The following is a 55,281-nucleotide window of genomic DNA, read 5'->3' as shown; positions in this document are numbered from 1 at the left end:
GTCACCGCTCTCCTCACCGCCGCGTACGCGACCCGCCTGTGGCTGCTCGCCTTCCGCGGCCGGGGCGTGGAGGCCCCCGACCACGGCAGGCAACCGCTCGCGATGAACGCCGTGCTGTGGGTCCTCGCGGTGCCGTCACTCGCCCTCGGCATCACCTACGGCCTGCTGCCCGACTGGTTCGACGGCAACGACCTGACCCCGACCCTCACCACGTCCGTCCTCGGCACGGGCCTCGCCCTGGTCGGCGGACTCGTGACCTACGGCGCCTGGCAGCACACCACCGCGCTCGCGGCCCGCGTACCGCTGGGAGCGGTCGCGGCCCACCCCGAGGGCGACGCCGCCCTCGTCGAGGCCGAGGCCATTGCCAGCCACGCCCCCGCCTACGGCGACGTGGCCTCGGCGCCCGACCCGGCGGACCCGGGCCGTCTCCTGCTCGGCCCGCTGCACCGCCACGCGGCCGTCGGCTTCCACCTCGACGCCGTGTACGCGGCCCTCTTCGTCCGCCCGGTCCAGGCCGGAGCGAGTCTCGTCCGGTTCCTCGACCGCGAGGTCGTCGACACCTACGTACGCGGTGCGGGCGCCCTACCCCGCTTGCTGGGCGACGTCGTACGGCGTGCCCAGACCGGCAATGTGCAGACCTATGTGAGCGCGCTGCTCGCCGGCACCGTCGTCCTGGTGGTCGCCGTCCTCGTCGTCGCCACGGGAGCGTGAGCAGGCGTGATCGATATCAACGAGTCCGTGATGCAGTTCCTTCTCGCGTTCCTCGTCGTCGGCCCGCTCCTCGGCGCCGCCGCCGCTCTCCTGCCTGCCCCGCCCGGACTGAAGGGGAAGTCGCCCGAGCAGGCCGTGCTGCGCCACGGCGTGACCGTGACCGGCGCGGTACTCATCGCCGCGATCGTCCTCGCGCTCGGCTTCGACCACGACCAGCCGTCGACGATGCAGGCCAGCACGGACATCAGCTGGATCCCCGCACTCGACGTGCGCATCCACCTCGGCGTCGACGGCATTTCCCTCCCCCTTCTGGTCCTGACCGCGCTGCTGACCTTCCTCTGCGCGCTGTACTCCTACTCCAAGATGCCCGCGGGCCCGACCCCGAAGGCCTTCGTCTCACTGCTGCTCGTCCTCGAGTCCGGCACCCTCGCCACTTTCGCCGTCCTCGACCTTCTGCTGTTCTTCCTCGCGTTCGAGATGGTCCTCATCCCGATGTACTTCCTCATCGCCCGCTGGGGCGGTGAGCAACGGACCCGGGCCGCCTGGAAGTTCATCCTCTACACGCTGCTCGGCTCCGTCGTCATGCTGCTGGGCCTGCTGCTCATCGGCCTCAAGTCCGGCACATTCGACATGATGGCACTCGCCACTGACAACGGCCGGTCGCTGACCACATCCGTGCAGGTCACCGCCGTTTTGGCAGTTGGAATCGGGCTCGCGGTCAAGACGCCGATGTGGCCGCTGCACAGCTGGCTGCCGGACGCCCACACCGCCGCACCGACCGTCGGCTCGGTCCTGCTGGCCGGCGTCCTGCTGAAGATGGGCACGTACGGGTTCGTGCGGATCCTGCTGCCGATCACGCCCGACGGTTTCCGCACCTTCGCCCCGTACCTCGCGGCCTTCGCCGTCGTCGGGATCATCTACGGTTCGCTGGCCTGCCTCGCCCTCGCCAAGCAGGGTGCGAAGGGCGACCTCAAGCGCCTCATCGCCTACTCCTCCGTCGGCCACATGGGCTTCGTGCTGCTCGGCATCGCGACGATGACCCCGACCGGCGTGAACGGCGCGCTGTTCGCCAACATCGCCCACGGCCTCATCACCGGCCTCCTCTTCTTCCTGGTCGGCGCGCTGAAGGACCGCACCGGCACGACCGACCTGGACACCCTCGCGCAGGAGACCGGTGCCGCCCTCTACGGCAAGGCCCCGCGCCTCGGCGGCCTGCTCGCCTTCGCCGCCGTCGCCTCGCTCGGGCTGCCGGGCCTCGCCGGGTTCTGGGGGGAGATGCTGGCGCTGTTCGGCGCGTTCGACCCCGCCGACGACCTCAGCCGCCCGGCCTTCCTCACCTTTATGGCGATCGCCGCGTTCGGCACGCTGCTCACCGCCGCGTACATGCTGATCGTGGTCCGCCGGGTCTGCATGGGCGTGGTCCCGCAGGAAGGGCCGAAGCTGGCCGACGTCCAGTCGTACGAGTTCGCCGCCTGGACCCCGCTCGTCGTCCTCACCGTCCTCGCCGGCCTCTGGCCCGCGGCCCTCCTCGGCCTGACCGACCCGGCCGTGCAGCAGCTCTTCGCAGGAGGCATCCGATGAGCTCCCTGGCCCAGTCCGTGGTCCAGTCCGTCGACTGGCTCGTGATCGCGCCGCCCACCATCGCGGCGGTCGTCGGACTCGCCGTGCTCGTCGCCGACCTCTTCGTGGGCGACACCAGGAAGGCGCTGCTCGGCTGGGTGTCGGTGGCGGGCCTCACCGCCGCCACGCTCGCGCTGCTGCCCCTCCTGGACGGCGACGGCTCCACGTTCTGCCTGACAGGCGACGCGGGGGTCTGCAGCTACACGGCGGACCGGTTCACGCTCGTCATCCAGTTCCTGGTCCTCGGTGGCGCCCTCCTCGCCGCCCTGCTGTCGATGACGGCCCTGAAGGACGCGGCCAGGGAACTCCCCGAAGGGGAGTTCTGGTTCCTGCTGCTCTCCTCCGCCGCGGGCGCCGCCCTCCTGCCCGCCTCCCGCGATCTCGCGACCCTCGTCGTCGCCCTGGAGGTCGCCTCCCTGCCCGCCTTCGCCCTCGTCGGCATCAAGCACGGCGACAGGCGCTCCTCCGAAGCGGCCCTGAAGTTCTTCCTGTCGTCGGTGACGGCCACCGCCGTGAGCCTGATGGGCATCAGCTTCGTGTACGCCTCCACGGGCACCCTGTACCTCACCGAGATCGCCGACCGGATCCAGAACGTCGACGGCCAGCTCCACACGCTCGCCCAGGCCGGCGTCGTCCTCACCCTCATCGGCTTCGCCTTCAAGACGGCCGCTGTGCCCTTCCACTTCTGGGTGCCCGACACCTACGTAGGAGCGCCCCTGCCGGTGGCCGCCTACCTGTCGGTCGTCGGTAAGGCGGTCGGCTTCTCCGGGCTGATCCTCGTCACCGTCGTCGCCTTCCCGTCGTACGCCGACGTCTGGGGCCCGGCTCTCGCCGTGCTGGCCGCTCTCACCATGACCGTCGGCAACGTCGGTGCCCTCCGCCAGCAGGCCACGCGCGCGTACAGCGCGGTACGGCTGCTCGCCTGGTCCTCTGTCGGCCAGGCCGGCTACCTGCTGGTGCCGATCGCCGCAGCCGCGTACTCCGACGACGCCGGGAAGGCCATCGGCTCCACCGTCGCCTACGCCCTGATGTACGCGGTCGTGAACCTCGGCGCCTTCGCCGTGGCCGCCCTTGTCGGCCGTACGAAGGCCCTGAACCGCGTCAGCGACTACCGCGGCCTGTACGCGGCGAGCCCCCTGACCGCGCTGCTCCTGGCCTTCTTCCTGCTCTGCCTCGCCGGGCTGCCGCCGGGCATCATCGGCCTCTTCGCCAAGGTCACTGTCTTCTCTGCGGCCGTCGACGCGGGCCTCGGCTGGCTCGCCGTGGTGATGGCCGTCAATGTCGTGATCGCGCTCTTCTACTACCTTCAGTGGACGGCCCTGCTGTTCCGTGCCCCCGAGGGCGCAGCCGAGCGGCACCTCGTCCCGGCACCCCTGACCGCCACCATGGCCCTGACCGGCGTCGTCGCCATCGCCCTCTCCGGGGCACCCCAGCTGGTCCTGCGTTTCGCGGACACCGGCCTCTTCTGAGCCTCGTACGGCATACCGCACGCGCGTGTGGGCCAACCGGATCCCACGCGCGTGTGCCCTGGGGCCCCACAGGTGTCACCCGGACGGCTCACGGGCGCCGTCACGCGTGCACAAGGGAACTAGTGCCTCCCGCCTGGCGTTGACCAGTTCGGGAGGGTCCACTGAGAAGTGGAGTCAACAGCATCGCAAGCAAAGGGTTCCCCTGCCGCACCACTTGGAGGGCGTACCGTGCACCGCCGGCACAACGGGCTCAGGACCGCCGTACTCCTCGGGGGGCTGTCCGCACTCATCATCGTCATCGGCAGCCTCTTCGGGCGTATGGGCCTCGTCGTCGCTGTGTTCATCGCGATCGGCACCAACGCGTACGCGTACTGGAACAGCGACAAGCTGGCTCTACGCGCGATGCGCGCCCGTCCGGTGAGCGAGTTCGAGGCCCCGACTCTGTACCGCATGGTCCGGGAGCTCTCCACCCAGGCCCGCCAGCCCATGCCGCGCCTGTACATCTCCCCGACGGAGGCGCCCAACGCCTTCGCGACGGGCCGCAATCCGCGCAACGCGGCGGTGTGCTGCACCGACGGGATCCTCCGGATCCTCGACGAGCGCGAACTGCGCGGCGTCATCGGCCACGAGCTCAGCCACGTCTACAACCGCGACATCCTGATCTCGTCGGTCGCCGGAGCCCTCGCCTCCGTGATCATGTTCATGGTGAACTTCGCCTGGCTGATCCCGATCGGCCGATCCGATGACGACGACGGTCCCGGCCTGCTCGGCATGCTGCTGATCATGATCCTGGGCCCGCTGGCCGCGACGCTCATCCAACTCGCGATCAGCCGCTCCAGGGAGTACCAGGCGGACGCCTCCGGCGCCCGGCTGACCGGCGATCCCCTCGCCCTCGCCAGCGCCCTGCGCAAGCTCGAGGCGGGCACCAAGCAGCTCCCGCTGCCCCCGGAGCCCCGCATCGAGACCGCGAGTCACATGATGATCGCGAACCCCTTCCGTCCGGGCCAGGGACTCTCCAAGATGTTCTCCACACATCCCCCCATGGCGGAGCGCATCGCCCGTCTCGAGAACATGGCAGGTAGCCACCAGTGAAGACAATCCTGAACGTCATCTGGCTCGTCCTGAGCGGATTCTGGCTGTTTCTCGGCTACCTGCTCGCGGGTGTGCTGCTCTGCATCACGATCATCGGTATCCCATTCGGCCTAGCGGCGTTCCGGATCGGCGTCTACGCCCTGTGGCCCTTCGGGTACACGACGGTCGAGCGCCGGGACGCGGGCGCGCCCTCCTGTCTCGGCAATGTCCTGTGGCTGATCCTGGCGGGCTGGTGGCTCGCGCTGGCCCACATCGCCACGGGCATCGCGCTGTGCGTCACGATCATCGGCATCCCGTTCGGTATCGCCAACTTCAAGCTCATCCCGGTCTCACTGCTCCCCCTGGGACGCGAAATCGTGCCCACGGACCAGCCGTTCACGCAGCGCTGGTAGCACGGCGAGGGGGAGGGGCACACACGCGTGGAGCGGCCGAAGTACGTCCTACTGTCGTACGACGCGGAAGCCGAGTACGACGGGGAGGACGGCAACGAGGAGACATGGGCCCTGTGCGCGGACGCCCAGGACCTCTTCGCCGATCCACGCCCGCCCGCGCGCGGCACGTACGAACTCCTGGGCTGCGCCCCCGAGGGCGAGTTGAAAACGGCCCTCTCGCGCGCGCGTACCGAGGGCTCGGCACCGCTCGGCCCTCTCGTCCTGGGCATCCTCGACAAGAAGGGGGAGCAGGTCGGGGAGTGGTGCCTGGAGGAGGTACGCGTCCTCGGCGACCGCCCGTGCGCACGTGATCTCTCCCTGCTGGACATCACGGTCGAAGGAGCCGCGCCCGACGACAACGCGTACGACTATCCGCAGTGCCCACCCCTGTCGCCCGGCTACCGACTGCTCGGGGCGGCAGACGAACGGCTGGGCACCTGCAGGGACTTGGCGTACGTCCGTGAGGAACACCCCGAACCGGTCGAGCCCCCGCTGCGACTGCTCGGCTGTACCCCGCGAGGAGCCCTGCGGTCCGCGCTGGACGCGGGGGAGGAGGACCTCGGGCACGCCAAGCTGCTGCGGATCGACGCCCGCGGCAGGGTGGTCCAGTCGGCGGTCGAGGGCGAGCTGACCGCGTGGATTCCGTCGGCGCGCGGCCGCGGTCTGGTCGACCTCACTCTTGAACCCTGGTCGGAGCGACCGCCCACCGCGGCCGAGGAGGTCTGGGAGTTGTGGGGGAGCGGACGCCCGCCCGAGCCCAACCGCTGGGCCGCGTGCGGTCCGGACGGCCGTGACTTCTGGCTCGGCACAGCCCTGGCCAACCACGAGTACGGACAACCGGACGCGCCCGCCGGAGCCACGTACCACCTCGACGGCCGCCACATCACCGACGAACCTGGCTTCTTCTGCGCGATCGGTGAAGCGGTGAACGGGCCCGGCGGATACTTCGGCAGGAACTACCCGGCCCTCGACGACTGCCTCTCCGGCCGATGGGGTGCGGCGTGGCCCTTCACCCTCGTCTGGCACGACGCGGAGGTCGCACGCATGTGCCTCGGCGTCACCCCTCATGCCGGCTACCGTCCCCTGACGTTCGAGGAACTCCTCGCCTTCCTCGACGGGAATCGCATCGACGTCCACCTCGCCTGAGCGCCCGCTCACTTATCCACAGCCCGCCCGATTGTCAGTGGTGGCCTGCATCATGAATCCATGACCGAGATCGAGCAGTTGCTGGACAGGGTGGAGGCAGAGGCCCGCACCACCCGCCCGTGGGGCTGGCCTTCACTTCCCGCGCCCGTGGCCGCGGACACGCTCGCCCGCGCCGAGTCTGCCCTGGGCTTCGCCCTGCCGCGGCTGCTCGCCGCGCTCTATCTGCGTATAGGTGATGGTGGATTCGGCCCGGAGTACGGTCTGTTGCCCCTGCTCGACAGCCCGCCCGCCGACGAGCCCGCCGCCGTCCCGCAGTACCTCGCCAACCGCGAGAGCGGCCGCAAGGACCCCGACTGGCCCTGGCCCGAGGGCGTCCTGCCGATATCCCACTGGGGCTGCGCGATGTACGCGTGCGTGGACTGCCACAGCCCCGAGGGCACGGTCCTGCTGTTCGAGCCGAACGCCGACGACGCCGACCACGCCTGGTACGTGGACGCGCCCAGCCTCGCCGAGTGGCTGCGTGCCTGGATCGACGGTACGGGTTGGTACGCCGAGCCCAACGACGGGACGGACCTGGCGCCTTGGGCCGAGTTCCGCATACGTACGGCGGTCGTGCCGACCTCCTGAGCCCGCTCGCTCAGGCTCCGTCCGCTCGCTCAGGCTCCGCTCGCCCGCCCCCGCGAACCCCACCAGTGCCGTACGCCGTACGCGACCGCCCCCACGCTCAGGACGGCCGCGCCCACGGCCACCGACACCCCCGGCAGCGCGAAGGCCAGGGTCACGCACCCGACGAGCCCGACCACGGGCACGACCCGGGAAGCGGGAGCCGAACTCAGCGTCCAGGCCGAGGCGTTGGCGATGGCGTAGTACGCGAGTACACCGAAGGAGGAGAAACCGATCGCGCCCCGCACATCGGCGGTGGCGGCCAGGACGGCGACCACGGTGCCCACAGCCAGTTCTGCCCGGTGCGGTACCTGGAACCGAGGGTGCACAGCGGCCAGGGCACCGGGCAGATGCCGGTCCCGGGCCATGGCGAGGGTCGTCCGCGAGACGCCCAGGATGAGCGCCAGCAGCGACCCGAGCGCGGCCACGGCGGCGCCCACCCGCACCACGGGAACGAGCCCCGGCACACCGGCCGCACGCACCGCGTCGGCCAGCGGAGCCGAGGCGTCCCCGAGCCCACCCGACCCCAGCACGGAAAGGACAGCGACGGCCACAGCCGCGTACACGACCAGCGCGATGCCCAGCGCGAGCGGGATCGCGCGCGGGATGGTGCGCGCCGGATCCCGTACCTCCTCGCCGAGGGTCGCGATCCGCGCGTACCCGGCGAACGCGAAGAACAGCAGACCGGCCGCCTGCAGCACGCCGCCCGCGCCGTCGGAGAGCCCGATGTCCAGCCGCCCGGGGTCGGACTCGCCGGACCCCAGAGACACGACCACCACGGAAGCGAGGACCGCCAGCACCACAGCCACGATCGCCCGCGTCAGCCAGGACGACTTCTGGACGCCGCCGTAGTTCACCGCGGTCAGCGCCACCACCGCGGCGACGGCCACGGCGTGCGCCTGGTCCGGCCAGACATACGCGCCCACGGTGAGTGCCATCGCCGCGCACGAGGCCGTCTTGCCCACGACGAACGACCAGCCGGCCAGATACCCCCAGAAGTCCCCGAGCCGCTCGCGCCCGTACACGTACGTGCCGCCCGACGCGGGGTGGACGGCGGCCAGCCGTGCCGAGGACATGGCGTTGCAGTACGCGACCACGGCGGCGACCCCGAGGCCGAGCAGCAGCCCGGTCCCGGCCGCCCGTGCCGCGGGCCCCAGGGCGGCGAAGATGCCCGCGCCGACCATCGACCCGAGACCGATGACGACCGCGTCCCCGACGCCGAGCGTGCGCCGCAGTTGCTGGGTGTTCCCGCCGGACGGTGCCATGCGCCGAACCTTACTGATCAGTGCAACCGGCAGAGACTGCGGAGACGTCCTTCACGACAACACGACACCAACAAACCGTCCCACCAGGGACAAGCGAGACGAGCGGCACGCACCTGTACGGCACGGATGAGCACAGCCTGGCCGGAGCGGGAGCACAGCACAGCCACAGCACGGAAAGGCACGTTCACGGTATGGGCATCATCAGCTGGATCATTCTGGGGCTGTTGGCCGGAGCCATCGCCAAGTTCCTGCTGCCGGGCCGCGACCCTGGCGGCTTCATCGGCACGACCCTCATCGGCGTCGCCGGCGCCTTCATCGGCGGCTGGATATCGGCCCGCTGGCTCGACCACCCCATCAGCAAGGAGTTCTACGACGGCGCCACCTGGGCGGCGGCCATCGGCGGCTCCCTCGTGCTGCTGATCGCCTACCGGCTCCTCTTCGGCCACTCCCGACGCTGACGTCGTACTTCCGAGCTTCTTCCGAACTTCCGACCCTGCAGCCAGCAGGCGGGAAGGGCGGGCACCTCGGTCTGCCGGCACCGTTGGTGCCATCGGGTGCCCGCCCTTCCTCGTGGGCCTCACGGAGTTGATGACGTCCGGGGTGCTCGTCAGCCCCTGATCACCGGTAGTTGACGAACTGCACCGCGAAGTCGAAGTCCTTGCCCTTCAGGAGGGCGATGACGGCCTGGAGGTCGTCGCGGCTCTTGGAGCTGACGCGCAGCTCGTCACCCTGCACCTGGGCCTTCACGCCCTTCGGGCCCTCGTCTCGGATGATCTTCGTCACCTTCTTGGCATTCTCCTGGGAGATGCCCTCCTGGATCGACGCGAAGATCTTGTACTCCTTGCCGGACAGCTGGGGCTCGCCCGTGTCCAGCGCCTTCAGGGAGATCCCGCGCTTGATCAGCTTGGACTGGAAGACGTCGAGGATGGCCTTCACCCGGTCCTCGGAGTTCGCCTCCATGAGGATCTTCTCGCCGGACCACGAGATCGACGCACCCACGCCCTTGAAGTCGTAGCGCTGCGAGATCTCCTTGGCGGCCTGGTTGAGGGCGTTGTCGACCTCCTGCCGCTCGACCTTCGAGACGATGTCGAAACTGGAGTCGGCCATGTCCTGTGGCTCCTTGTATCGGGGTGCATCGAGGTGCATCGGGTTCTGTCGGGTGCGAATCGAAGACGGTCACCGAAGCCCGGCATGGGACCCGGGCCGCATCCGCATAAGCCTAGCCACCCCCGCCCCTCCCGGCGCTGATCAATCGGGTGGCGAAGCACCCCCGAGCATCAGGTATCGTTTACGTCGTTGCCACGGAGCACCGCCGAAAATCGGTTCGAAGGGCAGCAACCCCAGGCGGTGTGCCCGAGTGGCCAATGGGAGCGGACTGTAAATCCGTCGGCTTAGCCTACCCAGGTTCGAATCCTGGCGCCGCCACGTTGAGGAGCCCCCTCCGGGACTGCGAGAGCAGATCCGGAGGGGGCTCCTTCGTATACGAACGGAACCGAAGAGGCGGTGCTGCGAAGAGGCGGTGCGAAGGGGCGCGCTACGAACGGCCGCATCGTCCCGCCCCCGGTGCATCACCTCACGCACCGGGCACACTGACCCCATGTCATCGCGTCGCAGAAGCTGTCCCGAGTGCCGTCGCGAGATCGCTGTGGTCGCCGGGCGGTTCGCGCGGCACGATCCGCCGGGGGCGAGTGGTGGACTGGTGTCGTGCCCGGGTTCGCGCCGACTGGCGGAGATCGGGGCGGCCCAACCGGCGCTGGACGGGTACGCCGTTTCCGAGTTCCCCGGGCAACTCCCGCTGTTCTGACGGCCGTACCGGCGATACGCCGGTCGTGGACCGTCAGTTCCCCGCGACCGCCTTCACGGCCACCGACACCGGCGCCGAACCGCTGATCAGCTCCAGGGTCAGACCGGCCGTGGCCGGGGTGTCCAGCAGTTCCGCGAGGACGGCGGCCACGTCGTCGCGAGGGACCGGGCCCCGGCCGGTGGAGGCCTCCAGGCGTACGAGACCGGTGCCGGCGTCGTTCGTCAGCATCCCGGGGCGCAGGATCGTCCAGTCCAGGGACGGACGGCTCCGTACATACGCGTCGGCCGCGCCCTTGGCCCGCAGATACGCGTCGAAGACCTCGTCGCCGGAGTGCTCCGGGTCCGCGCCCATCGACGACACCACCACATACCGGCGCACCCCGGCCCGCTCCGCCGCGTCCGCGAAGAGAACCGCCGCGCCACGGTCCACCGTGTCCTTGCGGGCCACCCCGCTGCCCGGGCCCGCACCCGCCGCGAAGACGGCCGCGTCCGCGCCCCGCAGATGAGCGTCGACCTCCTCCACCGAGGCCGACTCCAGGTCGCACACCACCGGTTCGGCACCGGCCGCCCGCAGATCGTCGCCCTGCTCGGCGCTGCGGATGATCCCCGCGACCTCGTCCCCGCGCGCGGCGAGCAACCGCTCCAGCCGCAGCGCGATCTGACCATGACCTCCAGCAATGACAATGCGCATGTTTCAGACCGTACGCCCGGCCGGACGAGTCCGCCCCACGGACAACGCGCCAACCCGCGCCACACATGCCCCACTGCCCCACGCGCGTGTGGGGCACGAAAACGCACCCACGCGCGCGTGGGGCATGTGTGGGGCACGCCTCCAGGAACGCCCAACGAACAACCCGCCCAGCGAACAACCGCCCGACGAATACCGTCCGTCCTACGACGGCTCCCCCCGCCCCTGCCGAGGCAGATCCAGCCCCGTGGCCGCCGCCGAGTTGCAGTACTCCCGTACCGCGCTCGTCCGCGCCACCACGCGCCCCCGGTGCACCACGATCCGGCTGTACGCCAGCGAGAGCGCCCCCGCGAGGCGGTCGCCGCGTACGGCGAGAAGCTCGGCCGGGAAGCCCGCCTCGACGCGCACCTCGGGAAGCCCGAGCGCGGCCCGCGCGGCCGAGCTCACGGTGCCGTACGCGTCCTCGGCGCGCAGCCCGCCGCGCGAGGCCAGCAGGTACGCCGCCTCCAGCGGGTCGCCCCGGCCCACGGGGTTCGCCACGTCCCGCAGTGCCCCGCTGCCCGCCGCGATCCGCACCCCGGCGGCCCGCAGCAGCCGTACGGGAGCCGTGCCGGGCCGGTCGACGCCCCCGCAGCCGCCCTGCGGCAGGCAGACGACTGTCACCCCGGCCGCCGCGAGCTGGTCCGCCGCGCGGGAGGCGACCTCGGCCGGCAGCCGCCCCAGGCCGCCGCACGGGCCGAGGGCCACGCCGGGGCGCAGCCCGCCCGCCATCGCCGCGAGCCGGGCCAGCCGGGTGGGGTCGGAGCCGTCCGTGTGCAGGTCGACCGGGCAGCCGTGCTCGGAGGCGATGTCGAGGACCGCCTCGACGTACCCCGTGGGATCGGGGTCCACGTCCGGACGGCCGCCCACCACGGAGGCGCCCATCTTCACCGCGTCCCGCAGCATCGCGAGGCCGTCCGCCCCGGCGAGCCCGGTCAGCACGCGCGGCATCGCCACCGTCGTCAACTCGGCCAGCCCGCGCAGCGACCGCCGCGCCTGGAGCACCGCCGACAGCGCGCCCAGGCCCTGTACGTCGCCGACGTGGACGTGCGAGCGCAGCGCCGTCGCCCCGTGCCCGAGCTGCAGCAGAGCCGCCTCGGTGGCCCGCCGCTGGACGTCCTGGGGGTCGTACGAGGCCGGCCCGTCGTCGGCGGCGGAGAGTGCCGTGTCGACGTGGGCGTGCGGCTCGACGGGGGCCGGCAGGAGCAGATAGCCGCTCAGGTCCACGCGCGCGGTGCGCGCGCCCGGGCCGGCGGCCGCGCCCGACGCCAGGCTGCCGGCCGTGCCGACCGCCTCGATGCGGCCTTCGCCGAGCCGTACGTCCACGGTCCGGCCGTCGGTGAGCCGCGCCCCGCACAGCAGCAGGGAGGCGCCCTCGGTCTGCTCCGGCGAGGACCCCGACGACCCCGATGACCCCGACGAGGAGTGGGGCGGCTGCGGCTGGCTGTCGGGCATCGCGCTCCTGTGAACTGGACGGCTTGGGAGGCAAGATCACGCAGAGTGAGTCGAGCCTAGGGTGGCGACCGGTCGGCTTCGGGGAGGAGCGCAATAGTCGTACTGATGGGGTCCACCGCCGCAGCCCTGCGGTCTCCGCCGTGTTCAGCGGTGTTCAGTGGTGTTTCGCCATCGTCTGCCTGCGGCCGCCGGGCCGGTGCTGTTGGGAAACATGGGGCGCGAGGGGCGGATGAAGTCCGCGTGTACAGAGCCGGGCGGGTGCCGCGAAACGGATTTGGGCGATCGGCGGTGGGACGTGTAATGTCTTCATCGCTCGCCCCAATAGCTCAGTCGGCAGAGCGTCTCCATGGTAAGGAGAAGGTCTACGGTTCGATTCCGTATTGGGGCTCTGGTGTGAGAGGTTCCCGCCGCGAGGCGGGGCCCGATCGCATCACAGCGGTGTAGCTCAGTCGGTAGAGCAAGCGGCTCATAATCGCTGTGTCACCGGTTCAAGTCCGGTCACCGCTACTGACAGTAGCCGATTGCGGGGTCGGTCCTTCGATCGGCTACTCTTTCCTGCGTTAAACGTCCCATCCGTTCGTCAAGGAGCACTCACGTGGCTGCCACCGACGTCCGCCCGAAGATCACGCTGGCCTGCGTGGAGTGCAAGGAGCGGAACTACATCACCAAGAAGAACCGGCGTAACAACCCGGACCGTCTTGAGATGAAGAAGCACTGCCCGCGTTGCAACGCGCACACCGCGCACCGCGAGACGCGATAAAACAGGCTCGTACGACGAGGCCGTCCCCTACTGCGGGGGGCGGCCTCGCGTCGTTTCGGCCACTCGGTGAACGCTCGCGAGCCGTCGTTCATCGCTCAACCACAGCAGACACCAGGAGGTACCGAGCCCATGGCGCTCGACCAGTCCTTCGTGGGGCGGTCCTACCCGCCCACCGACCCGTACGAGGTCGGCCGGGAGAAGATCCGTGAGTTCGCGGAGGCCGTGGGGGACCCCAACCCGGCGTACACGGACCCGGAGGCCGCCAAGGCGCTCGGGCATGCCGAGGTGATCGCCCCGCCGACCTTCGTCTTCGCGATCACCTTCAAGGCCGCGGGACAGGTCGTCCAGGACCCCCAGCTGGGCCTCGACTACAGCCGCGTGGTGCACGGCGACCAGAAGTTCGCCTATACGCGCCCGGTGCGCGCCGGCGACCGGCTCACGGTCACCTCGACCATCGAGAAGATCAAGTCCATGTCCGGCAACGACATCATCGACATCCGCGGTGAGGTGCACGACGAGGCGGGCGAGCACGTCGTCACCGCCTGGACCAAGCTCGTGGCCCGCGCGGCGGACTCCGAGGACGAGGAGGCGTGAGGCGGATGACCGCGAAGATCTCGTACGACGACGTCGAGGTCGGCACCGAACTGCCGGCCCAGACCTTCGGCGTGACCCGCGCCACCCTCGTCCAGTACGCGGGCGCCTCAGGGGACTTCAACCCGATCCACTGGAACGAGAAGTTCGCCAAGGAGGTCGGGCTGCCGGACGTGATCGCCCACGGCATGTTCACCATGGCCGAGGCGATCCGCGTGGTCACCGACTGGGCGGGCGACCCCGGCGCGGTCGTCGAGTACGGCGTCCGCTTCACCAGGCCCGTCGTCGTCCCCAACGACGACCAGGGCGCGACCATCGAGGTCAGCGGCAAGATCGCCGCCAAGCTCGACGACAACACCGTCCGCGTCGACCTCACCGCCATGAGCGCCGGGCAGAAGGTGCTGGGGATGTCCCGGGCGGTTGTGCGGCTGGCCTGATGGCGGTTGTCAGGTGTCGGTAAGGGGCGTTCGCCATTGCGGGCGCCCCTTACGGCCGCCGTCCCAGGCCACTGCAACTCGGCGCCGTACGACCGTGAGCGGCCCCGCCCGGACCGGCGGCGCCGTTCTCGTACCCTTGTGCACGTGCTGGAACTCCACGACGCCCCGATCGCCCCGCTGACCACCTTCCGGCTCGGCGGCCCGGCGGCCCGGCTGATCACCGCGACCACCGACGACGAGGTGATCGCCGCCGTCCGCGAAGCCGACGACAGCGGCACGCCCCTGCTGCTCATCGGCGGCGGATCGAACCTGGTCATCGGCGACAAGGGCTTCGCGGGGACCGTGCTCGTCATCGCCACGAAGGGCTTCGCGCTCGACGGTACGCGACTGGAGCTGGCCGCCGGCGAGGTGTGGACCGACGCGGTCGCCCGCATCGTCGAGGCCGGGCTCGCGGGCATCGAGTGCCTCGCCGGAATCCCCGGTTCCGCAGGCGCGACACCGATCCAGAACGTGGGCGCCTACGGCCAGGAGGTCTCCTCCACCATCACCGAGGTGGTCGCCTACGACCGGCGGACCCGCGAGACGGTCACCGTCCCGAACACCGAGTGCGCCTTCTCGTACCGCCACAGCCGCTTCAAGGCCGACCCCGAGCGCTTCGTCGTGCTGCGCGTCCGATTCGAGCTGGAGGACGCGCAGGGGCTGTCGGGGCCCGTCAAGTACGCCGAGACCGCCCGCGCGCTCGGCGTCGAACCGGGCGACCGGGTACCCCTCGCCGACGCCCGCGAGACCGTGCTGAAGCTGCGCGCCGGGAAGGGCATGGTGCTCGACCCCGAGGACCACGACACCTGGTCGGCCGGGTCGTTCTTCACCAACCCGATCCTCACGGACGAGGAGTTCGCCACGTTCCACGCGCGCGTGCGGGAGCGTCTGGGTGACGGTGCGGTGCCGCCCGCGTATTCGGCGGGGGAGGGGTACACCAAGACCTCCGCCGCCTGGCTGATCGACAAGGCGGGCTACCCCAAGGGGTACGGCACCGGGCCCGCCCGCATCTCCACCAAGCACACCCTGGCCCTCACCAACCGGGGCTCGGCCACCACCGAGGACCTCCTCGCGCTCGCCCGCGAGGTCGTCGCCGGGGTACGGGACGCCTTCGGGATCACGCTGGTCAACGAGCCGGTGACGGTGGGCGTGAGCCTCTGACGGGCAACCTCCGGAGCCTCTGACGGGCCACCTCCGGTGGATCGCCGGCAGGGAATTTCCGTTGCCGAGAGCCCCGGCCGACCGTCACCCTGACCGCATGACGCATCCCGCGACCCGATCACCCACCGGGCTCCCCCAGTGCGCCTGAGGCTCCGCGAGTTCAGGCCCCGCACCGGCCCCCACGAGCACCGTGTCGTTCAGCCCCGCACCCCGCTGCGCCACACCTCACTGCGTGACCCGGACCCGTACGGCGTCCTCACGGGCGACCACGACGGGCTGAACAGGCTCGCCGGGCTGTTCTCCTTCGCCGCCTACTCGCGGCACACCATCGTGCACGTGCCGCTCCGGGACGGCCTCCCGCCCGCCGAGGGCCGCGGCGAGCTCGTGGACCTCGTCCTGGTCCACCACTCGTACGGCCTGCGCCCCACCAAGTGGCCCGACCTCCGCCGCCGGCTCGGGCCGGGCACCCCCCTCACGGTCCGCACCGACGAGGCCCGCACCGCGCGGGACGCCGCCGCCTGGCGGAAACGGCGCGACGACACCGACTTGCGCGACTGGCTGCGGCACACCACGCACGCGCGTACGTTCTTCCTGACCGGCAGCCGGGACGTCTTCGCCGAGACGGCCATGGCCCTCGCGTACGCGGCCGGCTTCGGACCGCGCCAGAAACGCGTCGCCAAGGGCCGGTCGGCCCTGATGACCTGCGTCTCCGGGCTGGAGCCGGGGTACGACATGTGGCGCAGCCCCGAGGTCCTGATCTGCTTCCGGGCCTACCCGCCCTACGCCCACTTCAGGCGACCGGGGCGGCCAGCCAGTCGTCCACCCCGGACAGCAGCTTCTTCCTGACGTCCTCCGGCGCCGCCGACGCCCGCACCGACTGCCGTGCCAGCTCCGCAAGCTCCACGTCCGTGAAGCCGTGGTGCCGGCGCGCGATCTCGTACTGGGCGCCCAGCCGTGAGCCGAACAGGAGCGGGTCGTCCGCGCCGAGCGCCATCGGGACCCCGGCCTCGTACAACGTCCTCAGAGGCACGTCCTCGGGCTTCTCGTAGACCCCCAGAGCGACGTTGGACGCCGGGCACACCTCGCAGGTGATCCCCCGGTCCGCGAGCTGCCTCAGCAGCCGCGGGTCCTCCGCCGCCCGCACCCCGTGGCCGATCCGCGAGGCGTGCAGGTCGTCCAGGCAGTCCCGCACCGACGACGGACCGGTCAGCTCACCCCCGTGCGGCGCCGACAGCAGACCGCCCTCCCGCGCGATGTGGAAGGCCCGGTCGAAGTCCCGCGCCATGCCCCGCCGCTCGTCGTTGGAGAGCCCGAAACCGACCACGCCCCGGTCCGCGTACCGCACCGCCAGCCGGGCCAGCGTGCGGGCGTCCAGCGGGTGTTTCATGCGGTTCGCGGCGACCAGGACCCGCATCCCGAGCCCGGTCTCGCGCGAGGTCGTCTCCACCGCGTCCAGGATGATCTCCAGGGCCGGGATCAGCCCGCCCAGGCGAGGCGCGTACGACGTCGGGTCGACCTGGATCTCCAGCCAGCCGGAACCGTCCTTCAGATCCTCCTCGGCCGCCTCGCGCACCAGCCGCTGGATGTCCTCCGGCTCTCTGACGCACGACCGCGCCGAGTCGTACAGCCGCTGGAACCGGAACCACCCCCGCTCGTCCGTCGCCCGCAGCTTCGGCGGCTCACCGCTGGTCAGCGACTCGGTCAGCACGTCGGGCAGCCGTACGCCGTGCTTGTCGGCGAGTTCGAGGACGGTGCCGGGCCGCATCGACCCGGTGAAGTGCAGGTGCAGATGGGCCTTGGGCAGCCCAGAGACATCACGTACGTGCTCCATCCCAGGATCCTGCCGTACGCGCCGGTCGCATCGGTAGCGCTTTCCCCGAACGTGGTCTTGCTCGCACAAACGACAGGGGGTCACCCCATGAACATTCATATGAAACGTTCATGGGGTGACCCCCTGCGGAGGACGTCAGTCCCTGGCCTCCGCCAGCAGCTTCTGGACGCGCGACACGCCCTCGACGAGGTCCTCGTCCCCCAGGGCGTACGACAGCCGCAGGTAGCCCGGCGTGCCGAAGGCCTCGCCCGGGACGACCGCGACCTCGACCTCGTCCAGGATCAGCGCGGCCAGCTCGACCGAGTTCTGCGGGCGCTTGCCGCGGATCTCCTTGCCGATCAGGCCCTTCACCGACGGGTACGCGTAGAACGCGCCCTCGGGCTCCGGGCAGACCACACCGTCGATCTCGTTGAGCATCCGCACGATCGTCTTACGGCGGCGGTCGAAGGCCTCGCGCATCTTCGCCACCGCGTCCAGGTCGCCGGAGACCGCGGACAGGGCCGCGACCTGCGCCACGTTCGAGACGTTCGACGTGGCATGCGACTGGAGGTTCGTCGCGGCCTTGACGACGTCCTTCGGGCCGATGATCCAGCCCACGCGCCAGCCGGTCATCGCGTACGTCTTCGCGACACCGTTGACCACGATGCACTTGTCGCGTAGCTCGGGCAGGAGCGCGGGCAGCGACACGGAGGCCGCGTCGCCGTAGACCAGATGTTCGTAGATCTCGTCGGTCAGCACCCACAGGCCGTGCTCGACGGCCCAGCGGCCGATGGCCTCGGTCTCGGCCTCGGTGTAGACCGCGCCGGTCGGGTTCGAGGGGGAGACGAAGAGGACGACCTTGGTCTTCTCCGTACGGGCGGCCTCAAGCTGCTCCACCGAGACCCGGTAGCCGGTCGTCTCGTCCGCGACGACCTCGACCGGGACACCGCCGGCGAGACGGATCGACTCCGGGTACGTCGTCCAGTAGGGCGCCGGGACGATGACCTCGTCGCCCGGGTCGAGGATCGCGGCGAAGGCCTCGTAGATGGCCTGCTTGCCGCCGTTGGTGACCAGGATCTGGGAGACGTCGGGCTCGTAGCCGGAGTCACGCAGGGTCTTCGTGGCGATCGCGGCCTTCAGCTCGGGCAGGCCGCCCGCCGGCGTGTAGCGGTGGTACTTCGGGTTCTTGCAGGCCTCGATCGCGGCCTCGACGATGTAGTCCGGGGTCGGGAAGTCGGGCTCACCGGCGCCGAAGCCGATCACCGGGCGCCCGGCGGCCTTCAGTGCCTTGGCCTTGGCGTCCACGGCGAGGGTGGCGGACTCGGAGATCGCGCCGACTCGGGCGGAGACCCGGCGCTCGGAGGGAGGGTTGGCAGCGCTCATGGGGCCCATGGTTTCAGACCCGAAACGTCGGCGGCACGCGGGTTTCACAGACTGGGCAACGGGGTGAACAGATGCCCGAGCCCCGCCGCGCACCCGCTGAGCAGCGGCCCGAAATCCTGCCGTGCGGCGGCCGTACATCCGTCGATCTTCGACGTGGAAAGCCCGTAGGGACACTTTCTGTTCGACGACCGGCCGTGGAACACGTACACTCTCACCTCGTTGGCCTCTTACGGGCCGCGCCCACCCGGTGCACACCGAGCACCCGGGCGGATGCGGTACGTTGGGGGAACCACAAAGGGTCGTAGCTCAATTGGTAGAGCACTGGTCTCCAAAACCAGCGGTTGGGGGTTCAAGTCCCTCCGGCCCTGCTACACACTCCTTAGCCAGGATGTGTGCGCATGTACGTACAGCTATTGCATTGCACCGCCGTGCGGCTCAGACCGGGCGCGGCACGGCCACGACCCGGAATCAGGTGAGGACGAGTGACGGACGCCGTGGGCTCCATCGACATGCCTGATGCCCAGGATGAGGCGCCGGAGTCCCAGAAGAAGACCCGCAAGGGCGGCAAGCGGGCCAAGAAGGGCCCGTTCAAGCGCCTGGCGCTCTTCTATCGCCAGATCGTCGCGGAACTCCGCAAGGTCGTCTGGCCGACCCGGACCCAGCTGACGAGATACACCACCGTGGTGATCATCTTCGTCGTCGTCATGATCGGCCTGGTGACTCTGATTGACTTCGGTCTCGACAAGGCAGCCAAGTACGTCTTCGGCTGAGCCGAACGCGAAGGGCGCCGTACCCGGCGCCCATTTCGCGTGTTCCACCCCTCTGTAACCAGGAAGAAGCAGCCACCGTGTCTGACCCGAACCTGAACGACGCCTCCGAGTCGGTCGAGTCCGTCGAGGACGAGCTCGCCGCCGTCGAGGGCACGGACACCGAGGACACCAAGGACCTCGCCGAGGTTGAGGCTGCCGACGCCGAGGACGAGGCCACCGAGGAAGACGCCGAGGCCGCGGAGGCCGAGGCCGAGGAGACCGACGCGGAAGAGGCCGAGGAAGAAGGGGCCGAGCCCGTCGACCCCGTCGCCGCCCTGCGCGAGGAACTGCGGACCCTGCCCGGCGAGTGGTACGTCATCCACACGTACGCCGGTTACGAGAACCGCGTGAAGACCAACCTCGAACAGCGTGCCGTCTCGCTGAACGTCGAGGACTTCATCTTCCAGGCCGAGGTGCCGCAGGAAGAGGTCGCGCAGATCAAGAACGGCGAGCGCAAGACCGTCCGCCAGAACAAGCTCCCCGGCTATGTGCTGGTGCGCATGGACCTGACGAACGAGTCCTGGGGTGTCGTCCGCAACACGCCCGGCGTCACCGGCTTCGTGGGCAACGCCTACGACCCGTACCCGCTGACCCTGGACGAGATCGTCAAGATGCTCGCCCCGGAGGCCGAGGAGAAGGCCGCCCGCGAGGCCGCCGAGGCCGAGGGCAAGCCCGCTCCGGCCCGCAAGGTCGAGGTCCAGGTGCTGGACTTCGAGGTCGGCGACTCGGTCACCGTCACCGACGGCCCGTTCGCCACGCTCCAGGCCACCATCAACGAGATCAACCCCGACTCGAAGAAGGTCAAGGGTCTCGTCGAGATCTTCGGCCGCGAGACGCCGGTCGAGCTGAGCTTCGACCAGATCCAGAAGAACTGATCGTTCTCATACTTCCGTCCAGGTCAGGCAGGCTCCCGAAGCCCGCCTGACCTGCTCGGTTTCAGGCTGCACCGCATTGGCCGTTATCGTGGTGCGGTTGCCTTCGCGGCAACATGACAAGGCAAGACAGACAAGACAAGGCAGAGGACCCGGAATGCCTCCCAAGAAGAAGAAGGTCACGGGGCTTATCAAGCTCCAGATCCAGGCCGGTGCCGCCAACCCGGCCCCGCCGGTCGGCCCCGCGCTGGGCCAGCACGGCGTCAACATCATGGAGTTCTGCAAGGCCTACAACGCCGCGACCGAGTCGCAGCGCGGCTGGGTCATCCCGGTGGAGATCACGGTCTACGAGGACCGCTCCTTCACCTTCATCACCAAGACCCCGCCGGCCGCCAAGATGATCCTCAAGGCCGCGGGCGTGGAGAAGGGCTCCGGCGAGCCGCACAAGACCAAGGTCGCCAAGATCACCGAGGCGCAGGTCCGCGAGATCGCCACCACCAAGATGCCCGACCTCAACGCCAACGACCTGGACGCCGCGTCGAAGATCATCGCCGGCACCGCCCGCTCCATGGGCATCACGGTCGAGGGCTGAGCACTTCCCTTGTAGAACCCCGTGGCAGGGCCTGCTCGGCCCGTACCACGACTCCTCAACGAACACACAGGAGCAGTTGTGAGCAAGCGCAGCAAGGCTCTCCGCGCTGCGGACGCCAAGATCGACCGGGAGAAGCTGTACGCCCCGCTCGAGGCCGTCCGTCTCGCCAAGGAGACCTCCACGAGCAAGTTCGACGGCACCGTCGAGGTCGCCTTCCGTCTGGGTGTCGACCCGCGCAAGGCCGACCAGATGGTCCGTGGCACCGTGAACCTCCCGCACGGCACCGGTAAGACCGCCCGGGTCCTGGTCTTCGCGACCGGTGACCGTGCCGAGGCCGCTCGTGCCGCGGGCGCCGACATCGTCGGCGCCGACGAGCTCATCGACGAGGTGTCGAAGGGCCGTCTGGACTTCGACGCCGTCGTCGCCACCCCGGACCTCATGGGCAAGGTCGGCCGCCTCGGCCGCGTGCTCGGTCCCCGTGGTCTCATGCCGAACCCCAAGACCGGCACCGTGACTCCGGACGTCACCAAGGCCGTGACCGAGATCAAGGGCGGCAAGATCGAGTTCCGCGTCGACAAGCACTCGAACCTGCACTTCATCATCGGCAAGGCGTCGTTCGACGACAGCAAGCTGGTGGAGAACTACGGTGCGGCCCTGGACGAGATCCTCCGTCTGAAGCCGTCCGCCGCCAAGGGGCGCTACATCAAGAAGGCCGCCATCACCACCACGATGGGCCCCGGCATTCCGGTCGACCCCAACCGCACCCGCAACCTCCTCGTCGAGGAGGACCCGGCCGCGGTCTGAGCCCTCACGGCTCACCTCAGTCGGTGACGGGCCCCGTACCTTCCGAGGTACGGGGCCCGTCCTCGTTTCCGGGACCACCGGCGTTCTGGGGCTGGAGGCGTTCCGGAGATATCCGTGCCCTTTGCTCCGCGGTGGGGTTAACGTGAAGATCGCGGGACACGAGGGGGGTACGGATGAGGGACACCGGTGCCGGGCGCGGCATCCTCCCGATCCTGGTGGCGGCCGTACTGGCCACGGCGGGCGCGTGCTCCTCCGGTGACCCCGGCCCCGGGCCCACGGCGTCCAGGAGCAGCCCGGACGCCCGTACGGCGGCCGCCCTGCGCGCGGCCGAGGAGGCCACCCAGCGGGCCGGTTCCGCACGGATCACCACGACGACGGTCATGGGCGACATGCTCGCCACGAAGACCGAGGGCGCCCTCACCTGGTCCGACGGCTCGACGGGCACGCTCCGCATCACCTCCACCGGCGGCCGGCTCGCCGGGACCATGCGTGAGCTGGGCAGCACCACCATGGACGCCCGGCTGCTGCCCGAGGCCTACTACGCCAAGGTCGGCGACGACTTCGCGCGGCAGATCGGCGGCAAGCACTGGATCAGGTACGACCACGACGACCTGGCCGACCTGCCGGGCGACACGGGGACGAGCCTGAGCAACCAGCTCCGCAACACCGCTCCCATCCCTCCGGTCAGGCTTCTGCTGGCGTCCGATGACGTACGGAGGGTCGGCGAGGAGACCGTGCGCGGGGAGAGGGCCGTGCACTACTCGGGCACGGTCGAGGTCGCGGATCTCGGCGAGGGCCGACTGCACGGTCTCCGGGACCAGCTGGAGCAGGCCGGCATCACCACCGAGACCATCGACATCTGGATCAACGACGAGAACCTGCTCGTCAAGAAGACCGAGAACGGCGAGACGGCCAACGGCACGATGTCTCAGACGGCGTACTACGGCGACTACGGCGCCGAGGTCACCGCCGAGGCGCCACCCGCGGACGACACCGTGGACTTCAAGGACCTCCTGGGGACCTGAGGGACTTGGGGGGCTTGAGGGGCCTGAGGGGCCTCAGGCCCCTCAGGGGCCTTGGGGCGGGACACCGGATTTGCTCGACGGCGATTCGTTCCCGTACTCTTGCCGAGAAGCCAAAGACCGCTGGTCGTTGCCGTGCGCTCGGGAGAGGGTGCGGTGGCCGAAGGATCCGCTGAAACTGCGGACGACCCGCGTAGGTGTGAGTGGAAGTCGCTCCCGGTCCGGTCCTGTATCCGTACGGAATTCGTCCGGTCGAGCTACGCCCCGTGCGCCTGCGCCGGGGCGTTTCGTTTTCCCAGCCCCTTCTGAGCGGTCCTCATCACCCGGAAGGAGGCCGAGGCTCATGGCGAGGCCTGACAAGGTCGCAGCCGTCGAGGAGATGCGGGACAAGTTCCGCAACTCCAACGCCGCTGTCGTGACCGCGTACACCGGTCTCACCGTTGCGCAGCTCAAGCAGCTGCGTCGTTCGCTCGGTGAGAACGCTCAGTACCGTGTGGTGAAGAACACGCTGACCAAGATTGCGGCCAACGAGGCCGGGATCACGACGCTGGACGACCTGTTCGCGGGTTCGTCGGCCGTCGCCTTCGTGACCGGTGACCCGGTCGAGGCGGCGAAGGGTCTTCGTGACTTCGCCAAGGACAACCCGAACCTCGTCATCAAGGGCGGTGTCCTTGATGGCAAGACGCTGTCCGCCGACGAGATCAAGAAGCTTGCGGACCTCGAGTCCCGCGAGGTGCTGCTCTCCAAGCTGGCCGGTGCCATGAAGGGCAAGCAGTCCCAGGCTGCCTCTGTCTTCCAGGCGCTGCCGTCGAAGCTCGTCCGCACCGTGGACGCCCTTCGCGCCAAGCAGGACGAGCAGGGCGGTGCCGAGTAATTCGGCTCCCGAAATGACCACCGCCGCCTGAGGCGGAGGTCGTAGCGGGCCGAACGTACGCCCGCCAGACATGTACATCCCGGCACCAGCCGAATTAGTGGAAGGATCGCCCATCATGGCGAAGCTCAGCCAGGAAGACCTGCTCGCGCAGTTCGAGGAGATGACCCTCATCGAGCTCTCCGAGTTCGTGAAGGCGTTCGAGGACAAGTTCGACGTCACCGCCGCCGCTGCCGCGCCGGTCATGATGCAGGGTGGCCCGGGTGTCCCCGCCGCCGAGGCCGCCGAGGAGCAGGACGAGTTCGACGTCGTCCTCACCGGCGCCGGCGACAAGAAGATCCAGGTCATCAAGGTCGTGCGTGAGCTGACCTCCCTGGGTCTGAAGGAGGCCAAGGACCTCGTGGACGGCGCCCCGAAGCCGGTCCTCGAGAAGGTCGCCAAGGACGCCGCCGAGAAGGCCGCCGAGTCCCTCAAGGGCGCCGGCGCCTCCGTCGAGGTCAAGTAACACCTCGGGTCCGCGAGGACTCGGACTCCCGTACGCGAGCGGTTCTCACCGTAGGGCTGTAACGCAAACGCGGTGAAGGGCGATCACCCAAGTGGGTGGTCGCCCTTCGGCGTTCCCGGACGTCGCCGGACGGCTGCCTTGCGCTGTCGGACACGACGAGTATGGTGATCTTCGTCGTGTCCCAGTGATCTCGGGGGTCCCCTGCCGGCAGGCCGCGAGTGACGATCGCGGCAGTCGGATAGGGCATGGGGGGCCTTGACGAACTGCACGCAGCGCGCAATTCTCAGGACGCGTCGTCACAACGATCCGCATCCGAGGCATGGATCGGCGGCGAAGAGGGCAGTATCGATGTGCAGCGAGGGCGTGGCTTGCCGCAGGTGTTGAGGAACAACGAGGGTTTCCGAGGGTCCGCAAACCCGCACTGGACATCAGTGGGCCAAGTGGCTACACTGACCCTTTGCGCTGCCTGTTAGCTGCCTCCTGCCCGTCACCAGGGGCATGCCCTCGCTTGAGCATCGAAGATCGGACCATCCCTGACCTGGGATTTTCCATCTCTGTGCCTTGCAGGGACCGGTACGCGCGTAGTGAGTCCGAGCCCTCGGAAGGACCCCCTCTTGGCCGCCTCGCGCACTGCCTCGACCGCGAATACGAACAACGGCGCAAGCACCGCCCCGCTGCGCATCTCCTTTGCAAAGATCAAGGAGCCCCTCGAGGTTCCGAACCTTCTCGCGCTGCAAACCGAGAGCTTCGACTGGCTGCTCGGCAACGACGCGTGGAAGGCTCGCGTCGAGGCGGCTCTGGAGTCAGGTCAGGACGTCCCCACCAAGTCCGGTCTGGAGGAGATCTTCGAGGAGATCTCCCCGATCGAGGACTTCTCCGGGTCGATGTCGCTGACCTTCCGCGACCACCGCTTCGAGCCCCCGAAGAACAGCATCGACGAGTGCAAGGAGCGCGACTTCACGTACGCGGCCCCGCTCTTCGTTACCGCCGAGTTCACCAACAACGAGACCGGCGAGATCAAGTCCCAGACGGTCTTCATGGGCGACTTCCCGCTCATGACGAACAAGGGCACGTTCGTCATCAACGGCACCGAGCGTGTCGTGGTGTCGCAGCTGGTCCGTTCGCCCGGTGTCTACTTCGACTCCAGCATCGACAAGACCTCCGACAAGGACATCTTCTCCGCCAAGATCATCCCGTCCCGGGGTGCCTGGCTGGAGATGGAGATCGACAAGCGCGACATGGTCGGTGTCCGCATCGACCGCAAGCGCAAGCAGTCCGTGACCGTACTCCTGAAGGCTCTCGGCTGGACGACCGAGCAGATCCTGGAGGAGTTCGGCGAGTACGAGTCCATGCGCGCCACCCTGGAGAAGGACCACACCCAGGGCCAGGACGACGCGCTGCTCGACATCTACCGCAAGCTGCGTCCGGGCGAGCCCCCCACGCGTGAGGCCGCGCAGACGCTCCTTGAGAACCTGTACTTCAACCCCAAGCGCTACGACCTCGCCAAGGTCGGCCGCTACAAGGTCAACAAGAAGCTGGGTGCGGACGCCCCGCTCGACGCGGGCATCCTGACCGTCGAGGACATCATCTCGTCGATCAAGTACCTGGTGAAGCTGCACGCGGGCGAGATCGAGACGGTCGGTGACAGCGGTCAGACGATCGTCGTCGAGACCGACGACATCGACCACTTCGGCAACCGCCGTCTGCGCAGCGTCGGCGAGCTCATCCAGAACCAGGTCCGTACGGGTCTGGCGCGTATGGAGCGCGTCGTCCGCGAGCGCATGACCACGCAGGACGTCGAGGCGATCACGCCGCAGACCCTGATCAACATCCGGCCGGTCGTCGCCTCCATCAAGGAGTTCTTCGGCACCAGCCAGCTGTCGCAGTTCATGGACCAGAACAACCCGCTGTCCGGTCTGACGCACAAGCGGCGTCTTTCCGCGCTCGGCCCGGGTGGTCTGTCCCGTGAGCGGGCCGGCTTCGAGGTCCGTGACGTGCACCCCTCGCACTACGGCCGCATGTGCCCGATCGAGACCCCCGAAGGCCCGAACATCGGTCTGATCGGCTCGCTCGCCACCTACGGCCGTGTCAACGCGTTCGGTTTCGTCGAGACCCCGTACCGCAAGGTCGTCGACGGCCAGGTCACCGACCAGGTGGACTACCTGACCGCCGACGAAGAGGACCGATTCGTCATCGCACAGGCCAACGCCACGCTCGCGGACGACCTGCGCTTCGCCGAGGCCCGTGTCCTGGTCCGCCGCCGTGGCGGCGAGGTCGACTACGTCGCCGGTGACGACGTGGACTACATGGACGTCTCGCCGCGCCAGATGGTGTCGGTCGCGACCGCCATGATCCCGTTCCTGGAGCACGACGACGCCAACCGTGCCCTCATGGGCGCGAACATGATGCGTCAGGCCGTGCCGCTGATCAAGTCCGAGTCCCCGCTCGTCGGCACCGGCATGGAGTACCGCTCCGCGGTCGACGCCGGCGATGTGGTCAAGGCCGAGAAGGCGGGTGTGGTCCAGGAGGTCTCCGCGGACTACATCACCACCGCCAACGACGACGGCACGTACATCACGTACCGGCTGGCCAAGTTCTCCCGCTCCAACCAGGGCACCTCGGTCAACCAGAAGGTCATCGTCCACGAGGGCGACCGGATCATCGAGGGCCAGGTCCTCGCCGACGGTCCGGCCACCCAGAACGGCGAGATGGCGCTCGGCAAGAACCTGCTCGTGGCGTTCATGCCGTGGGAGGGTCACAACTACGAGGACGCGATCATCCTGTCGCAGCGCCTCGTGCAGGACGACGTCCTCTCCTCGATCCACATCGAGGAGCACGAGGTCGACGCCCGTGACACCAAGCTCGGCCCCGAGGAGATCACCCGGGACATCCCGAACGTCTCCGAGGAGGTCCTCGCCGACCTCGACGAGCGCGGCATCATCCGTATCGGTGCCGAGGTCATCGCCGGTGACATCCTCGTCGGCAAGGTCACCCCGAAGGGTGAGACCGAGCTGACGCCCGAGGAGCGGCTGCTGCGCGCGATCTTCGGCGAGAAGGCCCGTGAGGTCCGTGACACCTCGCTGAAGGTGCCGCACGGTGAGACCGGCAAGGTCATCGGCGTCCGCGTCTTCGACCGCGAGGAGGGCGACGAGCTTCCCCCCGGTGTGAACCAGCTGGTGCGCGTGTACGTGGCGCAGAAGCGCAAGATCACCGACGGTGACAAGCTCGCCGGCCGCCACGGCAACAAGGGTGTCATCTCCAAGATCCTGCCGATCGAGGACATGCCGTTCCTGGAGGACGGCACCCCGGTCGACATCATCCTCAACCCCCTCGGCGTCCCGTCCCGAATGAACCCGGGACAGGTCTTGGAGATCCACCTCGGCTGGCTCGCCAGCCGCGGCTGGGACGTCTCCGGGCTCGGCGATGAGTGGGCGCAGCGCCTGCAGGCCATCGAGGCCGACCAGGTCGATCCCGGCACCAACGTCGCCACCCCCGTCTTCGACGGTGCGCGTGAGGACGAGCTCGCGGGTCTGCTGCAGCACACCATCCCGAACCGCGACGGCGAGCGCATGGTGCTCCCGACGGGTAAGGCGAGGCTGTTCGACGGCCGCTCCGGCGAGCCGTTCCCGGACCCGATCTCGGTCGGGTTCATGTACATCCTCAAGCTGCACCACCTGGTCGACGACAAGCTGCACGCCCGCTCGACCGGTCCGTACTCGATGATCACCCAGCAGCCGCTGGGTGGTAAGGCCCAGTTCGGTGGCCAGCGCTTCGGCGAGATGGAGGTGTGGGCGCTGGAGGCTTACGGCGCCGCGTACGCCCTCCAGGAGCTGCTGACCATCAAGTCCGACGACGTCACCGGCCGCGTGAAGGTCTACGAGGCCATCGTCAAGGGCGAGAACATCCCCGAGCCCGGCATCCCCGAGTCCTTCAAGGTGCTCATCAAGGAGATGCAGTCCCTGTGCCTCAACGTGGAGGTGCTGTCCTCGGACGGCATGTCCATCGAGATGCGCGACACCGACGAGGACGTCTTCCGCGCCGCGGAGGAGCTTGGCATCGACCTGTCCCGGCGCGAGCCGAGCAGCGTCGAAGAGGTCTGACGGGAGTCCGGAGGCCTTCGTCAGGAAGGCCTCCGGCCCCAGGACCCCCGTATCAGACCCCATGACTGACAACCCTGAGAGGGATTGACGCATAGTGCTCGACGTCAACTTCTTCGACGAGCTCCGGATCGGCCTGGCCACCGCTGACGACATCCGTCAGTGGAGCCACGGCGAGGTCAAGAAGCCCGAGACGATCAACTACCGCACCCTCAAGCCCGAGAAGGACGGACTCTTCTGCGAGAAGATCTTCGGTCCGACCCGGGACTGGGAGTGCTACTGCGGCAAGTACAAGCGTGTCCGGTTCAAGGGCATCATCTGTGAGCGCTGCGGCGTCGAGGTGACTCGCGCCAAGGTGCGCCGTGAGCGGATGGGCCACATCGAACTGGCCGCTCCCGTGACGCACATCTGGTACTTCAAGGGCGTCCCGTCGCGTCTGGGCTACCTGCTCGACCTGGCCCCGAAGGACCTGGAGAAGGTCATCTACTTCGCGGCGTACATGATCACGTACGTCGACGAGGAGCGCCGCACCCGCGACCTGCCCTCCCTGGAGGCGCACGTCTCCGTCGAGCGGCAGCAGGTCGAGAACCGCCGGGACGCCGACCTGGAGGCCCGCGCCAAGAAGCTCGAAACCGACCTGGCCGAGCTGGAGGCCGAGGGCGCCAAGGCCGACGTACGCCGGAAGGTCCGTGAGGGCGCCGAGCGGGAGATGAAGCAGCTGCGCGACCGTGCGCAGCGCGAGATCGACCGTCTCGACGAGGTGTGGACCCGGTTCAAGAACCTCAAGGTCCAGGACCTGGAGGGCGACGAGCTCCTCTACCGCGAGCTGCGTGACCGCTTCGGCACGTACTTCGACGGTTCGATGGGTGCCGCGGCGCTGCAGAAGCGCCTGGAGTCCTTCGACCTGGAGGAGGAGGCCGAGCGCCTCCGCGAGATCATCCGCACCGGCAAGGGCCAGAAGAAGACCCGTGCTCTGAAGCGGCTGAAGGTCGTGTCCGCGTTCCTGCAGACCTCCAACAGCCCCAAGGGCATGGTCCTGGACTGCGTCCCGGTCATCCCGCCGGACCTTCGCCCGATGGTGCAGCTGGACGGTGGCCGCTTCGCGACCTCCGACCTGAACGACCTGTACCGCCGTGTGATCAACCGGAACAACCGACTGAAGCGGCTTCTCGACCTCGGCGCGCCCGAGATCATCGTGAACAACGAGAAGCGCATGCTCCAGGAGGCCGTCGACGCGCTGTTCGACAACGGCCGTCGTGGCCGTCCGGTCACCGGTCCCGGCAACCGCCCGCTGAAGTCCCTCAGCGACATGCTGAAGGGCAAGCAGGGCCGCTTCCGGCAGAACCTGCTCGGCAAGCGAGTCGACTACTCGGCGCGTTCCGTGATCGTCGTCGGTCCGCAGCTGAAGCTGCACCAGTGCGGTCTGCCGAAGGCGATGGCGCTGGAACTCTTCAAGCCGTTCGTGATGAAGCGCCTGGTGGACCTGAACCACGCGCAGAACATCAAGAGCGCCAAGCGCATGGTCGAGCGCGGCCGCACGGTCGTGTACGACGTGCTGGAAGAGGTCATCGCTGAGCACCCGGTTCTGCTGAACCGTGCGCCCACGCTGCACCGCCTCGGCATCCAGGCCTTCGAGCCGCAGCTGGTCGAGGGCAAGGCCATCCAGATCCACCCGCTCGTCTGCACCGCGTTCAACGCGGACTTCGACGGTGACCAGATGGCCGTCCACCTGCCGCTCTCCGCGGAGGCGCAGGCCGAGGCCCGCATCCTGATGCTGTCCTCGAACAACATCCTCAAGCCCGCCGACGGCCGTCCGGTGACGATGCCGACCCAGGACATGGTCCTCGGTCTGTTCTTCCTCACCACCGACGGCGAGCTGCGCGACACCAAGGGCGAGGGCCGGTCCTTCGGCTCCACGGCCGAGGCGATCATGGCGTTCGACGCCGGTGAGCTCGCGCTCCAGTCGGCCGTGGACATCCGCTTCCCGGTGGGCACCATCCCGCCGCGCGGCTGGACCCCGCCGGCGCGTGAGGAGGGTGAGCCGGAGTGGCAGCAGGGTGACTCGTTCCGTCTGCGGACGACCCTGGGCCGTGCGCTCTTCAACGAGCTGCTGCCCGAGGACTACCCGTTCGTCGACTACTCCGTCGGCAAGAAGCAGCTCTCCGAGATCGTCAACGACCTCGCCGAGCGCTACCCGAAGGTCATCGTGGCGGCGACGCTCGACAACCTGAAGGCGGCGGGCTTCTACTGGGCGACCCGTTCCGGCGTCACCGTGGCCATCTCCGACGTCGTCGTTCCCGAGGCGAAGAAGGAGATCGTCCGCGGGTACGAGGCGCAGGACGAGAAGGTCCAGAAGCAGTACGAGCGCGGTCTGATCACCAAGGAAGAGCGCACTCAGGAGCTCATCGCGATCTGGACCAAGGCGACCAACGAGGTCGCCGAGGCGATGAACGAGAACTTCCCCAAGACGAACCCCATCTTCATGATGGTTGACTCGGGTGCCCGAGGAAACATGATGCAGATGCGGCAGATCGCCGGTATGCGTGGTCTGGTGTCGAACGCGAAGAACGAGACCATCCCGCGGCCCATCAAGGCGTCGTTCCGTGAGGGTCTGTCCGTGCTGGAGTACTTCATCTCCACCCACGGTGCCCGTAAGGGTCTCGCCGACACCGCCCTGCGTACCGCCGACTCGGGTTACCTGACCCGTCGTCTGGTGGACGTCTCGCAGGACGTCATCATCCGCGAGGAGGACTGCGGCACCGACCGTGGCCTCAAGCTCGACATCGCGGAGCGCGGCGCGGACGGTGTGCTGCGAAAGGCCGACAACGCCGAGACGTCCGTGTACGCGCGCTGCCTCGCCGAGGACATCGTCGTCGACGGCAAGGTGCTCGCCCCGGCGGGCGTCGACCTCGGTGACGTCCTCATCGACCAGCTGGTCAAGTACGGCGTCCAGACGGTCAAGACCCGCTCGGTCCTGACCTGCGAGTCCGCCGTCGGCACCTGCGCCATGTGCTACGGCCGCTCGCTGGCCACCGGCAAGCTGGTCGACATCGGTGAGGCGGTCGGCATCATCGCCGCCCAGTCCATCGGTGAGCCCGGCACCCAGCTGACGATGCGTACCTTCCACACCGGTGGTGTGGCCGGTGACGACATCACCCAGGGTCTGCCGCGTGTCGTCGAGCTCTTCGAGGCCCGTACGCCGAAGGGTGTCGCCCCGATCTCCGAGGCCTCCGGCCGCGTACGGATCGAGGAGACCGAGAAGACCAAGAAGCTCGTCGTCACCCCGGACGACGGCAGCGACGAGACGGCGTTCCCGATCTCGAAGCGTGCCCGGCTCCTGGTCAGCGAGGGCGAGCACGTCGAGGTGGGCCAGAAGCTCACCGTGGGTGCCACCAACCCGCACGACGTGCTGCGCATCCTGGGCCAGCGTGCCGTCCAGGTCCACCTGGTCGGCGAGGTCCAGAAGGTCTACAACTCGCAGGGTGTGTCGATCCACGACAAGCACATCGAGATCATCATCCGGCAGATGCTGCGCCGTGTGACGATCATCGAGTCCGGCGACGCCGAGCTGCTGCCCGGCGAGCTGGTCGAGCGCTCGAAGTTCGAGACCGAGAACCGTCGTGTGGTCCAGGAAGGCGGCCACCCGGCCTCCGGCCGTCCGCAGCTGATGGGTATCACCAAGGCCTCGCTGGCGACCGAGTCGTGGCTGTCGGCGGCGTCCTTCCAGGAGACGACCAGGGTCCTCACGGACGCGGCGATCAACGCCAAGTCCGACTCCCTGATCGGCCTCAAGGAGAACGTCATCATCGGTAAGCTCATCCCGGCCGGTACGGGCCTGTCCCGCTACCGCAACATCCGGGTCGAGCCGACCGAGGAGGCCAAGGCCGCGATGTACTCGGCCGTCGGCTACGACGACATCGACTACTCGCCGTTCGGCACGGGCTCCGGCCAGGCCGTTCCGCTGGAGGACTACGACTACGGTCCGTACAACCAGTAAGGCGTACGTCCGCTGAAGGGCGGCCACTCCGTCGCGTACGGGGTGGCCGCCCTTCGGCGTTCCCGGGTGTCGCGGGCGGTGGTCAGTTGCCGGGGTCCAGCAGTGTCCAGTCCCCGGTGGTATCGACGCGCAGGACGCAGCGGCCCGGCACCGGGACGGTCAGCCGGGCGTCGCCCCGGCCCTCGGCGAGCAGTTCACCGGGGCGGAACGAGCGGGTGAGCTGCCGGACGGTGAACGCCGTGTCCCCGCGGTGCTCGAACTCCACCACGCGGGACCCGCCGCGCTTGAGCACGGTCTCCGGACCGCGCCCGCTCAGCCGTCCGCCGTCGGTCAGCCGGCGGGCCGTGCTGATGGGACGCAGCGCGAGACGCCAGGGCCCGCCGGCCGTGACCTCCACGAGCAGCGAGTCGCCGTCCTGCGGGGGCACGGTGATCTGGGCGCTGGTGGGACCGAGGAGACCGTCGAGGAGCAACTGCCGACGTCCTCCGCGTCCCGAACGGGCGTGCACGGTGAAGCGCTGCGCCACGTCGGTCTCGAAGACCAGCACCGCGGGGAGGCCCGGGGCGGGCCTGGGCAGACGCAGCCTCATCGTGCCCTCGCCCCGGCTCCAGGCGATGTCCGGGGTGTCGCCGTCCCCGGTGCGCAGCCGTTCGAGGGCCGCCCGGCCGTCGGCCAGGATCGCGGGCACCTGGGCGGGGCCGCTCCGCTTGGCCTGCTCGTACGCGTCGAGCGCCGTCTGGTAGTCGGCCAGTTCCTCCGCGTCGGCGGAAGGGCCGGGGGAGTAGGGGTGGGCGAGCAGCAGTTCGCCGTACTGCGTGACGGCCCGCTCGGCCTCCAGGGAGGCCGCGGTCCGGGTCGCCGGTGTCTCGCCGGGGAGCGGCTGCTTGCGCTGCCGGGGCCGGGGCCGGGGACGGGGCTGGGGCCGCGGCAGCAGGCGGTGGGCGACCACCGCGGGCGGTACGACCAGCGATACGAAGAACGCCAGCGCCGCCGCGCCGTCGCTCAGCGGGAGGGCGCCCACGACGACCAGCAGGAAGACGAACGCGGCGGCGCCGCTGACGCAGCCGTGCAGCAGGGCCCTCGGCCAGCGGCGGGACGGGCCGGTGGAGGCCGGGGCCGGGGCGCTTCGCCGTGGCGTGGGCGCGGGTGGTCGGCCGGGTGCCGTGTGGGCTGGCGCGTGGTCGGGCGCCGTGTGGACGAGCGCGTGGTTGTCGAGTGCGCGGTTGTCGTGCGCGTGGTTGTCGAGTGCGCGGTTGTCGTACGCGTGGTCGTCGAGTGTCCGGGCGTTGAGCGTGTGGTTGTTGAGCGTGTGGTTCATGGAGCCACCCCCGTTCGGCTGTGTCGCCGCACCCATGGTGCGGGGTGAGCCCGGCCCGGTGACAGGGCCGGGCCGCACCATAGGAACCACGGTGTGGTTGCCGGGTTCCGGCAGCGGGGGCGGGGATTCCGGGTGGCCCGGGTGCGTGGGGTCTCGTCCGGGGCGCGGGGCTGCCCGGGGTCTCGGGGGTGGACTGGGTGCCCGGGGGCCGTCCGGTTGTCTGGTGCGAATCCGGTGCCCGGGCGCCATCGGGTTGTCCGGTGTGATCCGGTGCCCGAGGCCATCGGGTTGTCCGGTGACCCGGTGACCGAGGCCATCCGGCTATTTGGGTATCCGTGTATCCGGGTACCCGAGGCCGGGTCCGGGGAGCGCTTCGGGCGCCCCAGAGCTGTCCGGGTTTCGAGGGTGGTCCGGGGGGCCGGGGGGGGCGGGGCGGGCGGCTCCGTTCGTGTGAGACGCCCGCCCCGCGCCGCTTCCGGGGGCGTGCCGCTGAGCGCTCCGCAGGTAGCACGGTGAGGAACGCGCGGGCCGGTGGGGGCCGGTCGGGCTCCGCGGCGGAGCCCGCTGATGTCGACGCCCCGCGCCCCTTACGGGGCGCACCAAGGCCGTTCAGTGGACGGTCAGTTCCCAGGCCGTGACCACGACGGCGGCCACGGCGGCCAGGGCGCCGATGCTGGCGAGGGGCCAGCGGGAGCGTTCCAGGGCGTCGAGGCGCTGTTCGTGGTCGGCGAGCTGTTTGTCGGTCTGGTCGCTGCGCTGGACGAGCAGGGCCAGCGAGCCGTCGACACGGGCGAAGCCGGCCTCCAGAGTGCCGCGGAGGCGTTCCAGTTCGAGGGCGACGGTGATCGGGTCGTTCGGGTCAGGATCGGTCATCGGCGCCTCCCGTGCGGAGCCAGGTGGGGAGGACGGCCTGTACGGCGGGCAGGGCCATGGTCCGGGTCACCGCCCCGGCGGCGGCCAGCGCTCCGGCGGCCCAGGGGAGGGTCCGGGGGATGTCGGCCGCCTCGATGAGGGCGGGCAGCAGTACGCACAGGGCGACGGCTGTTTGCAGGACGGTGCGGAGGGTTCGCTTGGCGGCCTCTGACATGGGGGGACTTCCTTCCGGGGGCTGGTCGCGGGGGCTTGTTCCGGGGCTCGCTCCGGGGTTTGGTCGGGGTGCGAAGGGCCTCAGGAGCTGTACGGAACCTTCAGCGCCGCCCAGGACGTCGGCCCCGGCCAGCCGTCGGCGTCGGCGCCCCTGTAGCCGAGCTTGCGCTGCCACCTGGCGTAGCTGCGGCGGTCGGCCTCGCTCCACTGGGGCCCGGGGCCGACCCGGTACGCGGAGCAGCCGACGGCGACCAGGCGCCTGCCCATGGCGGTGACGATCGCCGACCTCGGGTTCTTCTTGAACCAGGCGGCGCCGGGGTAGGGCTGGTAGCGCGGGGTGGCGGGGGCCGCGGGCTTGGCGGGGGCGGAACCGGCCGGGGCCTTGCCCAGCCGTCCGGCGATACGGGTGCGCAGGTCGGCCATGGTGAAGCCACGTGGGTCGATCTTGGCGCTGGTCCACTCCTTGTGGCCGATGACGGAGGCCTCGCTCCAGCCGTGGGCGCGGCACAGGGCGGCGGAGGCCCGCACGATGGCGTCGAGCTGGACCGGGGGCCACGGGTCCTTCCCGTCGCCGAGGTTGACGCACTCGAAGCCGTAGAAGTGGGGGTTGCCGTCCTTGGTGCGCTCGTTGGGGGCGGGCAGCGGGGTGCGCTCGGCGACGACCGCGGCGAGGACGTCGGGGTCGCCGGCGCCCGCGTGGTTGGCGCGGCCGTGGCCGACCAGATGGACCGTGCCGTCCTTGGCGATGACGCCGTGGCAGAGCGGGCCCGGCAGGGCGGAGTGGCCGTTGTAGCAGAGGTTGACGGTGGGGGTGGTGCCGGAGGTGACGGTGTGGTGGATCATCACGCCGTTGACCGGGCCCCAGCTTCCCTTGTGATTGCGGTTGTTGGTGCGCCAGCCGGTGTGTTCGACGACGGAGAGGCCCTCGGCCCGCAGGGCGGACACGAGGGCGTAGGCGGAGAGGGGGTTGGCCATGGGCGGTGCCTCCCGGGCATGAGAAAACCCCGGCCGGCGGCGGCTCGGGGCGGAAGGGGGCGGAGTGCGGAATGCGGAGCGCGGAGTGCGCGTCAGGCTTCGGCGGTCTCAGCGGTCTCAGAAGTCTCAGCGGTCTCTACGGGGTCGGCGGATTCGACGGGGTCCTCCGAAGGCTCCGTACCGCCGTCGTCGTCGGGTGTGGACCATGCCGCGCACAGGGCCTCGTACGCCGTCTTGCGGTCCTGGAAGTCGGCGAGCGCCGCGGCCACCGCGGTCTGTACGGCGGTCTGGTCGGGCGGGACCGGGTCCGTGCCGTCGGGGGTGAGGGAGGTCCGGCCGAAGCCGCGCAGGACGGTGTCGGCGTCACCGGTCTCGGTGAACTGGGCGGTGATGTTGACGGTCGGGTACCGGCCGGTCAGGGAGTCGGGCTCGATGACCGTGCTGAGGCTGGTGTCGGTGATGTTGACGTGGATCGTGTGGCCGTCCTCGACGAGCGTGGCCCGGCCCGCGTAGTCGATGGCGATGCCCCAGGGCTGGGTGGTGTCGATGATCATGGATGCCTTCCTGGGTCGGGTTCAGCTCTGGCGGCCGTACATGAGCTGAGGCTGGGCGTAGACGGTGCCGGAGGCGCTGGTGACCTGGCCCTGGACCTCGACCTTGAGCAGGGTGCCGAAGGCCGCGGCGAAGTCGGCGGAGACCTGGTCGGTGTAGTCGAAGTCGGAGCCGGCGGAGACGGTGCCGCCCCACTGGGTGCCGTTGAGGAGCACGCGGATCGAGCCGGTCGCGCCGGAACTGGCCCGGGTGAGCATGGAGAGCCGCATCTTCGGCTGCCACACCACGTTGTGGGAGGACGCGATGGTCGTCCAGGCGGCCGAGGTGGTCTGCGGCCAGCGGGTCTCCGTGGTGTCCAGCGGGGGCAGCATGTTCAGCCACGGGCGGGCCAGTCCGCCGGTGCCGACGTCGTCGGAGAAGATCTCCCGGCCCTGCGGGTCGAAGAGCCGTATGGGCTGCTCCGACGTGCTGGAGCCGTCGCCGTTGTGCACGGTCAGGGCCTTGGCGCCGGTCTGGCGGCGGATCGCCAGGCCGTACTCGGCGCCGCTCCATGCGCCGACCGCGAAGACCGCCGGGCCGCCGTCCGGTGGACGTACGGTGAGATAGCCGCCGTCGGTGATCTCCACCCCGCCGCCGGAGATCCTGTTGAGCGCGGGCCGGGAGTTGACGGCGGTGGACAGCTGCTGGATGCGGCGCTCCATGACGGTGAGCCGGTCGATGATGTCCTCGGGGAGCTGGGGCATCAGGCCTCCTCCAGATAGAGCTCGGCGGTGTCGGGGCGGCCGCGCTGCGCCGGGCTGATCTTGACGCCGATGATCCGGTAGCGGACGTCCAGGCCCTCGGCCCACCACTCGTCGGTGATCCGCAGGCGGACGGTCCGGCCGAGCAGCGCGGGCGGCACCAGCCCGTCCAGCCGGACGCTGATCGCGGGGATCACCACCGCCCCGGCGGCCTCGGCCAGTTCGGCGGTGGCCAGGGACTTCAGGGTGTCGGTGTCGTCGACCGAGTTGTGGTCCGAGGTCAGGTCGATGCGCGGGTACCCGGCGTCGATCAGGGCCTGGGCCGGGTCGGCGTCGGCGTACAGCGGGCGGGACGCCTCGGCCTGGTTGTCGTTGACCGAGGCGCCGCGGGCCCGGGCGGTGGTGCCGCCGCGGGTGGCGTCGCGTGGGAAGGAGTACGACAGGATCGTGCCGGGACGGTCCATCACCAGGTCGGTCGTCCCGGTGCGGATCTTCGGGCTGCCCAGGCGCAGCCGTCGGATGCGCTCGCCGGTGGCCGGGTTGCGGTAGACGCCGATGTGGTACTCGAAGCCCTTGTCCAGGGCGGCGAGTGTGTCGAGCGCCTCGGAGTACACGGTCTCGTCGCCGTCGCGGTAGGCGGCGGACCGGTAGTACGGGGAGGTCTCGTTCCCGTACGTGACGCGGATGTCGCCGCCGGGCAGGGACGTCTGCAGGTGCCGCCACAGCTCCCGTGCCAGCTCCAGCTGCTCGATGTCCGTGTACGTCAGGTCCGCGCGGATACGGCGGCGGCCCGCGTACGAGTCGAAGGTCGCCGCCTGGATGCCGAGGGTGAGTACGCCCCGCTGGCTGCTCTGCAGGGTGCTCGTCCAGATGATGCCGCCCCACCACAGGTCGCCGCCGCGCTCCAGGTAGACCGCGGTGCGGCCCTCCTCGATACGGCGGACGCGGGCGGCCATCTCGGGGTTGGGCACGGGAATGGTGCCGGACAGGGAGCCGGCCTTGCCGATGTAGTCGTCGACGCTGACGTCGCGGATGGGCAGGATGTCGATGGTGCGGTCGGTGCGCAGATCGCAGAAGATCGCGCGGTAGGGGGTGGTCGTGGTCATGAGGCGGCCTCGTAGGTGGCGCTGCCCCGTATGGTGTGCGGACTGGACCAGGTCCATGGGGTGATGGCGTCCACGGTGCCGTAGTGGTCCAGCACGGTCGCGTTGGGCTGGCCGGAGGCGATCCCCAGCTCGAAGGCGCTGGGGGTGGCGCAGATGATCCGTGTCACGGCGCGGATGCTGAGGGTGGCGCCGAGTTCGGCGAAGCCGATGCAGGGGTGGGCCGCGGACGCGGGCACCGGCAGGCTGAACCGCCAGTTGTCGTCCACGGTGGGGCTGGTGCCGAAGGCGGTGGTGGAGCCGAACTGGATCGCGAAGTTGAGGTGCACCGTCGTACCGGACTTGACGTACCGGCAGTTGACCGTGGCGTTGCCGTACGACGGAGTGGCGCTTCCGGTGCTGGTGGTCCACGCCGGGGTCCAGCTCCGCCAGGTGGGCGGGGCGGGGTAGTCGGCCCACACGGAGCCGGTCCAGCGCTGTAGGACCCCGTTGATGTCGCGGTACTGGCCGGGGTAGGCGCCGATGGAGGTGTCGGTGGTGACGGGCAGGATGCCGCCGACCGCGACCGTGGCCGTACGGCGGCCGGTGAGGGCGTTGCCCCAGTCGATGCCGCCGCTGCCGGAGCTGGTGCCGGCGGGCACGGCGACCTCGTACAGGGGCAGGGCGAGGTCCGGGGTGGCGGGCACGGCCGGGGTGGCGGCGGGGGTGCCCGGGATGATCTCCACGGTGGCCTCGGTGCGGCCGGAGGCGTCGTACTGGTCGTCGTGGACCCGGAGGACGACGAGGTCGATCCGGTCGTACTGGGCGTCGCCGTCGGCGAAGGTGAGGTCCAGGGTGTCGGTCAGCGCGACCGGGTAGGCGCCCTGGCCGTCGGTGCCCTGGACGACGGCCCGGCCCGGGTGGACCTTGGCGGTCATGGCGGTCGAGCCGGTCAGGGTGAAGCCGGAGATCCGCCACTGTCCGTCGGGGGAGCCCGGCAGTACGCCGGAGCGGGTGGCGACGGGCGAGGTGGGGGTCAGCGCGCCGAGGGATATGAGGCGGGTGTCGGTGCGGGTCTGGCCTTCGGGGGACAGCCAGCCGGAGTGCAGCGGCATCGACAGCTCCTTTCTGGGAGTGGGGAGTTCAGGCGATCGGGTCGGCGCGCAGGAAGATGTTGTCGAACCAGCAGGTGATGTCGCTGTTGCTGGACCGGTACATCGCGGTGACCGTGTAGGTTGCGCCGACGATCAGCGAGGACATCCGCTGAGCGGACGACACCGAGGAATAGAGGCGGCCCCCGTGTACTGCGGCACGATCGTCGCTCGTCTCCCAGATCAGGGTGCTGTCCCGGGCGACGTGCGGGGACATGTAGGCGGTCGCGGTGTCGCTGGCCGAGGTCAGCATGCGCGCGCCCCAGCTGAGGATGACCGCGCCGGACGGCGGGGCCGTGAAGTCGAGCGTCAGCGCGGTGACGGCGGTGCTGGTGAGCTCGGGCGTGTAGGTCGTCGAGGTGGTGTAGCCGTTGTCGAGCGAGCTGACGAACGACGGTCCCGGTACCGCGGGCCGCCACGTCGAGCCGTTCCAGCGCTGGAGCTGCCCGGCGGCGGAGTCGCGGTACTGGCCGGCATAGCTGCCCGTGCTGATGGCCCAGGACGGGGCGATGCCGCCGATCTCCCTCGGATACCCGACCCACGCGGTGCCGTTCCACCGCTGGAGGAAACCGGCGTTGTCGTTGTCCTGGTACTGGCCCGGGTAGCTGCCGGCCACCGTCGCGTTGTTGTAGACCGGGAGTATGCCGCCGGCCGAGACCAGCGTGGTGCGCACGTCGGTGACGTCGTTGCCCCAGTCGATGCCGCCGGTGCCCGCGCTGCTTCCGGCCCGGACGACGACCCGGAACAGCAGCAGAGCCAGGTCCGGCGTGCCGGGTACGGCCGGGGTGGCGGCCGGGGTGCCCTGGATGATCTCGACGGCGGCCTCGGTTCGGCCGGAGCCGTCGTACTGGTCGTCGTACACCCGGAGGACGGCGAGGTCGATCCGGTCGTACTGGGCGTCGCCGTCGGCGAACGTCACCGTGATGTCCTCATCCAGGGCGACCGGGTAGGCGCCCTGGGTGACGGTGCCCTGGATGACGGCCCGGCCGTGGTGGACGGTGGCGGTCATCCCGCCCGTGTTGCCGCCCATCCAGAAGCCGCCCACCCGGAACTGGCCGTCATAGGTGCCCGGCAGGATGCCGGAGCGGGACTGGAGGGGACCGGCGGGGGTGGTGGCGCCGAGGGCGATGTGACGGGTTGCCTGACGGGTCTGGCCGGTCGGAGCCAGCCAGCCGGAGTGCAGGGACATGGTCAGCGGTTCCTTTCGTGGGGAGCCGTGTCGTGGGGAGCCGGGTCAGGAGGCGGATTCGTATGCGCCGTAGATCGACAGGACGTCACCGGAAGCCCAGGCGAAGGGCACTCCCTTGTCCCAGATGCCGCTGCCGGTGTGAGAGGCGTCGCGCAGTGAGCGGACCACGCCGCCGTCGTTCGATGAGAGCAGGCCGCTGCCCCCGTGGAAGAGCTGCGTGGAGGAGCCGAAGGCCAGCGCGGTCAGCACGCGGCCGTCCAGCTTCCACGCGGTGGAGACCGGCGCGAACGGCAGCGAGAAGGTCCAGTCGCCGCTCTGGGCCGACAGGTTGGTCGTCGAACCCATCCTGAGATAGATCCGCACCTGGACGAGCGTGCCGATCTTCAGGTACGAGGCCGCCAGCTGGCCGTTGCCGACGGCCGGCGCGGTGCCTGCCTCGGCCCGCCACACGGGCGTGTAGTCGGTCCACGTCGGAACCTGCTGGTACGACACCCATGCCGAGCCGTTCCAGCGCTGGAGGACACCGGCGGAGCTGTCGCGATACTGCCCGGTGTAGCTGGCGGTCGTGACCGTACCGGCCGGGGCGATGCCGCCCAGCGCGCTCGGGTAGGCGACCCAGGCGGAGCCGTCCCAGCGTTGCAGGGCGCCGCCGGAGTCCCGGTACTGGCCGGGGTAGGCGCCGTTGCCGGTGTCGCCGTACGCGGGCAGGATGCCGCCGAGCGCGACGACGGTGGTGCGCAGGTCGTCGATGTCGTCGTTCCAGTTGACGCCGCCGTTGCCGGCGCTGGTGCCGGCCCGGACGGTGACCCGCCAGATCGGCAGCACGATGTCCGGCAGCGCGGGATCGGCCGGGGTGGCGGACGGGGTGCCCTGGATGACCTCCACGGCGGCCTCCGTGCGCCCGGAGTCGTCGTACAGGTTGTCGTAGATCCGCAGGACGACCAGGTCGAAACGGCTGTGCGTGGCGTCGCCGTCCGCGAAGGTGAGGGCCAGCGTCTCGGGGAGCGTGACCGGGTACGCTCCCTGGTTGGAGTCGGCCTGGATGACGGCCCGGCCCTCGTGGAGGGTCGCGGTCATGGCACCGGCGGCGCCCTCCAGCCAGAAACCCGAGGCGCGGAACTGGCCGTCGTACGAGCCGGGCAGGATGCCGGAGCGGACCGAGACGGGGTCGGCCGGAGTGGTCACCCCCGTCTGGGTGAGGCGGGTGTCCTCGCGGGTCTGGCCGGTCTCGGCCACCCATGAGCTGCGAAGATTCACTGACTTTCTCCTCTTCGGTGAACGGGAGCGGCGGTCACCACTCGGCGGCGCGCCAGCGGATCGTCATCCGGGCGCCGGTCGTGAACGTGTCCGGGCGGAAGGCGAGCTGCGCACGGCCCGGCTTGAACGCGAACAGCTCCTCCGGGCTGCTGTCCGCGGCCGCGGTGTGCCGGCGGGACGCGGTGCCGTTGAGGGTGACCGTGCCGGCGCCGGTGTCGACCACCAGTTCATCCCCGGCGGCCAGGGCGATCCCGTAGCGCAGCCGCCGGTCCGAAGTGCGGTCGGTGACCGTCGGGTTGGTGCACGGACCGGTGAACGTGATCACCGGGTGCGTGGGCGCCGAGCCGTCGTTCGCGGCGGTCACATCACCCGTGGCCGACGCCTCGCCCCAGTACAGCGGCCAGGTCAGCGGCCAGGTCAGCCCGCTCTCCGGCTGCGGGGCGCCGGTGACCGCGGTCCGCTCGGTCACCGAGTAGCGGCGCGGGTCGGTGGCGTACCACTGCACGGACGCCTTCGACACGCCCTGGGTGGCGTACGTCCGGTCCGCGCCCAGCACGCGCTGGCTGATCCGGGCCCGCACGGCCAGGGTCTCGCCGTGCAGCCGTACCGCCAGCCAGCGCTCCTCGTCGCCGAGCAGCAGTGCCTGGCGCAGCACGCGGGTCGCCTGGATCGCGGCGTCGGCGGTGTTCGCCGCCGGTACGGTGTGGACGGTGCCGCCGACCTTGCGGGGCTTGGCGTAGCGGGCGCCCGGCCAGGCGCCGTGCGCGGTGGGGTGGTCGGCGTCGCCGGTGTCGTAGTCCGGGAGGTCCTCCCAGCCGCTGAGCCCGCCGCGGTCGATCTCGTACGGCGTGCCGGGGCCCATCAGCAGTCCGGCCCACTGCATCTGCCCGTCGCGGGTGATGAGTGAGCCGGGGGGAACGTCTTCGGTGTATGCGGTTGTGGTCGTCTCGGCCATGGGGCCGTCACCTCACTCTCAGGTGCATGCGTACGCGGATGTGAGGAAGAGCAGATCCTCGGCGGTGCCCCGGGCGCCCGCGCCCTCGCTCTCGTGGAACTCGGCGACGCGGTACGGGCGTTGGAGCCGGGCCGCGCGCCTGCGGTTCAGGGCCCGCTGCCGCTCCAGGGCGGTGAGGGGCAGCACCCTGCCCGCCCGGCGGGCCACTCCGGGGACGGCGACACCGCCCTCGGCGAGCATCGGGATCTTGTCGATGTCGACGCCGAACTTCTTGCCGAAAACGGAGACACTGAGGCTGTTGAGCCCGTCGATGACCCAGTTGGCGAACGCGATCAGCCCGTTGATCGGCCCCTTGACCACACCGGCGACGGTCTGCGCGCCCGTGGTGACGAACTTGCCGAGTCCGCCGAGCGTGCGGGACATGGCGTCCCTGACGCGCTTGAACATCTTCGGGATCTCCCGGGTGATCCAGGTGAGGGCGGGCTTCACGGCGTTCTTGAAACCGCGCCATACGGCGGAGACCTTGCCGCGCAGCGCCCGCGTGTCACCGGTGGTGAGCGCGCGCAGGACGGCGAAGGCGATGCCGATGACCGCGCCGATGCCCTTGATCACCCCGGTGATCAGCGCGAGATAGCCCTTGAAGTACGCGGACACGACCTTCCCGACGATCTTCAGCACCGGGCCGATGACGGCCAGGTAGCCCCGCACGTACTTCAGTACGACGGTGGCGGCCTGCTTCATGAACCGTTGTCCGGCCTGGGAGTTGAGGGCCAGGTCGAGGAGCCGGCCCGCGACGGGGAGGAGCAGGCCGGTGACGAAGCCGATCGGGTTGGCGCGGGTGAGGAGGTTGATGACCATCATCACCCCGGCGCCGATGGTCATCGCCATGCCGAAGGCGCCCATCAGATCGCCGAGGATGCCGACGACGCCGATGAACCCGCCGATCAGGGCGATGACTCCGCCCAGCTTGGACTTGAGCTTCTTCAGCGCGGTGGTGACGCCCTTCGCCCTGGTGCCGACCGACTTGACGCCGGTCGCGGCGGTGGAGGCACTCCGCCCGGCCTTGGTGACGGAACGGGTGGCGGCCTCGGCGTTCGTCCTGACCTGGCGGAGGGTGGTGGCGCCCTGGGCGGCGGCGGTGCGGATGCGGTCGGTGGAGGCGGCGGCAGTGCGGATCTTGTCGGTGAGGCCGCGGAGAGTGGTGTTGCCCTGCTCCACCCGGGTGCGGAAGGTGCGCAGCACGGGCGCGACTCCGGCGAGCGGGTTCACGGGACTGCTCATCGCCGCGGCCGTCATCCGCGCCACCCGCGTGCCTTGGCCAGGAACATCAGGGAGTCGGCGGTGCGCTGCGGGTCACTGGAGGTGGCCGCGTAGTAGTTCTCGATGTGCAGCGCCTTGTCCATGCCGGGGCCGTCGCTGCCGATCCGCCCCTGCGCGGCCGCCCGCCTCAGCAGCCGGTCCAGCTTGCTCAGCGGCAGCACGGCCTCGGCCTCGCCGGCCTCGGCGAGGATCGCGGGCACACCGCCGGAACGGGGCATGACGACACCGCCGGCCGCGAGCATCGGGATTTTCGGCAGGTTGACGCCGAAGGTCTTGCCGCCGACCTTCGGCACCCAGCCCGGGATCGACACCTTGATGCTGTTGAGCCTGCCGATCGCGGAGTTGATGAGCCTGATGACCCCGTTGATCGGTCCCTTGACGGCACTCTTGATCCCGTTGAAGGCCCGCCCGGCAATGCCCTTCAGCCCGTTCCAGGCGCTGGAGAGCTTGCTCTTGACGGCCCGGAACGCCCTGGGGATCGCCGACTTGATCCAGTTGACGACCGGCACGATGACGGCCTTGATGCCCCGCCACACGCTGCTGACGACCTTTTTGATCGCCTTCAGGGCGGTGGTGATGACCTTCTTCCAGATGTTGAAGTAGGTCTTGATGACCTTGGCCACGGCCTTCACGACGGCCGAGATCGCCTTCTTGATCCCGTTCCACACCGACTTGATCAGCTTGGCAGCCTTCTTCATGATCGGCCCGATGGCCTTCATGACCTTGCTGATGACCGACTTGATGGCGGCGAAGGCTTTCTTCAGCACCTTCTGCATCGTCTTCGACCTGGTCGCCATCTCGACGACCTTCTCGATCAGCGGCGCCAGCAGGTCCATGAGCATGCCGAAGAAGTTGCCCTTCATCGACTTGTTCATCTTGTCCTGGCCCTTGGCGGCCTTCTCGGCACCGGACTTGTACTTGCCGAGGTTCTTGCCGGCGGTGGAGCCGGTCTTGCCGGTCTTGGCGAGGGACTTCTCGGCTTGGTCGGACGCCCGTTTGAGGTCCTTCAACTCCTTCTCGGAGCCCTGGACGGCCGTCTTGAGGGCCTTGAGCTGGCCGGCGCCCTTCTGCCCGGCGCTGCCGATCCCCTTCGCCGCCGTCGTGGCGCCGGACGCCTTCGTCTTGAAGTCCTGCAGGGACCCGGATGCCTTCTTCAGTGAACTGATGAGACTCATCGCACACCTCCTTCGGGCGGAATGGGGTCAGTTGGTGGTGCCCAGGGCCCGGGCGGCGGTTCCGAATCCGTTGGAGAGCTGCACGAACCGGCTCCTGAGGGTTTCGGCGGTCGAACTGAGGTCACGAGCGGCTGCCGCGGTCTCCCTCAGGGTCTGGGCCTTGGGGAGTTTCTGGGGGTCGTATTTATCGAGCCTCTTGTTGAGCCTTCCGATGGCCGTTGCCAAGTTCTTGACGTCGTCGGCGGGGTTGGGGGTCAGTGCGTTTTTGAGCGTCTCCACCGCCTTGGCAATCTGCTTGATCTGCCGCGGTGACTTCATCCGAGTGATCGCGTCGTTGAATTTCACGATCTCCGGGGTGATAGCCGACAGTGCGAGTTTGAGGCTGTTGAGTCTTTCGGGCGCAACGCCGGTGGGGTTGATGGAGACGGCCTGGTCGGATTCCGTGTCCGCGCGCGTCCGAAGCGTGGGAGCGCCCCCTTGCCCGACGCTGAAGATTCGCCCCGTGACCTTCTCGACCAGCCCGTTGAGGAGCTTGCCGTAATTGAGGACCCTGTCCTTCAAGAGGGCCAGCGTCGCGCCTACGACGAGGATGGTTACAGTGAGGCCGTCCAATTGCTTGAATGCCTCGAAGAAGTTCTTGATGCCGATGGCCTCCATGAAGGCTTCCCAGCGGGTCTTCTGCTCTTCCTTCCCCTTCTTGACTTGATCGATGATCTCCTTCTTGCCGTCTTCGAATTGTTTGTCGGTAACGTTGTTCGAGGGTTTCACGTGTGTGTTCAGCGTGGTGTTCACCGTGCTGATGTCCGCCTTGAGATCGGCGATCTTCTCAAGGATTTCGGCGTCCGAACCGCTGGCCATTTTCACCTCGATTTGAATGGCGAAGGGGTTGACCCTCGCGATCGATTGCTGCTAAATTTGGCGGCCGCGTGGTGTATTCCGGTAATTTCGCTGGTAAAGCGAGAACGGGTGGGGTGTCGTGGAGAATTCGACTGTCGGTCTTGTTGTGGGGGGACTTCTGGAGATGGTGGGCTTCGGTGCCTTCGTCAGCCAGTTGGGTATTTTCCTGACTTATCGCCGTCTGCGGAATCTGGCGCGGCATGGCATCGAGGGCGAGGCGGTTGCCACGACTCAGGAGTACTACGGCAGCGGAAAGCATCGCGTCCACTACGAGATCCGCCTGCCCGAAGGGGAGCCCAAGGCCGAGTTCTACGCGCTCCAAAGGGACTTGCCGGACCCCGGCACGGTGGTCCCAGTCGTGTACGACAGGAGAAAGCCGCGCCGCGCGAAGACGGGTTTGCTCAAGGACATCGACTACCGCCCGGAGCGGCTCGTGGTATTCGTCCTCGGCTACGGCGGTCTCGCGCTGTTCGTCGCGGGGTTCGTGCTGCTGACGATGACCCTGGGGTGGTGACCAAAGCCGGCGGATGGTGCGCGGCGCGCCGGTGAGGCCGTGCGGGGGCACCAGGGCCTCGGCGCGGGCGACGTCACCTCGCCGGCGGCCGCCTACCTCGTGCGTGCCCGGCGCGCCTCCGTCAGGGCGTCCGACCAGCCGGCGGCGTAGGCGCGGGACTCGCGGGTGAGCAGTTCTTCGTACAGCCGGTCGAGCAGGGCCTCGCGGTTGGGGGCGGGGGCGTGCAGGAGGTGGGCGAGGCGGGTGTAGGGGTCGGTCGGCTGGTGAGGGGAGTTGCTCGTGCGAGTCGCCATGTCGGCCTGCTTTCCGGTGTCCGCTGGGCTGGTGGTACAGGTGGCGCCTACGGGGCGTTCGAAGCGTTTGTTCGAACTAGTGTACGAGTAATCCGGCAGTGCCGTTCCGTGTTTGCCGAGGAGCCCCCGCCCCCGTGCGCTGCGAACTGGTCCGTACCTGCGGTGATGTGGAGGACCGGAGGAGGGTGTGACAGCGGTGTGTCAGATGGGTGGAGTAGGATTCGAACTTGGTCTCCCGTTGGGCAGGACAGTGAACTGGCTGACCGACGAAGGGAACTGACGGTCCATCGACGGTCGGCGGCCACCGGGGGCGCCCTCACACAGGGGCGGCACGGTGGGACGGATGGGGCAGGAGACCGGAGCAGAGCCTTTGGGGTGAGGTGGACGGGGACACGGGCGCGCCGCGGCGTGATCATCTGATCGACTGGCTCGAACAGTCCCCTGACCTGCCCCATCTCATCGCCCGTATCTCCGAGCTCGTCCACCGTTACGGCTACGACCCCGAAGACCTCGTCGTCCTGCCCCGCGGCGAACTCGACCGCCGCGAACTCGCCGCCTACAGCGCCGGCTGGGCCGACGTCGTCTCCGAGCACCTTCCCGCGATACGCCGCGCGTACGAGGAGCGGATCACCGCCGCGTACCGCCAGGGGCAGGAGGAGGCCCGCGTGGAACGCCGGGCGCGGCGGCCCGAGGGAGGGAGCGGGGGCGGCGGTGAGGTCGTCGCACTGCCGTACGTCCGGCTTCTCGGTCCTCCGTCGGTCATGACGCGGGTGGAGGAGCGCGGGGAACGCGAACGGTCGCTGGCCGAAGGAGTTCCGGTGCCTTTGCCGACTCCGGAGCCCGAGCCGGAGGCCAGGGGTGGTGCCGAGGAGCAGCCTCCTCCTCGTCCCGAGGCCGACATCCTGCTCTCCGCCCGCGAGGTGCGGGAGAAGCGGGCGGCGACACCCGAGCGGCGCCGGGTGGTCCGGCGCAAGGGGCGGGCCAGCGTGCCTCCGTTGACCAGGCCGAGCGATGTAGATCATGCGGATCGGTCGCGGGGGTCGGCGGAGGAGGGGAAGGGGAAGGCGCTCGCCGATGAGTTGGGGGGCCGGGCGGCGGTTCGTCAACGGGGAGAGCCGGGGTCGGGAACCGGGTCCGGCTCCGGGACGGGGGCGCGCGGCTCCGGATGAGGGGAGCCCCGGTGGCCGGCCGGTGGCTTGGGAGGCCTCGGGGCTCCGGGTGGCCCGCGACGAGGTCCCTCGCCGGCCCCGGCGCCGAATCGGCCGCCGTACCGCGTACGGACGGTGGCCGTCGGCGACGGGGGCAAAGCGAAGTGGCGTCCAGCAGCGTGCATCAGCCGAAGAAGCGGGCGATCTCGACGCCCGAGGGCTGTGAACTACCCTCCGGGGGCGGGCTGTTGGGCCCGTACCCGGCGGCGGAGGCGGCGCCCGGACCGGTGACCGGTGGTACCTCCGGCTCCTCCGGCTCCTCCGGCTCCTCCGCCGTGTCACCCGGCCGCGGCACCGGCACCGGTGGCTCCGGCGGATCCGCGTCCTCGTCCGAGTTGACGGACGCGAACATCCAGTTGGCGGCGGCCAGATGGTCCACCACGGCGGCCAGCAGATGATCGGTCACCGCCCACTCGGCGGCCTCGCCGTGCAGCTCCCGGTTCAGGGCGCTGTCGCGCGGCAGATGCTTGATGAGCACCGAGAGCCGCCGGGAGGAGAGGCGGTCTCGGTGCCAGTCGAGCAGGTCGGTGCCGTAGTAGCGGAGCAGGTCCGCTTCGAGTGCCTCGGCGTGTTCGTCGACGAACCCGACGAGGCTCAGCCTTCCCCCAGGCCGAGCCCGGTCTCCTTGCCGTAGGCCTCCAGGATGGCGGCGATGTCCTGCATGGTGACCTCGTGACGCTCGAACCGGGCGAACTGCTGCTCACCCATGAGCAGTCCGAGCAGCCCGTCCACGTCGTTGTCGTCGAGCTTGCGCAGTGCTCGCGCGGTGGCGCGGGTCAGCTCGGTGGGCAGGGTGAACGTCTCGTCGTCCAGGTCGAAGGACCAGGTACGGCCGAGGGCTTCGAGGCGCTGGGCACGGGCGGCGTTGACGTCGAAACGGGTCATGTGATGCGTACTCCTTGTCGGAGGAGGAGATGGAGGCGGAGGCGGTGAGCTGGAGCCCTGCGGGTGCCGGGGGCGTGCGGCGGGTGGCCGGCACGCCCCCGGCGGGTGGGTCAGGCCGCGTACGTGCCGTCCTTCATGACGAAGCTCGCCAGGGCGGAGCTGTCGGCGGAGGCCATGGCCGTGAAGGTGATGCCGAGCTGGGCCGGGGCCTTGCGGGCCAGCTTGATGTCGTCGGCCGCCGTGACCTGACCGCGAGGGATGCCGAAGCGGTACGTCACGACGTTGCCGTTGCTCGCCTGCACGTCCGTGAACTCCAGGCCGAGGGCGCGGACATCGGCGAACGGGCGGTCCGCGATGTCGTACCGGTACACGCCCGCGTTGGTGGTGGGGTCCGGCTCGCTGACGGCGCCGCCGCCCATGAAGAACGGCAGCGTGTCCTCGTTGAACTGGAGCAGCGAGAACTTCAGCGTCAGGTCCCGGTCGGAGTAGACGAAGTGGACCGGGCTGACCGCCTGCCACACGTCGACCGGCTCCAGCTTGTCCTTCTTGCTGAAGGTGACGCCGTCGCCGGAGGTGTAGCCGAGGTCCTTCCAGCCGGTGGCCCAGTCGGCGGCCAGGTCGCCGTCGGTGAAGGTCGTCGGTACTCCCACGTCGGCGGCGGCGACGTAGAGGCGGCCGACGCCGGCGATACGGATCTCGGAGGTGTTGGTGCCTGCCATGCTCGGTTCTCCTTATATATAGGGGTGTTGCAGGTGGGTGCCTGATGAGGCGTGCCTGAGTAGGCGTGCCGGTCCGGGGGTGCCCATGGGCTGATTGCTCCGGCTGATTACTCCGGTTACTCCGGACACGGCGAAGGCCCCGCCGGGTGACGGGGCCTTCGGTCTGAGGGGCGCGGGGTGCGCCGTCGGGGGCGTGCGTGGGGTGTCGGGGCGTCAGGTGTCGGGTGTCAGTAGACGCTCACGGACACCTTGATGACGCACACATAGCGGTTGGCCGCGGCGTAGAGGTAGTCGGGCAGCCAGCGGGGGCCGTCCTGCTCGACGGCGTCGGTGACGAGGTTCGTGCCGTACGTCCGGCCGGCCGCGGCCAGCAGGGCGCGTCGGCCCGCGTTGGCCAGGGTGTGCGCACTGGCCTTGTCCGGGCCGTACACCTCCAGCTCGATCAGCGGCTCGTCGACGTGCATGTCCCCGACCCACGCGCCGCCGCGCCGGTTGACGAGGACGGCGGCGGCCGTGCCGTCGAAGCCGGGCGGCGGCTCGACCGCGACGAGGGCGGTGGAGAGGGCCGGGTCGGCCTCCAGGATGTCGACGACGAGCTGTTCGACTTCGAGGAAGGCGTTCGGGGGAGGTACGGGAGTGGTCATTCCGGGATCACCTCGGGTCGGGGCAGCGTGGCGTGCGGGACGCGCGGGACGCGCGGGGTGCGCGGGGTGCGCGGGGCGCGGTGCATGGGTGCGTGGGGCCTTGGCCGGCGCTGGGAAGCGTGACCGCCGGGCGGGCGCCGCGCGGGGGTCACGGGGGAGGGGCGGCGCCACGGCCCGGCGTACGGCGGCGGAATCGGCTGCCCGGCCTGCGGGTACAGCTCCGCCGCTGCACCAACTGTGACAGAGATCGTGCGCGCACGCAACTTGTGGGGGTTGATTTCTTGGGGAGGCGGTGGTGTCGGAGGGGCGGGGAGGGGCGCTGACCTGGGGTGAGGGGGAGCCAGTGGTGTGTGGGGGAGGTGATGTGGGGTGGGGCGAGGTGAGGGGAGGGTGGTGGGTGGTTGTGTGGAGCGTTGTACGTGGGTGTCGTTGCCCTCTGACGCGTACGGCCGGCCCGCCGTCGCGTCTGTCGTCCGCCGCGGGCCGGTGTCTCAGCTGGAGACGAGGGACGGCTGCCCGGCGACGGTCTCCGCCGCGGACCGCCCGCGCTTCTGCTGCTGCGGTGCCGCCTCCGCCGTCGAGCCCTCGGCCGGCAGGAACTGCTCCACGACCCTGATGAACATGTCGCGCCGGTCGGCCGGTACGCCGAGCAGGTCCGCGACCTCGTCCAGGGTGGGTCGGCGAGGGACTTCCGGGCCGGGCGGGCCGGAGGTCAGGGGCGTATGCGGGTCGGCCAGTTCCTCGGCGGTCAGGCGCCCGGAGCGGATGAGCATGTCACGGACGGGCACCCCGAGTACGCGAGCGAGTCGGCGGGTGGTCTCCAGGTCCGGCATGCTCTGGCGCTGCAGCAGCCGGGTGACGGCGGCGCGGTGCACACCTGCCTCGTCGGCGATGCGGGACTTGCCGCCGCCGCGTGGGCTGTCGATGTCGTAGCCGCGGGTGCGCATCAGGTCTTCGACCCATGCCGCGAACGCGTCCAGTTCGGGGGTGGCCATCGCTTCTCTCGCTCTCTTCGGGGGGTGGTGGTGCAGTTTATCGTGCTTGCGCACGCGGAATTACGTGCTTTCGTGCAAGCAATGAGGGGATTCCGTGCCGGGCGGGGGTGCGGGTGGGGTCGAAGGGGGCTGGAGGGAAACTTGTTGCGTGCGTGCACGCAATCTGCCAGGGTGTGGTTCTGTCGGCTTGGAACATCCGTTCCCTTGACCCGGCCAGGGAGGCCCCATGCCCACTGCCGCCGTTGATCCGGCCACCGCCGCCGCACCTGTGCGGCGACCGGCCGTCACCACTTCCGTTTCCGTTCCGCGACCGTCCGCGTCCGCCGCCGCCACCCGCTTGCCGCGGCCGGCCCCCGGGCAGGGGGCGCCGGATCACCTGCGCCGCCCGGCCGACCCGGGCCCCGACTCGGGCCCCTGGCAGCACGCCGCGGCCTGCGTCGGGCTGCCCCCGCAGGTTGTCTTCGCCCGGCGCCCCAAGGAGGCCGCCCTCGCCCTTCGGGCCTGTGCCGTCTGCCCCGTGCGGCGGGCGTGCGAGGAGGCCGTGGCGCCGGCGGACAGTTGGTTCGACGGGGTCTGCGGTGGGCGCCTGTGGCGTTCCGGGCGTCCCGTTGCCGTGCCGTCCCGTCTTCTTGGGGGCTCCGTTGGCTGAGCGGATGACCGAGCGGGCGGCTGCCGAGCGGACGGCCGAGCGGGCGACCGTGGACGCGGCGCTGTGGATCGGCATGTTGGTGCAGCAGTTCCCTGAACTGTCCGAGGAGTTGGCGCCCGGTCGGGGTGCCGGGCCGGGTCGTCCGGTGCCCGCACCGCCCGCCGACGACTTCGGTGCCCGTTTCCGTCGGGAGCGTGAGGAGGCGTTGCTGCTTCAGCAGCGGCACGGTCTTGCGGTTCCCGGGCACAGTGCGGCTCCGGTGCGGCTGCACATCTCCGACGCCATCCGTGACATCACGGACGGGGTGATCGAGCTGGAGGAGGCCGTGCGTGACCGGCTCGGCCTGGGGCGGGCGCGCCGGGCGGCGGTGCCCGAGCGGTTGCGTCGTATTGACGCGCTTCTTGACGACATCGCCGGGGATGCCGTGCTGGCTGCGCATGTGCGGGATGAGGTTCGGCGGATGGCGCGGCGTTGTGCTCGTGCGTTGGGGGACACCGAGACGGTCGTACGGGTGTCCGGTCGTTGTCCGTGGTGTGACTCGGTCTCGCTGCGGGCCTTTCCCGAGCGGCGGGCCGTGCTCTGTATCAACCCCGCTTGCCGTTGTGGGGACGTGGATTGTGGTTGCCGTGACGATCCTGCCTATCGGCATGCCTGGGCGGAGGGGGAGTGGGAGCGGGGGCGGTGAAAACGTCGCACATGTCGAACGTGTCGAACGTGTCTGCGTCGGGAGATGGGCGGCCCACCTTGATACCCGGGGCTCTGGCCGCCCGTGAGGTCGGGGTTGCCCCCGCCACCATTCGTAAATGGGTCCAGCTCGGTCATCTCAAGGCTGCCGGTAAGGCGGGGCGTGCGCAGTTGTTCCGTCTGGAGGACGTCTTCGCCGCGGAGCGCTCCGCTCGGGGGCGCCGGGGGTAGGAGGGGGTGTGGGGATGTTTTTCTCGCCCCCGCCGCCCCTACCCGTCCCATCCCCAGGGGCTGCCGCCCCTTCGACCCCGCCTGGGGGCTGGGGGTGGGTGGGCAGGTTGCGGGTGGGTGGGGTCGCTGTGGGATCGGCCTGAACGGCCTCGTCCTCAAGCGCCGGACGGGCTGGAGGGGGCTGGGGTGGGTCGGAATGGTGCTGCTGGGTGGGTGGGTGGATCGGCCTAGCGGCCTCGGGGGGGGGGGGCGGGCGGGGGGGGGGGGGGGGGGGCGGGCGGGGGGGGGGGGGCGCGGGGGGGTAGGGCCGTCACGGCCCCCGCCAAAACGCGCGGGCGGGGGGGGGGGGGGGGGGGGTGGGTCGGAATGGTGCTGCTGGGTGGGTGGGTGGATCGGCCTAGCGGCCTCGTCCTCAAGCGCCGGACGGGCTGGTTGTGCCTGGCCGGGGCTGCAAAGGCTCAGCGCGGAGCTGGGGGAGTTTGGCGCGGGGGCGGCGAGGTCGGCGCGGGCTCATCGGTGCGACTCCGGGCTGGAGCACCGCGCCCCGTCAGGGCCGAGGGGTCGCGCCCCGTCAGGGGCGCGGGGCTGTGACATCAGCGGCTCCGCCGCGGGGCGCGACCAGCCACACACCACCCGCAGCCCGCCAACAACCCCAGCCACCGCCCCCTGCCGGGACCGCACGCCGACAGGCGCGACGCGCGGGTTGGGGAACCGGTGCTGATGTCGGCGCGTTGGAGGATGATGGAGGTATTCATCGGCCGGGGGAGGTGCCCATGTCGTACCCGTCTCAGTGGCAGCCGTCTCAGTGGCAACCGTGGCAGGGGCAGGGCAGCCCGTCGATGCTCGCCTCCCACGCGGACCGGGAGCGCACCGTCGACGTGCTCAGAGCGGGCTTCGGCGAGGGGCGCCTGCAGCAGGAGGAGTTCGACAAGCGGGTCACCAGGGCGTACGAGGCCCGTACGGTGGGCGAGCTGGCTCTGATCGTCGCCGACCTGCCCCAGGGCCCCGCGCCGCAGCTGCCGCAGGGACCCGCACCGTACATGGCGCAGGGACCCGCACCGCACCTGCCGGCCACCGCGCCCGTGCCCCGCACGTTCCTGCCCGCGCCGGTGCCGCCCACGAACAGCAAAGCCATCGGCTCCATGGTCTGCGGTGTGCTCACCACGATGACGTTCGGCCTCACGGGCGTTCCCGCCGTGATCCTGGGCCACACGGCACGCGCCGAGATACGCCGCAACGGCGATGGCGGCGAGGGTCTCGCGATCGCCGGTCTCATTCTCGGCTGGTTGTCCGTGGCGGGCTGGGCCGTGTTCCTGACCCTTCTCTTCGTGGCGGCAGCCTCGTCGCCGTCCGGCTGAAGGGAAGGGCGGCCCCGCACACCGCACGCCGGTTTGAAGATCATGTACGGCGTCGGCGTACGGCATGCTCCGCTCAAGCCCCCCGGCGCCGCCCATTTGTTTTGACCGGAGTGAGTGCGGTAGGTACGCTCAGACCTTGTGCCTGGGGTGTGCCCTGGCTCTCGTGCGTGCCCTTCAACCGCACAGAGAGCCGTAAGCGGCCACCGTAATTCTGCGCCCTTTCCGCCTCGCGGTGGGAGTCTGCAGCATTCGACACACCCGACCGCGTGGGTCGGCAACGTTCCAGGTTAGCTTCACCATTCGGCACACAGAAACCGGAGAAGTAGTGCCTACGATCCAGCAGCTGGTCCGCAAGGGCCGGCAGGACAAGGTCGAGAAGAACAAGACGCCCGCACTCGAGGGTTCCCCTCAGCGTCGTGGCGTCTGCACGCGTGTGTTCACGACCACCCCGAAGAAGCCGAACTCGGCCCTGCGTAAGGTCGCGCGTGTGCGTCTGACCAGCGGGATCGAGGTCACCGCTTACATTCCGGGTGAGGGACACAACCTGCAGGAGCACTCCATCGTGCTCGTGCGCGGCGGCCGTGTGAAGGACCTGCCGGGTGTTCGCTACAAGATCATCCGCGGTTCGCTCGACACCCAGGGTGTCAAGAACCGCAAGCAGGCTCGCAGCCGCTACGGCGCCAAGAAGGAGAAGTAAGAATGCCTCGTAAGGGCCCCGCCCCGAAGCGCCCGGTCATCATCGACCCGGTCTACGGTTCTCCTCTTGTCACGTCGCTCATCAACAAGGTGCTGCTGAACGGCAAGCGCTCCACCGCCGAGCGCATCGTCTACGGCGCCATGGAGGGCCTGCGTGAGAAGACGGGCAACGACCCGATCATCACGCTGAAGCGCGCGCTGGAGAACATCAAGCCGACCCTTGAGGTCAAGTCCCGCCGTGTCGGTGGCGCCACCTACCAGGTGCCGATCGAGGTCAAGCCCGGCCGTGCCAACACGCTCGCGCTGCGCTGGCTGGTCGGTTACTCCCGCGCCCGTCGCGAGAAGACCATGACCGAGCGTCTGCTCAACGAGCTTCTCGACGCCTCGAACGGCCTCGGCGCGGCCGTGAAGAAGCGCGAGGACACCCACAAGATGGCCGAGTCCAACAAGGCCTTCGCGCACTACCGCTGGTAGTCGCTACCCACATCGAGACCGAGAGAAGACTGAAGCCTTATGGCTACCACTTCACTTGACCTGGCCAGGGTCCGGAACATCGGGATCATGGCCCACATCGAC

At 69.8% G+C, this 55,281-nt stretch carries 58 protein-coding genes, 4 tRNA genes and 1 pseudogene (2 of these 63 running past the window's edge); 37 read left to right on the top strand and 26 right to left on the bottom strand.

Annotated elements, in window-relative coordinates:
- The 7 genes from ACWD3C_RS19560 to ACWD3C_RS19530 all read left to right on the top strand — a co-directional run.
- Positions 1-711, top strand: the 3' end of a protein-coding gene (locus ACWD3C_RS19560) for an NADH-quinone oxidoreductase subunit 5 family protein (protein WP_451145464.1). 1,281 nt of this gene lie to the left of the window's left edge; only the last 711 of its 1,992 coding nucleotides appear in the window; its start codon lies beyond the left edge, outside the window; its stop codon occupies positions 709-711.
- 6 nt (positions 712-717) lie between these two features.
- Positions 718-2,292: a complex I subunit 4 family protein gene (locus ACWD3C_RS19555; RefSeq protein ID WP_451145462.1), complete on the top strand. Its 1,575-nt coding sequence runs from the start codon at positions 718-720 to the stop codon at positions 2,290-2,292.
- Positions 2,289-3,800 carry an NADH-quinone oxidoreductase subunit N gene (locus ACWD3C_RS19550; protein ID WP_451145460.1) on the top strand — a complete coding sequence of 504 codons (1,512 nt, stop codon included), beginning with the start codon at positions 2,289-2,291 and terminating at the stop codon, positions 3,798-3,800. Before ACWD3C_RS19555 ends, ACWD3C_RS19550 begins: the two co-directional genes overlap by 4 nt.
- Positions 3,801-4,028: 228 nt before the next feature.
- Entirely contained in the window at positions 4,029-4,892 is an 864-nt protein-coding gene (htpX, locus tag ACWD3C_RS19545; protein WP_451145458.1) for a zinc metalloprotease HtpX, read from the top strand.
- Entirely contained in the window at positions 4,889-5,284 is a 396-nt protein-coding gene (locus ACWD3C_RS19540) for a YccF domain-containing protein (protein WP_451145456.1), read from the top strand. The genes htpX and ACWD3C_RS19540 overlap by 4 nt, the downstream gene beginning before the upstream one ends.
- Before the next feature lie 27 nt (positions 5,285-5,311).
- Positions 5,312-6,469: a barstar family protein gene (locus tag ACWD3C_RS19535; RefSeq protein WP_451145454.1), complete on the top strand. Its 1,158-nt coding sequence runs from the start codon at positions 5,312-5,314 to the stop codon at positions 6,467-6,469.
- Positions 6,470-6,529: 60 nt separating this feature from the next.
- On the top strand, positions 6,530-7,096 hold the full coding sequence (locus tag ACWD3C_RS19530) for an SMI1/KNR4 family protein (RefSeq protein WP_451145452.1): 567 nt from the start codon (positions 6,530-6,532) through the stop codon (positions 7,094-7,096).
- Between the two features lie 29 nt (positions 7,097-7,125).
- On the opposite strand, the gene ACWD3C_RS19525 is transcribed toward ACWD3C_RS19530, so the two are convergent.
- A complete protein-coding gene (locus ACWD3C_RS19525; RefSeq protein WP_451145450.1) occupies positions 7,126-8,397 on the bottom strand; it encodes an APC family permease in 1,272 nt (423 codons plus the stop codon).
- Positions 8,398-8,588: 191 nt separating this feature from the next.
- Here ACWD3C_RS19525 and ACWD3C_RS19520 point away from each other — a divergent pair, with 191 nt between their 5' ends.
- The gene (locus ACWD3C_RS19520) at positions 8,589-8,855 is read left to right on the top strand and encodes a GlsB/YeaQ/YmgE family stress response membrane protein (protein ID WP_451145448.1); all 267 of its coding nucleotides are present in this window, start codon (positions 8,589-8,591) and stop codon (positions 8,853-8,855) included.
- Between the two features lie 160 nt (positions 8,856-9,015).
- Here the strand turns inward: ACWD3C_RS19520 and ACWD3C_RS19515 are convergent, their stop codons facing one another.
- Entirely contained in the window at positions 9,016-9,504 is a 489-nt protein-coding gene (locus tag ACWD3C_RS19515; RefSeq protein ID WP_451145446.1) for a YajQ family cyclic di-GMP-binding protein, read from the bottom strand.
- A gap of 236 nt (positions 9,505-9,740) precedes the next feature.
- Here ACWD3C_RS19515 and ACWD3C_RS19510 point away from each other — a divergent pair.
- Together ACWD3C_RS19510 and ACWD3C_RS19505 are read left to right on the top strand one after the other, a co-directional pair.
- Positions 9,741-9,822: transfer RNA gene (locus tag ACWD3C_RS19510), tRNA-Tyr, on the top strand.
- A 172-nt stretch (positions 9,823-9,994) separates the two neighbouring features.
- Complete coding sequence (locus tag ACWD3C_RS19505; protein ID WP_451145444.1) at positions 9,995-10,201, top strand: hypothetical protein; 207 nt, start codon at positions 9,995-9,997, stop codon at positions 10,199-10,201.
- A gap of 33 nt (positions 10,202-10,234) precedes the next feature.
- Here ACWD3C_RS19505 and ACWD3C_RS19500 read toward each other — a convergent pair whose 3' ends face one another.
- Positions 10,235-10,891, bottom strand: coding sequence for an SDR family oxidoreductase (locus ACWD3C_RS19500; RefSeq protein WP_451145442.1), 657 nt, complete (start codon positions 10,889-10,891; stop codon positions 10,235-10,237).
- A 201-nt stretch (positions 10,892-11,092) separates the two neighbouring features.
- On the bottom strand, positions 11,093-12,382 hold the full coding sequence (locus ACWD3C_RS19495) for an amidohydrolase family protein (protein ID WP_451145440.1): 1,290 nt from the start codon (positions 12,380-12,382) through the stop codon (positions 11,093-11,095).
- Between the two features lie 315 nt (positions 12,383-12,697).
- Between ACWD3C_RS19495 and ACWD3C_RS19490 the strand changes: the two genes are divergently transcribed.
- The 7 genes from ACWD3C_RS19490 (at position 12,698) to ACWD3C_RS19460 (ending at position 16,216) form a co-directional block, all read left to right on the top strand.
- Positions 12,698-12,770 (top strand) — tRNA-Thr (locus tag ACWD3C_RS19490).
- 46 nt (positions 12,771-12,816) lie between these two features.
- A tRNA-Met gene (locus tag ACWD3C_RS19485) sits at positions 12,817-12,889 on the top strand.
- A gap of 88 nt (positions 12,890-12,977) precedes the next feature.
- Positions 12,978-13,142: a 50S ribosomal protein L33 gene (gene rpmG / locus ACWD3C_RS19480; protein ID WP_003948671.1), complete on the top strand. Its 165-nt coding sequence runs from the start codon at positions 12,978-12,980 to the stop codon at positions 13,140-13,142.
- Between the two features lie 129 nt (positions 13,143-13,271).
- Positions 13,272-13,736, top strand: coding sequence for an FAS1-like dehydratase domain-containing protein (locus ACWD3C_RS19475; protein ID WP_451145438.1), 465 nt, complete (start codon positions 13,272-13,274; stop codon positions 13,734-13,736).
- Between the two features lie 5 nt (positions 13,737-13,741).
- Positions 13,742-14,170 (top strand): MaoC family dehydratase, encoded by a 429-nt coding sequence (locus ACWD3C_RS19470; protein WP_451145436.1) that lies wholly within the window; start codon positions 13,742-13,744, stop codon positions 14,168-14,170.
- 144 nt (positions 14,171-14,314) lie between these two features.
- The gene (locus tag ACWD3C_RS19465; RefSeq protein ID WP_451145434.1) at positions 14,315-15,370 is read left to right on the top strand and encodes a UDP-N-acetylmuramate dehydrogenase; all 1,056 of its coding nucleotides are present in this window, start codon (positions 14,315-14,317) and stop codon (positions 15,368-15,370) included.
- A gap of 138 nt (positions 15,371-15,508) precedes the next feature.
- Positions 15,509-16,216 (top strand): hypothetical protein, encoded by a 708-nt coding sequence (locus ACWD3C_RS19460; protein ID WP_451145432.1) that lies wholly within the window; start codon positions 15,509-15,511, stop codon positions 16,214-16,216.
- On the opposite strand, the gene ACWD3C_RS19455 is transcribed toward ACWD3C_RS19460, so the two are convergent.
- Both ACWD3C_RS19455 and ACWD3C_RS19450 read right to left on the bottom strand, forming a co-directional pair.
- Complete coding sequence (locus ACWD3C_RS19455; protein ID WP_451145430.1) at positions 16,161-17,201, bottom strand: adenosine deaminase; 1,041 nt, start codon at positions 17,199-17,201, stop codon at positions 16,161-16,163. The genes ACWD3C_RS19460 and ACWD3C_RS19455 overlap by 56 nt on opposite strands.
- Positions 17,202-17,336: 135 nt before the next feature.
- A complete protein-coding gene (locus tag ACWD3C_RS19450; RefSeq protein WP_451145428.1) occupies positions 17,337-18,563 on the bottom strand; it encodes a pyridoxal phosphate-dependent aminotransferase in 1,227 nt (408 codons plus the stop codon).
- Positions 18,564-18,858: 295 nt separating this feature from the next.
- Between ACWD3C_RS19450 and ACWD3C_RS19445 the strand changes: the two genes are divergently transcribed.
- The 10 genes from ACWD3C_RS19445 (at position 18,859) to ACWD3C_RS19400 (ending at position 32,132) form a co-directional block, all read left to right on the top strand.
- A tRNA-Trp gene (locus tag ACWD3C_RS19445) sits at positions 18,859-18,931 on the top strand.
- Positions 18,932-19,045: 114 nt separating this feature from the next.
- Entirely contained in the window at positions 19,046-19,333 is a 288-nt protein-coding gene (gene secE / locus ACWD3C_RS19440) for a preprotein translocase subunit SecE (RefSeq protein WP_451145426.1), read from the top strand.
- Between the two features lie 77 nt (positions 19,334-19,410).
- Positions 19,411-20,247: a transcription termination/antitermination protein NusG gene (nusG, locus tag ACWD3C_RS19435; RefSeq protein ID WP_451145424.1), complete on the top strand. Its 837-nt coding sequence runs from the start codon at positions 19,411-19,413 to the stop codon at positions 20,245-20,247.
- A 154-nt stretch (positions 20,248-20,401) separates the two neighbouring features.
- Positions 20,402-20,836 carry a 50S ribosomal protein L11 gene (gene rplK, locus ACWD3C_RS19430; RefSeq protein WP_016645192.1) on the top strand — a complete coding sequence of 145 codons (435 nt, stop codon included), beginning with the start codon at positions 20,402-20,404 and terminating at the stop codon, positions 20,834-20,836.
- A 78-nt stretch (positions 20,837-20,914) separates the two neighbouring features.
- A complete protein-coding gene (rplA, locus tag ACWD3C_RS19425) occupies positions 20,915-21,640 on the top strand; it encodes a 50S ribosomal protein L1 (protein WP_451145422.1) in 726 nt (241 codons plus the stop codon).
- Between the two features lie 173 nt (positions 21,641-21,813).
- Positions 21,814-22,665, top strand: coding sequence for a hypothetical protein (locus ACWD3C_RS19420; protein ID WP_451145420.1), 852 nt, complete (start codon positions 21,814-21,816; stop codon positions 22,663-22,665).
- Between the two features lie 340 nt (positions 22,666-23,005).
- Positions 23,006-23,536, top strand: coding sequence for a 50S ribosomal protein L10 (gene rplJ, locus ACWD3C_RS19415; protein WP_451145418.1), 531 nt, complete (start codon positions 23,006-23,008; stop codon positions 23,534-23,536).
- Positions 23,537-23,651: 115 nt separating this feature from the next.
- On the top strand, positions 23,652-24,038 hold the full coding sequence (gene rplL / locus ACWD3C_RS19410) for a 50S ribosomal protein L7/L12 (RefSeq protein ID WP_451145416.1): 387 nt from the start codon (positions 23,652-23,654) through the stop codon (positions 24,036-24,038).
- 614 nt (positions 24,039-24,652) lie between these two features.
- A complete protein-coding gene (rpoB, locus tag ACWD3C_RS19405; RefSeq protein WP_451145414.1) occupies positions 24,653-28,138 on the top strand; it encodes a DNA-directed RNA polymerase subunit beta in 3,486 nt (1,161 codons plus the stop codon).
- 94 nt (positions 28,139-28,232) lie between these two features.
- A complete protein-coding gene (locus ACWD3C_RS19400) occupies positions 28,233-32,132 on the top strand; it encodes a DNA-directed RNA polymerase subunit beta' (RefSeq protein ID WP_451145412.1) in 3,900 nt (1,299 codons plus the stop codon).
- A gap of 82 nt (positions 32,133-32,214) precedes the next feature.
- Here ACWD3C_RS19400 and ACWD3C_RS19395 read toward each other — a convergent pair whose 3' ends face one another.
- The 14 genes from ACWD3C_RS19395 to ACWD3C_RS19330 form a co-directional block, all read right to left on the bottom strand.
- Positions 32,215-33,450 carry a hypothetical protein gene (locus ACWD3C_RS19395; protein ID WP_451145410.1) on the bottom strand — a complete coding sequence of 412 codons (1,236 nt, stop codon included), beginning with the start codon at positions 33,448-33,450 and terminating at the stop codon, positions 32,215-32,217.
- 609 nt (positions 33,451-34,059) lie between these two features.
- Positions 34,060-34,323 (bottom strand): hypothetical protein, encoded by a 264-nt coding sequence (locus tag ACWD3C_RS19390; RefSeq protein WP_451145408.1) that lies wholly within the window; start codon positions 34,321-34,323, stop codon positions 34,060-34,062.
- Complete coding sequence (locus ACWD3C_RS19385; protein ID WP_451145406.1) at positions 34,310-34,537, bottom strand: hypothetical protein; 228 nt, start codon at positions 34,535-34,537, stop codon at positions 34,310-34,312. The genes ACWD3C_RS19390 and ACWD3C_RS19385 overlap by 14 nt, the downstream gene beginning before the upstream one ends.
- Before the next feature lie 80 nt (positions 34,538-34,617).
- The gene (locus ACWD3C_RS19380; RefSeq protein ID WP_451145404.1) at positions 34,618-35,511 is read right to left on the bottom strand and encodes a peptidoglycan-binding protein; all 894 of its coding nucleotides are present in this window, start codon (positions 35,509-35,511) and stop codon (positions 34,618-34,620) included.
- Between the two features lie 92 nt (positions 35,512-35,603).
- Entirely contained in the window at positions 35,604-36,065 is a 462-nt protein-coding gene (locus tag ACWD3C_RS19375) for an ATP-binding protein (RefSeq protein ID WP_451145402.1), read from the bottom strand.
- A gap of 21 nt (positions 36,066-36,086) precedes the next feature.
- Positions 36,087-36,806, bottom strand: coding sequence for a hypothetical protein (locus tag ACWD3C_RS19370; RefSeq protein WP_451145400.1), 720 nt, complete (start codon positions 36,804-36,806; stop codon positions 36,087-36,089).
- Complete coding sequence (locus ACWD3C_RS19365; RefSeq protein WP_451145398.1) at positions 36,806-37,909, bottom strand: hypothetical protein; 1,104 nt, start codon at positions 37,907-37,909, stop codon at positions 36,806-36,808. The genes ACWD3C_RS19370 and ACWD3C_RS19365 overlap by 1 nt, the downstream gene beginning before the upstream one ends.
- Positions 37,906-39,000, bottom strand: a complete 1,095-nt coding sequence (locus tag ACWD3C_RS19360) for a hypothetical protein (RefSeq protein WP_451145396.1) — start codon at positions 38,998-39,000, stop codon at positions 37,906-37,908. Before ACWD3C_RS19360 ends, ACWD3C_RS19365 begins: the two co-directional genes overlap by 4 nt.
- Positions 39,001-39,028: 28 nt before the next feature.
- Positions 39,029-40,225 carry a hypothetical protein gene (locus tag ACWD3C_RS19355; protein ID WP_451145394.1) on the bottom strand — a complete coding sequence of 399 codons (1,197 nt, stop codon included), beginning with the start codon at positions 40,223-40,225 and terminating at the stop codon, positions 39,029-39,031.
- A gap of 45 nt (positions 40,226-40,270) precedes the next feature.
- Positions 40,271-41,482 carry a hypothetical protein gene (locus ACWD3C_RS19350; protein WP_451145392.1) on the bottom strand — a complete coding sequence of 404 codons (1,212 nt, stop codon included), beginning with the start codon at positions 41,480-41,482 and terminating at the stop codon, positions 40,271-40,273.
- 34 nt (positions 41,483-41,516) lie between these two features.
- Positions 41,517-42,437: a phage distal tail protein gene (locus ACWD3C_RS19345; RefSeq protein WP_451145390.1), complete on the bottom strand. Its 921-nt coding sequence runs from the start codon at positions 42,435-42,437 to the stop codon at positions 41,517-41,519.
- An 18-nt stretch (positions 42,438-42,455) separates the two neighbouring features.
- Positions 42,456-43,718 (bottom strand): tape-measure protein, encoded by a 1,263-nt coding sequence (locus tag ACWD3C_RS19340; protein WP_451145388.1) that lies wholly within the window; start codon positions 43,716-43,718, stop codon positions 42,456-42,458.
- A gap of 11 nt (positions 43,719-43,729) precedes the next feature.
- The gene (locus ACWD3C_RS19335; RefSeq protein ID WP_451145386.1) at positions 43,730-44,932 is read right to left on the bottom strand and encodes a phage tail protein; all 1,203 of its coding nucleotides are present in this window, start codon (positions 44,930-44,932) and stop codon (positions 43,730-43,732) included.
- 27 nt (positions 44,933-44,959) lie between these two features.
- Entirely contained in the window at positions 44,960-45,790 is an 831-nt protein-coding gene (locus ACWD3C_RS19330) for a hypothetical protein (protein ID WP_451145384.1), read from the bottom strand.
- Positions 45,791-45,908: 118 nt separating this feature from the next.
- On the opposite strand from ACWD3C_RS19330, the gene ACWD3C_RS19325 reads away from it, so the two are divergent.
- Complete coding sequence (locus tag ACWD3C_RS19325) at positions 45,909-46,343, top strand: hypothetical protein (RefSeq protein ID WP_451145382.1); 435 nt, start codon at positions 45,909-45,911, stop codon at positions 46,341-46,343.
- Positions 46,344-46,435: 92 nt separating this feature from the next.
- On the opposite strand, the gene ACWD3C_RS19320 is transcribed toward ACWD3C_RS19325, so the two are convergent.
- Positions 46,436-46,636, bottom strand: a complete 201-nt coding sequence (locus ACWD3C_RS19320; protein ID WP_451145380.1) for a hypothetical protein — start codon at positions 46,634-46,636, stop codon at positions 46,436-46,438.
- A 380-nt stretch (positions 46,637-47,016) separates the two neighbouring features.
- Between ACWD3C_RS19320 and ACWD3C_RS19315 the strand changes: the two genes are divergently transcribed.
- Complete coding sequence (locus tag ACWD3C_RS19315) at positions 47,017-47,805, top strand: hypothetical protein (protein WP_451145378.1); 789 nt, start codon at positions 47,017-47,019, stop codon at positions 47,803-47,805.
- Positions 47,806-47,968: 163 nt separating this feature from the next.
- Here ACWD3C_RS19315 and ACWD3C_RS19310 read toward each other — a convergent pair whose 3' ends face one another.
- The 5 genes from ACWD3C_RS19310 to ACWD3C_RS19290 all read right to left on the bottom strand — a co-directional run bounded on the left by ACWD3C_RS19310 (position 47,969) and on the right by ACWD3C_RS19290 (position 51,087).
- The gene (locus tag ACWD3C_RS19310) at positions 47,969-48,391 is read right to left on the bottom strand and encodes a hypothetical protein (RefSeq protein ID WP_451145484.1); all 423 of its coding nucleotides are present in this window, start codon (positions 48,389-48,391) and stop codon (positions 47,969-47,971) included.
- 47 nt (positions 48,392-48,438) lie between these two features.
- Positions 48,439-48,729, bottom strand: coding sequence for a hypothetical protein (locus ACWD3C_RS19305; RefSeq protein ID WP_451145376.1), 291 nt, complete (start codon positions 48,727-48,729; stop codon positions 48,439-48,441).
- 110 nt (positions 48,730-48,839) lie between these two features.
- Positions 48,840-49,448 (bottom strand): phage tail tube protein, encoded by a 609-nt coding sequence (locus ACWD3C_RS19300; protein ID WP_451145375.1) that lies wholly within the window; start codon positions 49,446-49,448, stop codon positions 48,840-48,842.
- 227 nt (positions 49,449-49,675) lie between these two features.
- A complete protein-coding gene (locus ACWD3C_RS19295) occupies positions 49,676-50,092 on the bottom strand; it encodes a hypothetical protein (protein ID WP_451145373.1) in 417 nt (138 codons plus the stop codon).
- Positions 50,093-50,583: 491 nt separating this feature from the next.
- Positions 50,584-51,087: a helix-turn-helix domain-containing protein gene (locus tag ACWD3C_RS19290; RefSeq protein WP_451145371.1), complete on the bottom strand. Its 504-nt coding sequence runs from the start codon at positions 51,085-51,087 to the stop codon at positions 50,584-50,586.
- Positions 51,088-51,313: 226 nt separating this feature from the next.
- On the opposite strand from ACWD3C_RS19290, the gene ACWD3C_RS19285 reads away from it, so the two are divergent.
- From ACWD3C_RS19285 to fusA, 8 genes and pseudogenes are all read left to right on the top strand, one after another.
- Entirely contained in the window at positions 51,314-51,736 is a 423-nt protein-coding gene (locus tag ACWD3C_RS19285) for a WhiB family transcriptional regulator (protein ID WP_451145369.1), read from the top strand.
- Between the two features lie 4 nt (positions 51,737-51,740).
- Positions 51,741-52,421 carry a hypothetical protein gene (locus ACWD3C_RS19280; RefSeq protein WP_451145367.1) on the top strand — a complete coding sequence of 227 codons (681 nt, stop codon included), beginning with the start codon at positions 51,741-51,743 and terminating at the stop codon, positions 52,419-52,421.
- An 11-nt stretch (positions 52,422-52,432) separates the two neighbouring features.
- On the top strand, positions 52,433-52,651 hold the full coding sequence (locus tag ACWD3C_RS19275; protein ID WP_451145482.1) for a hypothetical protein: 219 nt from the start codon (positions 52,433-52,435) through the stop codon (positions 52,649-52,651).
- A 5-nt stretch (positions 52,652-52,656) separates the two neighbouring features.
- Positions 52,657-52,858: pseudogene (locus ACWD3C_RS19270) on the top strand (hypothetical protein); the annotation flags it as partial.
- Between the two features lie 566 nt (positions 52,859-53,424).
- On the top strand, positions 53,425-54,009 hold the full coding sequence (locus tag ACWD3C_RS19265; protein ID WP_451145365.1) for a DUF1707 and DUF4190 domain-containing protein: 585 nt from the start codon (positions 53,425-53,427) through the stop codon (positions 54,007-54,009).
- A gap of 325 nt (positions 54,010-54,334) precedes the next feature.
- Positions 54,335-54,706, top strand: coding sequence for a 30S ribosomal protein S12 (gene rpsL, locus ACWD3C_RS19260; protein ID WP_003948652.1), 372 nt, complete (start codon positions 54,335-54,337; stop codon positions 54,704-54,706).
- Between the two features lie 2 nt (positions 54,707-54,708).
- Complete coding sequence (gene rpsG, locus ACWD3C_RS19255; protein WP_003992340.1) at positions 54,709-55,179, top strand: 30S ribosomal protein S7; 471 nt, start codon at positions 54,709-54,711, stop codon at positions 55,177-55,179.
- A 39-nt stretch (positions 55,180-55,218) separates the two neighbouring features.
- Positions 55,219-55,281: the beginning of an elongation factor G gene (gene fusA, locus ACWD3C_RS19250; protein WP_451145363.1), read on the top strand. Its footprint extends 2,064 nt past the window's final position; 63 of the gene's 2,127 nt are visible here — the first part of the coding sequence; it begins with the start codon at positions 55,219-55,221; its stop codon lies off the right edge, out of view.

Source organism: Streptomyces sp. NPDC002845 (assembly GCF_053591955.1).
Note: the sequence above shows the minus strand (reverse complement) of the source record. Positions and strands in the feature narration are given on the sequence as shown.

Coding starts and splice junctions, on each gene's coding strand:
- ACWD3C_RS19550 (WP_451145460.1), top strand. CDS start 2,289: ATGAGCTCCCTGGCCCAGTCCGTGGTCCAGTCCGTCGACTGGCTCGTG.
- ACWD3C_RS19530 (WP_451145452.1), top strand. CDS start 6,530: ATGACCGAGATCGAGCAGTTGCTGGACAGGGTGGAGGCAGAGGCCCGC.
- ACWD3C_RS19525 (WP_451145450.1), bottom strand. CDS start 8,397: ATGGCACCGTCCGGCGGGAACACCCAGCAACTGCGGCGCACGCTCGGC.
- ACWD3C_RS19520 (WP_451145448.1), top strand. CDS start 8,589: ATGGGCATCATCAGCTGGATCATTCTGGGGCTGTTGGCCGGAGCCATC.
- ACWD3C_RS19515 (WP_451145446.1), bottom strand. CDS start 9,504: ATGGCCGACTCCAGTTTCGACATCGTCTCGAAGGTCGAGCGGCAGGAG.
- ACWD3C_RS19505 (WP_451145444.1), top strand. CDS start 9,995: ATGTCATCGCGTCGCAGAAGCTGTCCCGAGTGCCGTCGCGAGATCGCT.
- ACWD3C_RS19500 (WP_451145442.1), bottom strand. CDS start 10,891: ATGCGCATTGTCATTGCTGGAGGTCATGGTCAGATCGCGCTGCGGCTG.
- ACWD3C_RS19495 (WP_451145440.1), bottom strand. CDS start 12,382: ATGCCCGACAGCCAGCCGCAGCCGCCCCACTCCTCGTCGGGGTCATCG.
- ACWD3C_RS19475 (WP_451145438.1), top strand. CDS start 13,272: ATGGCGCTCGACCAGTCCTTCGTGGGGCGGTCCTACCCGCCCACCGAC.
- ACWD3C_RS19470 (WP_451145436.1), top strand. CDS start 13,742: ATGACCGCGAAGATCTCGTACGACGACGTCGAGGTCGGCACCGAACTG.
- ACWD3C_RS19455 (WP_451145430.1), bottom strand. CDS start 17,201: ATGGAGCACGTACGTGATGTCTCTGGGCTGCCCAAGGCCCATCTGCAC.
- ACWD3C_RS19450 (WP_451145428.1), bottom strand. CDS start 18,563: ATGAGCGCTGCCAACCCTCCCTCCGAGCGCCGGGTCTCCGCCCGAGTC.
- rplK (WP_016645192.1), top strand. CDS start 20,402: ATGCCTCCCAAGAAGAAGAAGGTCACGGGGCTTATCAAGCTCCAGATC.
- ACWD3C_RS19420 (WP_451145420.1), top strand. CDS start 21,814: ATGAGGGACACCGGTGCCGGGCGCGGCATCCTCCCGATCCTGGTGGCG.
- rplJ (WP_451145418.1), top strand. CDS start 23,006: ATGGCGAGGCCTGACAAGGTCGCAGCCGTCGAGGAGATGCGGGACAAG.
- rplL (WP_451145416.1), top strand. CDS start 23,652: ATGGCGAAGCTCAGCCAGGAAGACCTGCTCGCGCAGTTCGAGGAGATG.
- ACWD3C_RS19395 (WP_451145410.1), bottom strand. CDS start 33,450: ATGAACCACACGCTCAACAACCACACGCTCAACGCCCGGACACTCGAC.
- ACWD3C_RS19390 (WP_451145408.1), bottom strand. CDS start 34,323: ATGACCGATCCTGACCCGAACGACCCGATCACCGTCGCCCTCGAACTG.
- ACWD3C_RS19385 (WP_451145406.1), bottom strand. CDS start 34,537: ATGTCAGAGGCCGCCAAGCGAACCCTCCGCACCGTCCTGCAAACAGCC.
- ACWD3C_RS19380 (WP_451145404.1), bottom strand. CDS start 35,511: ATGGCCAACCCCCTCTCCGCCTACGCCCTCGTGTCCGCCCTGCGGGCC.
- ACWD3C_RS19375 (WP_451145402.1), bottom strand. CDS start 36,065: ATGATCATCGACACCACCCAGCCCTGGGGCATCGCCATCGACTACGCG.
- ACWD3C_RS19370 (WP_451145400.1), bottom strand. CDS start 36,806: ATGCCCCAGCTCCCCGAGGACATCATCGACCGGCTCACCGTCATGGAG.
- ACWD3C_RS19365 (WP_451145398.1), bottom strand. CDS start 37,909: ATGACCACGACCACCCCCTACCGCGCGATCTTCTGCGATCTGCGCACC.
- ACWD3C_RS19360 (WP_451145396.1), bottom strand. CDS start 39,000: ATGCCGCTGCACTCCGGCTGGCTGTCCCCCGAAGGCCAGACCCGCACC.
- ACWD3C_RS19355 (WP_451145394.1), bottom strand. CDS start 40,225: ATGTCCCTGCACTCCGGCTGGCTGGCTCCGACCGGCCAGACCCGTCAG.
- ACWD3C_RS19345 (WP_451145390.1), bottom strand. CDS start 42,437: ATGGCCGAGACGACCACAACCGCATACACCGAAGACGTTCCCCCCGGC.
- ACWD3C_RS19340 (WP_451145388.1), bottom strand. CDS start 43,718: ATGAGCAGTCCCGTGAACCCGCTCGCCGGAGTCGCGCCCGTGCTGCGC.
- ACWD3C_RS19335 (WP_451145386.1), bottom strand. CDS start 44,932: ATGAGTCTCATCAGTTCACTGAAGAAGGCATCCGGGTCCCTGCAGGAC.
- ACWD3C_RS19330 (WP_451145384.1), bottom strand. CDS start 45,790: ATGGCCAGCGGTTCGGACGCCGAAATCCTTGAGAAGATCGCCGATCTC.
- ACWD3C_RS19320 (WP_451145380.1), bottom strand. CDS start 46,636: ATGGCGACTCGCACGAGCAACTCCCCTCACCAGCCGACCGACCCCTAC.
- ACWD3C_RS19305 (WP_451145376.1), bottom strand. CDS start 48,729: ATGACCCGTTTCGACGTCAACGCCGCCCGTGCCCAGCGCCTCGAAGCC.
- ACWD3C_RS19300 (WP_451145375.1), bottom strand. CDS start 49,448: ATGGCAGGCACCAACACCTCCGAGATCCGTATCGCCGGCGTCGGCCGC.
- ACWD3C_RS19295 (WP_451145373.1), bottom strand. CDS start 50,092: ATGACCACTCCCGTACCTCCCCCGAACGCCTTCCTCGAAGTCGAACAG.
- ACWD3C_RS19290 (WP_451145371.1), bottom strand. CDS start 51,087: ATGGCCACCCCCGAACTGGACGCGTTCGCGGCATGGGTCGAAGACCTG.
- ACWD3C_RS19285 (WP_451145369.1), top strand. CDS start 51,314: ATGCCCACTGCCGCCGTTGATCCGGCCACCGCCGCCGCACCTGTGCGG.
- ACWD3C_RS19280 (WP_451145367.1), top strand. CDS start 51,741: ATGACCGAGCGGGCGGCTGCCGAGCGGACGGCCGAGCGGGCGACCGTG.
- ACWD3C_RS19275 (WP_451145482.1), top strand. CDS start 52,433: ATGTCGAACGTGTCGAACGTGTCTGCGTCGGGAGATGGGCGGCCCACC.
- ACWD3C_RS19265 (WP_451145365.1), top strand. CDS start 53,425: ATGTCGTACCCGTCTCAGTGGCAGCCGTCTCAGTGGCAACCGTGGCAG.
- rpsG (WP_003992340.1), top strand. CDS start 54,709: ATGCCTCGTAAGGGCCCCGCCCCGAAGCGCCCGGTCATCATCGACCCG.